Annotated in this window: 51 protein-coding genes and 11 tRNA genes (2 of these 62 running past the window's edge); 43 read left to right on the top strand and 19 right to left on the bottom strand. The window is 61.2% G+C overall.

The window, feature by feature from the left end:
* On the bottom strand, positions 1-418 hold the 5' portion of the coding sequence (locus tag LGQ10_RS08940; protein WP_226525330.1) for an ABC transporter permease. It extends 398 nt beyond the left edge of the window; the window shows 418 of its 816 coding nt (coding positions 1-418); its start codon is at positions 416-418; the stop codon falls past the left edge of the window.
* 520 nt (positions 419-938) lie between these two features.
* On the opposite strand from LGQ10_RS08940, the gene LGQ10_RS08935 reads away from it, so the two are divergent.
* Positions 939-2,495: a sensor domain-containing diguanylate cyclase gene (locus LGQ10_RS08935; protein WP_226525329.1), complete on the top strand. Its 1,557-nt coding sequence runs from the start codon at positions 939-941 to the stop codon at positions 2,493-2,495.
* Positions 2,496-2,498: 3 nt separating this feature from the next.
* Here LGQ10_RS08935 and LGQ10_RS08930 read toward each other — a convergent pair whose 3' ends face one another.
* Both LGQ10_RS08930 and LGQ10_RS08925 read right to left on the bottom strand, forming a co-directional pair.
* Positions 2,499-3,023, bottom strand: a complete 525-nt coding sequence (locus LGQ10_RS08930; protein ID WP_058436452.1) for a GNAT family N-acetyltransferase — start codon at positions 3,021-3,023, stop codon at positions 2,499-2,501.
* Between the two features lie 30 nt (positions 3,024-3,053).
* Entirely contained in the window at positions 3,054-3,638 is a 585-nt protein-coding gene (locus LGQ10_RS08925) for a GNAT family N-acetyltransferase (protein WP_058436451.1), read from the bottom strand.
* Positions 3,639-3,878: 240 nt separating this feature from the next.
* On the opposite strand from LGQ10_RS08925, the gene LGQ10_RS08920 reads away from it, so the two are divergent.
* Both LGQ10_RS08920 and LGQ10_RS08915 read left to right on the top strand, forming a co-directional pair.
* Positions 3,879-4,703, top strand: coding sequence for an arylamine N-acetyltransferase family protein (locus tag LGQ10_RS08920; RefSeq protein ID WP_226526119.1), 825 nt, complete (start codon positions 3,879-3,881; stop codon positions 4,701-4,703).
* Between the two features lie 377 nt (positions 4,704-5,080).
* Positions 5,081-6,616: a nucleobase:cation symporter-2 family protein gene (locus tag LGQ10_RS08915; protein ID WP_058436450.1), complete on the top strand. Its 1,536-nt coding sequence runs from the start codon at positions 5,081-5,083 to the stop codon at positions 6,614-6,616.
* 46 nt (positions 6,617-6,662) lie between these two features.
* On the opposite strand, the gene LGQ10_RS08910 is transcribed toward LGQ10_RS08915, so the two are convergent.
* The 5 genes from LGQ10_RS08910 to LGQ10_RS08890 form a co-directional block, all read right to left on the bottom strand.
* Positions 6,663-7,244, bottom strand: coding sequence for a hypothetical protein (locus LGQ10_RS08910; protein ID WP_058436449.1), 582 nt, complete (start codon positions 7,242-7,244; stop codon positions 6,663-6,665).
* A 95-nt stretch (positions 7,245-7,339) separates the two neighbouring features.
* Positions 7,340-8,494: an MFS transporter gene (locus LGQ10_RS08905; RefSeq protein ID WP_226525328.1), complete on the bottom strand. Its 1,155-nt coding sequence runs from the start codon at positions 8,492-8,494 to the stop codon at positions 7,340-7,342.
* A gap of 575 nt (positions 8,495-9,069) precedes the next feature.
* Positions 9,070-9,145 (bottom strand) — tRNA-Asn (locus tag LGQ10_RS08900).
* Between the two features lie 87 nt (positions 9,146-9,232).
* Positions 9,233-9,430, bottom strand: a complete 198-nt coding sequence (locus LGQ10_RS08895) for a hypothetical protein (protein ID WP_226525327.1) — start codon at positions 9,428-9,430, stop codon at positions 9,233-9,235.
* A gap of 127 nt (positions 9,431-9,557) precedes the next feature.
* Positions 9,558-10,754: an amino acid aminotransferase gene (locus LGQ10_RS08890; RefSeq protein ID WP_058436447.1), complete on the bottom strand. Its 1,197-nt coding sequence runs from the start codon at positions 10,752-10,754 to the stop codon at positions 9,558-9,560.
* Between the two features lie 336 nt (positions 10,755-11,090).
* Between LGQ10_RS08890 and uvrB the strand changes: the two genes are divergently transcribed.
* From uvrB to LGQ10_RS08830, 12 genes are all read left to right on the top strand, one after another.
* On the top strand, positions 11,091-13,106 hold the full coding sequence (gene uvrB, locus LGQ10_RS08885; protein WP_058436730.1) for an excinuclease ABC subunit UvrB: 2,016 nt from the start codon (positions 11,091-11,093) through the stop codon (positions 13,104-13,106).
* A gap of 183 nt (positions 13,107-13,289) precedes the next feature.
* Complete coding sequence (gene gltX, locus LGQ10_RS08880; protein ID WP_226525326.1) at positions 13,290-14,771, top strand: glutamate--tRNA ligase; 1,482 nt, start codon at positions 13,290-13,292, stop codon at positions 14,769-14,771.
* A 278-nt stretch (positions 14,772-15,049) separates the two neighbouring features.
* Positions 15,050-15,125, top strand: a tRNA-Ala gene (locus tag LGQ10_RS08875).
* 78 nt (positions 15,126-15,203) lie between these two features.
* Positions 15,204-15,279: transfer RNA gene (locus tag LGQ10_RS08870), tRNA-Glu, on the top strand.
* 53 nt (positions 15,280-15,332) lie between these two features.
* Positions 15,333-15,408 (top strand) — tRNA-Ala (locus tag LGQ10_RS08865).
* A gap of 79 nt (positions 15,409-15,487) precedes the next feature.
* A tRNA-Glu gene (locus LGQ10_RS08860) sits at positions 15,488-15,563 on the top strand.
* Positions 15,564-15,616: 53 nt separating this feature from the next.
* A tRNA-Ala gene (locus LGQ10_RS08855) sits at positions 15,617-15,692 on the top strand.
* A 78-nt stretch (positions 15,693-15,770) separates the two neighbouring features.
* Positions 15,771-15,846, top strand: a tRNA-Glu gene (locus tag LGQ10_RS08850).
* A gap of 184 nt (positions 15,847-16,030) precedes the next feature.
* On the top strand, positions 16,031-16,570 hold the full coding sequence (locus LGQ10_RS08845) for a TetR/AcrR family transcriptional regulator (RefSeq protein ID WP_058438403.1): 540 nt from the start codon (positions 16,031-16,033) through the stop codon (positions 16,568-16,570).
* A 211-nt stretch (positions 16,571-16,781) separates the two neighbouring features.
* On the top strand, positions 16,782-17,216 hold the full coding sequence (locus LGQ10_RS08840; protein ID WP_058438400.1) for an acyl-CoA thioesterase: 435 nt from the start codon (positions 16,782-16,784) through the stop codon (positions 17,214-17,216).
* Positions 17,217-17,344: 128 nt separating this feature from the next.
* Positions 17,345-18,304, top strand: a complete 960-nt coding sequence (locus tag LGQ10_RS08835) for a tRNA dihydrouridine synthase (protein WP_226525325.1) — start codon at positions 17,345-17,347, stop codon at positions 18,302-18,304.
* Positions 18,305-18,417: 113 nt separating this feature from the next.
* Positions 18,418-18,864, top strand: coding sequence for an Hsp20 family protein (locus LGQ10_RS08830; RefSeq protein ID WP_226525324.1), 447 nt, complete (start codon positions 18,418-18,420; stop codon positions 18,862-18,864).
* 48 nt (positions 18,865-18,912) lie between these two features.
* Here the strand turns inward: LGQ10_RS08830 and LGQ10_RS08825 are convergent, their stop codons facing one another.
* Positions 18,913-22,191 carry an EAL domain-containing protein gene (locus LGQ10_RS08825; protein ID WP_226525323.1) on the bottom strand — a complete coding sequence of 1,093 codons (3,279 nt, stop codon included), beginning with the start codon at positions 22,189-22,191 and terminating at the stop codon, positions 18,913-18,915.
* Positions 22,192-22,270: 79 nt separating this feature from the next.
* Positions 22,271-23,161 carry a LysR family transcriptional regulator gene (locus LGQ10_RS08820; protein WP_226525322.1) on the bottom strand — a complete coding sequence of 297 codons (891 nt, stop codon included), beginning with the start codon at positions 23,159-23,161 and terminating at the stop codon, positions 22,271-22,273.
* A 154-nt stretch (positions 23,162-23,315) separates the two neighbouring features.
* Here LGQ10_RS08820 and leuC point away from each other — a divergent pair, with 154 nt between their 5' ends.
* The 7 genes from leuC to LGQ10_RS08785 all read left to right on the top strand — a co-directional run bounded on the left by leuC (position 23,316) and on the right by LGQ10_RS08785 (position 32,479).
* Positions 23,316-24,743 carry a 3-isopropylmalate dehydratase large subunit gene (gene leuC, locus LGQ10_RS08815; protein WP_226525321.1) on the top strand — a complete coding sequence of 476 codons (1,428 nt, stop codon included), beginning with the start codon at positions 23,316-23,318 and terminating at the stop codon, positions 24,741-24,743.
* Positions 24,744-24,754: 11 nt separating this feature from the next.
* A complete protein-coding gene (gene leuD / locus LGQ10_RS08810; RefSeq protein WP_058433638.1) occupies positions 24,755-25,399 on the top strand; it encodes a 3-isopropylmalate dehydratase small subunit in 645 nt (214 codons plus the stop codon).
* Between the two features lie 71 nt (positions 25,400-25,470).
* Positions 25,471-26,235: a class I SAM-dependent methyltransferase gene (locus tag LGQ10_RS08805; RefSeq protein WP_226525320.1), complete on the top strand. Its 765-nt coding sequence runs from the start codon at positions 25,471-25,473 to the stop codon at positions 26,233-26,235.
* Positions 26,236-26,286: 51 nt separating this feature from the next.
* Positions 26,287-27,369, top strand: coding sequence for a 3-isopropylmalate dehydrogenase (gene leuB, locus LGQ10_RS08800; RefSeq protein WP_226525319.1), 1,083 nt, complete (start codon positions 26,287-26,289; stop codon positions 27,367-27,369).
* Between the two features lie 54 nt (positions 27,370-27,423).
* Complete coding sequence (gene asd / locus LGQ10_RS08795; protein ID WP_226525318.1) at positions 27,424-28,536, top strand: aspartate-semialdehyde dehydrogenase; 1,113 nt, start codon at positions 27,424-27,426, stop codon at positions 28,534-28,536.
* 145 nt (positions 28,537-28,681) lie between these two features.
* Complete coding sequence (locus tag LGQ10_RS08790; protein WP_058436128.1) at positions 28,682-29,692, top strand: aspartate-semialdehyde dehydrogenase; 1,011 nt, start codon at positions 28,682-28,684, stop codon at positions 29,690-29,692.
* 204 nt (positions 29,693-29,896) lie between these two features.
* Positions 29,897-32,479 (top strand): FimV/HubP family polar landmark protein, encoded by a 2,583-nt coding sequence (locus LGQ10_RS08785; protein WP_226525317.1) that lies wholly within the window; start codon positions 29,897-29,899, stop codon positions 32,477-32,479.
* Between the two features lie 67 nt (positions 32,480-32,546).
* Here the strand turns inward: LGQ10_RS08785 and LGQ10_RS08780 are convergent, their stop codons facing one another.
* Positions 32,547-33,206: a M24 family metallopeptidase gene (locus tag LGQ10_RS08780; RefSeq protein ID WP_226525316.1), complete on the bottom strand. Its 660-nt coding sequence runs from the start codon at positions 33,204-33,206 to the stop codon at positions 32,547-32,549.
* 195 nt (positions 33,207-33,401) lie between these two features.
* Between LGQ10_RS08780 and truA the strand changes: the two genes are divergently transcribed.
* From truA to LGQ10_RS08720, 12 genes are all read left to right on the top strand, one after another.
* On the top strand, positions 33,402-34,226 hold the full coding sequence (truA, locus tag LGQ10_RS08775; RefSeq protein ID WP_058435251.1) for a tRNA pseudouridine(38-40) synthase TruA: 825 nt from the start codon (positions 33,402-33,404) through the stop codon (positions 34,224-34,226).
* Between the two features lie 63 nt (positions 34,227-34,289).
* Positions 34,290-34,922, top strand: coding sequence for a phosphoribosylanthranilate isomerase (locus LGQ10_RS08770; protein WP_226525315.1), 633 nt, complete (start codon positions 34,290-34,292; stop codon positions 34,920-34,922).
* A 258-nt stretch (positions 34,923-35,180) separates the two neighbouring features.
* Entirely contained in the window at positions 35,181-36,101 is a 921-nt protein-coding gene (gene accD / locus LGQ10_RS08765; RefSeq protein ID WP_058435249.1) for an acetyl-CoA carboxylase, carboxyltransferase subunit beta, read from the top strand.
* Entirely contained in the window at positions 36,098-37,405 is a 1,308-nt protein-coding gene (gene folC, locus LGQ10_RS08760; RefSeq protein WP_226525314.1) for a bifunctional tetrahydrofolate synthase/dihydrofolate synthase, read from the top strand. Before accD ends, folC begins: the two co-directional genes overlap by 4 nt.
* Positions 37,389-38,024, top strand: a complete 636-nt coding sequence (locus LGQ10_RS08755; RefSeq protein WP_226525313.1) for an SPOR domain-containing protein — start codon at positions 37,389-37,391, stop codon at positions 38,022-38,024. The genes folC and LGQ10_RS08755 overlap by 17 nt, the downstream gene beginning before the upstream one ends.
* A gap of 98 nt (positions 38,025-38,122) precedes the next feature.
* On the top strand, positions 38,123-38,680 hold the full coding sequence (locus LGQ10_RS08750; protein ID WP_019094938.1) for a CvpA family protein: 558 nt from the start codon (positions 38,123-38,125) through the stop codon (positions 38,678-38,680).
* Between the two features lie 41 nt (positions 38,681-38,721).
* Positions 38,722-40,227: an amidophosphoribosyltransferase gene (purF, locus tag LGQ10_RS08745; protein WP_226525312.1), complete on the top strand. Its 1,506-nt coding sequence runs from the start codon at positions 38,722-38,724 to the stop codon at positions 40,225-40,227.
* 36 nt (positions 40,228-40,263) lie between these two features.
* Positions 40,264-41,475: an O-succinylhomoserine sulfhydrylase gene (locus LGQ10_RS08740; protein WP_058434898.1), complete on the top strand. Its 1,212-nt coding sequence runs from the start codon at positions 40,264-40,266 to the stop codon at positions 41,473-41,475.
* Between the two features lie 5 nt (positions 41,476-41,480).
* Entirely contained in the window at positions 41,481-42,248 is a 768-nt protein-coding gene (locus LGQ10_RS08735; protein ID WP_413247612.1) for an SDR family oxidoreductase, read from the top strand.
* Between the two features lie 171 nt (positions 42,249-42,419).
* Positions 42,420-42,495, top strand: a tRNA-Val gene (locus LGQ10_RS08730).
* Between the two features lie 59 nt (positions 42,496-42,554).
* Positions 42,555-42,631: transfer RNA gene (locus tag LGQ10_RS08725), tRNA-Asp, on the top strand.
* 100 nt (positions 42,632-42,731) lie between these two features.
* Positions 42,732-42,808: transfer RNA gene (locus tag LGQ10_RS08720), tRNA-Asp, on the top strand.
* A gap of 187 nt (positions 42,809-42,995) precedes the next feature.
* Here the strand turns inward: LGQ10_RS08720 and LGQ10_RS08715 are convergent.
* Positions 42,996-44,279, bottom strand: a complete 1,284-nt coding sequence (locus LGQ10_RS08715; RefSeq protein ID WP_226525311.1) for an NAD(P)/FAD-dependent oxidoreductase — start codon at positions 44,277-44,279, stop codon at positions 42,996-42,998.
* Positions 44,280-44,465: 186 nt separating this feature from the next.
* Here LGQ10_RS08715 and LGQ10_RS08710 point away from each other — a divergent pair.
* Positions 44,466-44,542: transfer RNA gene (locus LGQ10_RS08710), tRNA-Val, on the top strand.
* A 705-nt stretch (positions 44,543-45,247) separates the two neighbouring features.
* Positions 45,248-45,451, top strand: coding sequence for a hypothetical protein (locus tag LGQ10_RS08705; protein ID WP_226525310.1), 204 nt, complete (start codon positions 45,248-45,250; stop codon positions 45,449-45,451).
* 17 nt (positions 45,452-45,468) lie between these two features.
* Here the strand turns inward: LGQ10_RS08705 and pseH are convergent, their stop codons facing one another.
* The 3 genes from pseH to LGQ10_RS08690 all read right to left on the bottom strand — a co-directional run bounded on the left by pseH (position 45,469) and on the right by LGQ10_RS08690 (position 47,889).
* Positions 45,469-46,032 carry a UDP-4-amino-4,6-dideoxy-N-acetyl-beta-L-altrosamine N-acetyltransferase gene (pseH, locus tag LGQ10_RS08700; protein ID WP_226525309.1) on the bottom strand — a complete coding sequence of 188 codons (564 nt, stop codon included), beginning with the start codon at positions 46,030-46,032 and terminating at the stop codon, positions 45,469-45,471.
* A gap of 106 nt (positions 46,033-46,138) precedes the next feature.
* The gene (gene prfH / locus LGQ10_RS08695) at positions 46,139-46,756 is read right to left on the bottom strand and encodes a peptide chain release factor H (RefSeq protein ID WP_226525308.1); all 618 of its coding nucleotides are present in this window, start codon (positions 46,754-46,756) and stop codon (positions 46,139-46,141) included.
* A complete protein-coding gene (locus tag LGQ10_RS08690) occupies positions 46,756-47,889 on the bottom strand; it encodes an RNA ligase RtcB family protein (protein ID WP_226525307.1) in 1,134 nt (377 codons plus the stop codon). Before LGQ10_RS08690 ends, prfH begins: the two co-directional genes overlap by 1 nt.
* 275 nt (positions 47,890-48,164) lie before the next feature.
* On the opposite strand from LGQ10_RS08690, the gene LGQ10_RS08685 reads away from it, so the two are divergent.
* The 6 genes from LGQ10_RS08685 to LGQ10_RS08660 all read left to right on the top strand — a co-directional run bounded on the left by LGQ10_RS08685 (position 48,165) and on the right by LGQ10_RS08660 (position 52,564).
* Positions 48,165-48,485 carry a helix-turn-helix domain-containing protein gene (locus LGQ10_RS08685; protein WP_058435704.1) on the top strand — a complete coding sequence of 107 codons (321 nt, stop codon included), beginning with the start codon at positions 48,165-48,167 and terminating at the stop codon, positions 48,483-48,485.
* A 92-nt stretch (positions 48,486-48,577) separates the two neighbouring features.
* Complete coding sequence (locus LGQ10_RS08680) at positions 48,578-48,928, top strand: hypothetical protein (protein WP_226525306.1); 351 nt, start codon at positions 48,578-48,580, stop codon at positions 48,926-48,928.
* 332 nt (positions 48,929-49,260) lie between these two features.
* Positions 49,261-49,890 carry a lytic polysaccharide monooxygenase auxiliary activity family 9 protein gene (locus LGQ10_RS08675; protein WP_058435706.1) on the top strand — a complete coding sequence of 210 codons (630 nt, stop codon included), beginning with the start codon at positions 49,261-49,263 and terminating at the stop codon, positions 49,888-49,890.
* A 43-nt stretch (positions 49,891-49,933) separates the two neighbouring features.
* The gene (locus LGQ10_RS08670) at positions 49,934-51,400 is read left to right on the top strand and encodes a carbohydrate-binding protein (RefSeq protein ID WP_058435707.1); all 1,467 of its coding nucleotides are present in this window, start codon (positions 49,934-49,936) and stop codon (positions 51,398-51,400) included.
* A gap of 181 nt (positions 51,401-51,581) precedes the next feature.
* On the top strand, positions 51,582-52,043 hold the full coding sequence (locus tag LGQ10_RS08665; protein WP_226525305.1) for a DUF2214 family protein: 462 nt from the start codon (positions 51,582-51,584) through the stop codon (positions 52,041-52,043).
* A 92-nt stretch (positions 52,044-52,135) separates the two neighbouring features.
* Positions 52,136-52,564, top strand: a complete 429-nt coding sequence (locus LGQ10_RS08660; protein WP_226526117.1) for a bleomycin resistance protein — start codon at positions 52,136-52,138, stop codon at positions 52,562-52,564.
* A gap of 236 nt (positions 52,565-52,800) precedes the next feature.
* Here LGQ10_RS08660 and csrA read toward each other — a convergent pair whose 3' ends face one another.
* Positions 52,801-52,995 carry a carbon storage regulator CsrA gene (gene csrA / locus LGQ10_RS08655; RefSeq protein ID WP_058435709.1) on the bottom strand — a complete coding sequence of 65 codons (195 nt, stop codon included), beginning with the start codon at positions 52,993-52,995 and terminating at the stop codon, positions 52,801-52,803.
* A 276-nt stretch (positions 52,996-53,271) separates the two neighbouring features.
* Between csrA and LGQ10_RS08650 the strand changes: the two genes are divergently transcribed.
* A complete protein-coding gene (locus tag LGQ10_RS08650; RefSeq protein ID WP_058435710.1) occupies positions 53,272-53,625 on the top strand; it encodes a hypothetical protein in 354 nt (117 codons plus the stop codon).
* Between the two features lie 52 nt (positions 53,626-53,677).
* Here the strand turns inward: LGQ10_RS08650 and LGQ10_RS08645 are convergent, their stop codons facing one another.
* The 3 genes from LGQ10_RS08645 to LGQ10_RS08635 form a co-directional block, all read right to left on the bottom strand.
* Positions 53,678-54,367, bottom strand: coding sequence for an endonuclease (locus LGQ10_RS08645; RefSeq protein ID WP_226525304.1), 690 nt, complete (start codon positions 54,365-54,367; stop codon positions 53,678-53,680).
* 4 nt (positions 54,368-54,371) lie between these two features.
* The gene (locus tag LGQ10_RS08640) at positions 54,372-54,641 is read right to left on the bottom strand and encodes a DUF1654 domain-containing protein (protein WP_058437873.1); all 270 of its coding nucleotides are present in this window, start codon (positions 54,639-54,641) and stop codon (positions 54,372-54,374) included.
* Between the two features lie 201 nt (positions 54,642-54,842).
* On the bottom strand, positions 54,843-55,680 hold the 3' portion of the coding sequence (locus tag LGQ10_RS08635; RefSeq protein WP_058437875.1) for an asparaginase. 251 nt of this gene lie beyond the right edge of the window; only the last 838 of its 1,089 coding nucleotides appear in the window; the start codon falls outside the window, past its right edge; the stop codon is at positions 54,843-54,845.

Genomic DNA, 55,680 nt, shown 5'->3' with positions numbered 1-55,680 from the left:
AGACGAACCACACGATCAGACCCATCAGCATGTGGAACAATGCAGCGCCAAGTGTCACCCAGGGCAAAATATCGAGGGGGAACAGCAGTTTCTTCACATAGTTGCTGTGGTTGACCACCAATGTTGGTGCACGGCAGATGCATTCTGAAAACAGGTTGAAAACCAGCAGACCTGTGAAAACCAGCAGGGCGAATTGGCTGGTGGAGTCATTACCACCCCCCCAGCGGACCTTGAATATCATGCTGAACACTACGGTATATACCAGCAGCATGAGCAGGGGGTTGAAGACCGACCAGAGCAGTCCAGCGATCGAGCCGCGATAACGGCCCGCGACTTCACGAGTGACCAATACCAGTAGCAATTCGCGATGACGCCAAGGCCAAGCGCCAGCTAGCTTGAACGTGATGCCCCTAGTCAACTTCCACTCCTTGGCGGTCAACTTTTTCAGCGTCGCGATTTACCCGAGCAGATGGCTCGAAGAAATGGGCCGATGTGTTGAATTCGGTGTATTTGTTTTTGATGTTGTTTATAGACCAGAAATTCCCACATCGAGGGTGGGGAGATGATTCTTTCTGATGAAGGGATGACAGTAAAGAGCCATCATGAAAAATAGTTGGGGCACAGTGTTGTGGCTTGTCGATCAAGGCATGGTTGTCCGCTGCAGGCGGCCTGCACCGGGGCTCAGGGGCGCTGTGCGATACTGCACAGCCGCAACCCGCAGGGGAGGTTAATGTCGAAACTGTTGCAGATTGGCCATCTATGCTTCAGGCATCACTGGATGCGGCCGATAACCTTCCATGGACCAGTCTGCCTGTCCCGGGGTCCGTTGCGAGACGCCTGTTAGCGAGGCTGTGCAGGGTGCCGGCGACTGGGCCAGCCAAGCAAACAACAAAGGGATGTGCGTTGCAGATCACGCCTTTTCCCGTCAGGACGACCCATTGCCTGTCCCCATCTACGAAGTACATGCCCTCGATGGCACCTTGAAACGCCTGCCCTTGCTCAAGGCGGCGGTAGGCTTCATCGCCATGGTGTTCCTGTGCCTGTGTGGCTTGCTGTACCTGCAGTTGGAGCAGTCCTGGAGCCATGACCTGGCCCAGGCGGAGGTCAACTCGACCAACCTGACCCAGGCGATGGCCCAGCAGGCCGAAGACACTTTCATGGAGGCCGACCTGGTGTTGATGAGCCTCTCCGAGTGGATCGAGGCCCTGGGCGAGGGCCCCAGGCAGCAACAGCGGCTGCAGGAGATCTTCGCCCGGCGGGTGCTGGCCCTGAATCAGCTCAGCGGGGTGTTCCTCTACGACCGGCAGGGCCAGTGGGTGGTCAGCTCCTTCAACGCCTCGCCGCACGGCAAGGATGTGGCGGATCGGGACTACTTCAGGTTCCATCAGCAGAACGCCTCGTTGCAGGCACATATCAGCCCGGCGATCCTCAGCCGTGCCAATGGCGAGTGGATCATCCCCATCTCACGGCGAATCAATGATGAGAACGGGAGTTTCAAGGGCGTGCTGATGGCCGGCATCAAGCTTGCGTATTTCGATCAGTACTTCAAAAGCTTCAACATCGACGAGCAGGGGGCCATGTTCCTCGCGCTCTCCGATGGCACCCTGATTGCCCGGCGCCCGTTCGAGGCGCGCCAGGTCGGGGCTTCGCTGGCCCGTGGCGAGATCTTCGCCAAGTACCTGCCTGAGGCTACGGCGGGCAATGCCATGATCACGTCGATCGTCGACGGGGTCCCGCGCTTGTATGGTTATCGCCAGTTGCAGGCCTATCCGCTGGTGGTGGCGGCGGCCAACTCCAAGGACGCGATACTCAAGAGCTGGTACGCCTCGGCCTACCAGTCCACGGCCATCGTGGCCCTGGTGCTGTTGGGCGTGGGGTTGTTCGGCTGGGTATTCGTGCACCAGGTACGCAACAACGAACGGATCGAGGCCGACCTGCGTGAAGCGCAGGAGGCACTGGAAGTGATCGCCACCCATGACAGCTTGACCGGCCTGGCCAATCGAAGGTTGTTCGAGCGCGCCCTGGTGATCGAGTTCGGCCGGGGCGCCCGGCAGAGCAGCCCGTTGGCCTTGATCATGGTCGATATCGACTACTTCAAGCTCTACAACGACACCTATGGGCATGTGGCGGGCGACCATTGCCTGACACAAGTGGCCCAGGCGCTGCAGGGCTGTTGCCAGCGCCAGGCCGATCTGGCCGTGCGTTATGGTGGCGAGGAGTTCGCGGTGCTGCTGCCTGATACCGATATCCAGGGGGCCCTGGCCATGGCCGAGCAGATTCGCCAGAGCGTCATGGTCAGCCAGATTCCCCATTCCGGGTCTGCAGCGGGTTGTGTCACGGTCAGCCTGGGTTGCTATGCCTTCGTTCCCAGCGGGCGCGACAGCATCGAGGTGTTCATCGAGCGGGCGGATGCGGCGCTGTACCAGGCCAAGGCCACTGGCCGCAACCGGGTCTCGGCGTTGTCGGTGCAGCCATTGCAGCCTTCCGATCGCTGAGCGTTACCAGGCCTTGCAGAACACCTGGTTGCCGTAGCTGTTGCCGCCGAACTCGTAGCTTGTGCGGCCTACGGCGTCGTATCCCTGGGCCAGATAAAAGGCCAGGGCGGGCAGGTTGCCCTCCCAGGCGGTGAGCCACAGGCAACTGGCCTGGCGGCCTCGAGCGATGTCCTCGGCCTGGTCCAGCAGGGCCTGGCCGATGCCTTGCCGGTGGGCGTGGCGCTGTACATACAGGCGCACCAGTTCCATGCCATCGGCCAGTTGCGGCAACGGCGCATGGGAGTTGCCGGCAGCGAGTTCGGCGAATCCTTGCAGATGGCCGTCGCGCTCGGCCAGCAGGAGGATCCGCCGTGGATCGGCCAGGCGCTCACGGAACTGTTCCGGTGCGTAGACGCGCAAGGCTTCCTCGGCCAGGTCGGCGCGCATGCCGTCCATGGCGTAGGTGTCGAGGAACACCTGGGTGGCCAGGCCACTGATGCACAGGGCATCCTCGTGACGGCCATGACGAAAGGAAAGGGGGGTGGGCATGACTGCATCCTTGTAGTGGATTGCCGGTGCTCAGCGCGGGACGGATTGGCCGAGCAACTGCTCCAGATGCTGGCAAACTGCAGGCCATTCGTCGTCGATGATGCTGAAGCGTACGGAGTTGCGCTTGCGCCCGTCGGGCATGATGCGCTCATGGCGCACGATACCTTCTTGCTGCGCACCCAGGCGCAAAATGGCTGCCCGGGATGTGTGGTTGATCTCGTCGGTGGTGAATTGTACCCGTACGCAGGCCATTTCCTCGAAGGCATGACGCAGCATCAGGTACTTGGCCTCGGTATTGACGAAGCTGCGTTGCCAGCGACTGGCGATCCAGGTGCTGCCGATCTCCAACTTGCGATTGAGTGGGTCGATCTTCCAGAACCGTGTGCAGCCGATGACCTCGCCCGTGGCCCGCAACAGGGTGACGAAGGGCTGCACGCTGCCGGCGGCGCGGCCTTCCAGCGCAATGGCCAGGTATTGGCCGATGGTGCTGGGGGAGGGCACCACGGTAAAGGGCAGGTTCCACAGTTCGCCGTCCCGGGCCGCATCCACCAGGGCGTCGGCGTCGCTGGCTTGCAGGGGGCGCAGGATGATCCGTGGGCCTTCCAGTGGTTGCATGGCGCGCGCTCTCCAGATCGCATGATGGGGCTTGGCAAGCGGTTATTACAGAAGCTCGGGCAATGCCTGGCAAGAGCCAATCCGGGGCCAATGCAATAAAAAATATCAGCCGAAACGATTGTCGGCCAAAGCGCTTTCTGGCTTATACATAAGCCCGACATGCAGGGCCTGGCGTTGCTCGAACGGATCGGCGCGCGGATGGCTGCGGCCCTGCGCGACACTCATTTCAAGGACCCGTGCATGAGCCAGCCGCACCTGATGGACTTCGACCTTTACCTGCAGCGCCTCGGTTATGACCACACGCCAGCGCCGACCCTGGAAACCCTGGGGGAGCTGCAGTTGCGCCATGTCTGCCGGTTCACCTTCGAAAGCCTCTCGACCTTGCTGCGGCTCCCGGTGCCCATCGACCTGGCGTCGGTGGAACGCAAGATCCTTCGTGAGGGGCGTGGCGGTTACTGTTATGAACTGAACCAGACCTTCATGGTGTTGCTGCAGCACCTGGGGTACCAGGTCAGGGGGATCACCGGGCGAGTGGTGATGGGCGGGCCCGAGGATGCCTTCACGCCCCGCAGCCATCGGCTGACGCTGCTGCAGCTCGATGGTCGGCGCTATATCGTCGATGTCGGTTTCGGCGGCATGGTGCCTACCGCGCCCTTGCTGCTCGACACCGAGCAGGAGCAGGCCACGCCCCACGAGCCGTATCGCATCACCCGGCAGGAAGGCAGCTATACCCTGCGGGCCAAGGTCGCGGGCGAATGGCGGGCCATGTATGTGTTCGACCTGCAAATGCAGGGAGAGGTGGACTACGAAATGGGCAACTGGTACGTCTCGACCCATCCGGCTTCGCCCTTTTTCGGCCAGTTGATGGTGGCGCGCATCGGACCGGGCGTGCGCCATACCTTGCACAACGCCAGCTATGCCCTGCATCGCATGGACCAGCCCAGCGAGCGGCGGCAGATCACCGACGCCGGGGAGCTGATGCGCTTGCTGCAGGATGAATTCGCCTTGCGCCTACCCGATCACCGCGAGTTGCCACAGGTGCTGGAGCAATTGCTGCGAGCCTGAGCGCCCCCGGGGTAGCTGCCACGGCACGGCCGTTCTTGTGTACAGAATCCAGGTGTCGATTCACGTATTGACTGGCAGGTCGATCAACCAGGGCTGATTCGTTTGTCGAATCAGCCCTTTTTTCGTCGGGTTGCCCGCCGGGTTGAGGGCCCACGGTGCTATCACTCGTTGGCGGGCGTTGTCGGCGAGCCGAGGGCTCTGTACCGGGTTTTCCGATGCAAGCAGGTCACTGGACGGGGTGTCCAAGTCGTTTTTGCCAGTAGGCCTAAGGGGAAATGTGCCCAAGACTTGGCGGATAAACTGTATACAATTTAATGGACAGTTCTCTTTGATGTTGCATACAGTGTGCGCATAACAAAAACAGGGAACTCCAAACCATGACTACCCCTCAGGTTTCACAGCAGCGGCCCGAAGACGAGAACTTGGGTGTTGGCGCGAACATGGCCTACGGCCTGCAACACGTTCTGACCATGTATGGCGGCATCGTCGCGGTGCCGCTGATCATCGGCCAGGCAGCCGGCCTGTCGCCCGCGGAGATTGGCTTGCTGATCGCGGCCTCGCTGTTCGCCGGAGGCCTGGCCACCTTGCTGCAGACCCTTGGCGTGCCGTTCTTCGGTTGCCGGCTGCCGCTGGTGCAGGGGGTCTCCTTTGCTGGTGTGTCGACCATGGTGGCGATCGTCACCAGTGGCGGCGAGGGTGGTTTTCAGTCGGTGCTCGGGGCGGTCATCGCCGCCTCCTTGATCGGGCTTCTGATCACCCCCGTGTTTTCCCGCATCATCAAGTTCTTTCCACCCCTGGTCACCGGTATTGTCATCACCACCATCGGCTTGACGCTGATGCCCGTGGCAGCGCGCTGGGCCATGGGTGGCAATAGCCGTGCGCCAGATTTCGGCAGCATGTCCAACATCGGCCTGGCCGCCGTTACCCTGGTGCTGGTGCTGATGCTCAGCAAGATTGGCAGCGCGGCCATCTCCCGGCTATCGATTCTCCTGGCCATGATCATCGGCACAGTGATCGCGGTATTCTTGGGCATGGCGGACTTTTCGGGGGTCACCCAAGGGCCGATGTTCGGCTTGCCCACGCCGTTCCACTTCGGCATGCCGACTTTCCATGTCGCAGCGATCCTGTCGATGTGCATCGTGGTCATGGTGACGCTGGTGGAAACCTCGGCGGACATCCTGGCGGTGGGGGAGATCATCCACACCAAGGTCGATTCCAAGCGCCTGGGCAATGGCCTGCGGGCCGACATGCTGTCGAGCATGATCGCGCCGATCTTCGGCTCCTTCACCCAGAGCGCCTTTGCCCAGAACGTCGGGCTGGTGGCCGTCACCGGGATCAAGAGCCGCTTCGTGGTGGCCACCGGTGGCTTGTTCCTGGTGATCCTCGGCCTGTTGCCGTTCATGGGGCGGGTCATCGCCGCAGTTCCGACCTCGGTGCTCGGCGGCGCCGGCATCGTGCTGTTCGGCACCGTGGCTGCCAGCGGCATTCGCACCTTGTCCAAGGTCGACTACCGCAACAACATGAACCTGATCATCGTCGCCACCTCCATCGGCTTCGGCATGATCCCCATTGCTGCCCCCAGCTTCTACGATCACTTTCCCAGCTGGTTCGCGACGATTTTCCACTCGGGCATCAGTTCGTCGGCGATCATGGCGATCCTGCTGAACCTGGCGTTCAACCATTTCACTACCGGCAACTCCGATCAGCAGTCGGTGTTCGTCGCCGGTACCGAGCGCAGCCTGCGTTTCCAGGACATTGCCGTGCTGCGTGAGGGGGATCACTTCAGTGGCGGCAAGCTGCACGACGCCGATGGCAACGAAGTACCGCTGGTGGCCGATGGCTCTGATGCCGAACCTCGGGCTGAGGGCCCCGCGCCAAGCCCCGTTCGCAGTAGTGCCCAAGCCACTCACTGATCATCTGCGCAGCAGATCGATACCGGCGCCCAGGCGCCGGTTTTCGTTATTCCAGGTTTTCCAGGGGAGCCAGGGCCTGGAGAACATCGGGGTCGTCCTTGTACTGCTGACGCAACTTCGCAAGTTGACGATCCAGGCCGGTACAGGTGTCCTTCACCGCCTTCTCCAGCTCGGCCCGGCGCTCTGCATCGTAGGGCTCCTCACCGGCAAAGTGCTGGCATTCTTCGTAGCGCTGGAGGAGGGCGGTGGCATCCGCCGGCAACTGGGCACTGCCGTAGTGGCCACCCAGCTTCAGACGCTGCTCCTCGACCCAGCCGTTGTAATCTTCACCATCCTTGGCGATGTACATGACCTGGGCCCAGCCGTCATCGGTAGCGGCGTAAACCGTCAGGCCGTCGCCGGGAATCACGAAGAGTTTCTTGTCCATGCAGGCCGCATGCGGTGCGCTGTGAAAGTGCAGGCGTCCGTTGCCTACTACCTTGGCTTCCAGGGGCGGGCGATAGTCGCCGGCCTCCCGCGAGGCTTTTTCGCCCAGGACGGCGCAATCCACCGGGGTATCGGCCAGGGCTGGCAGGGGCAATAGCAACAGCAGGCCGCATAGCGGCAACAGACGCGGGCTTCGATCCATCGCAAGGGATTTCCATGAGCAGGTTGAATGGCGCGATGGTAATGACAAAGAAGCGGCCTGGGAATGACCACAGGCCATGCCAGGCAGCGCTGGCGTTATTGCGCGACCTTGAACTGACCCTGGCGCACCAGGGACCAGGCGAACACCACCACCACGGTGGCGGCTGCCGATAGAGTCAGGGGCAACCCATGGCTGCCAGCGCTCATGGCTGCGCCGCTGAGCAGCGGTCCGAGCAGGCTGCCAATGCCCCAGAGCAGGCCGGCGCTGGCGTTGGCGGTGACCAGGTCCGCGCCGCTGAAGGATTGCCCGATGAGTACGATGGCCAGGGTGTAGATTCCGCCGGCTGCCGCCCCGAGGATCACCAGGCTCGGCCATAGCAGGGCGGGGTTGTCCATCAGCAGGGGCAGGCCCAGGCCGATCACCAGTGCGACCATGCCGCACCCCAGGTAGATGCCGGGGCGCCCGACCTTGTCCGAGAGCCAGCCCAGGGGAAACTGGAACGCCGTATCGCCCAGGAGAATGATGGTCACCATCAATGCGGCGAGCTTGATGCTGTAGCCGTGGTTGGCGGCGTAGACCGGAAACAGCGACAGCACCATGCTGTCGAAGAAGGCGAAGAACAGGATGCCGGCGCACAGCGCCGGGGCAATGCGGATAAAACCCAGCACCGAGAAGGTCCGGCTTTCGGCATGGGGTGCTGGAGCATCTTCCTGTGGCAGGGTCAGCCAGACGACGGCGATGGCCACGGCGTAGCCGGCACTGACGATGGCCAGCACGATCGGCCCTTCGGTGCCCAGCAGCGAGACCAGGCCCGGCCCCAGTAGCTGGAAAAAAGTGAAACAGGTGGTGTAGACCGCCACCAGCCGTCCGCGGGTGGTGTCCTCGGCCATTTCATTGACCCAGGTTTCCCCGAGGATGATGATCAGCCCTGCGCCCAGGCCCATGGCGATACGCGCCATTCCCAGGCCGTGCAGACCGATGCCAGGCAACTCCAGTGCGGCCACGCTCACGGCGCACAAGCTGAAACACAACAGGTAGATCTGGCGCCGGGTCAGGCGCCGGCACATCCCGTTGACCAGGAAGGCCGAGAGCATCATGCCGGCGGCGGGCAGGGCCGACATGAGGCCGATCTGGTTGTTGGAGGCGCCGGCCTGGTACAGGCGCAGGGCCAGGATCGGCACGGTGGAACCGATGCTCAGGCCGACGATGGAGATGCCCAGGATCAGGGCGGCTAACAAGGCTTTGTTCATTGCTCGAGACCTGCGCCTGGTGATCCGGGCGCTGAAAAATACAGGGGTGCGCCTGCATCGCGACGCGGGCCGCTGGACAGGCGATGGCTGGACGAACCGAACCCGGCTGCAGGCGTCGACCTGGCGCTAATGGGGCGCGGGCAGCGGTCTGCTCGGTGGCGAGTTGCCAGGGTCAATCGCGATCAGCGACGGTTCCGGGGCGGGGAGAAGGTGAAGGCAAACAGCACGCTGCGGCGTCGGCGATTGATCGCGCAGTCATGCTGGACAACGGCCAGGCTGGCCGAAGGAGGTAGTGAGGAGAAATTGCACGGTGACTGTGCTGACACGGACATCATTGTCTGACTGGTTGGAAAAGGAAGCGCACAGCCTACGCCAGGCCTTTGCGGCAAAGCAACCAGGCATGCCCGGGGTTGGTCGGCGCCACCCCATGATCGACCCGAGCTTTATCCCAGGCTTTACCTTGAGAGAGTGGGTAAGTGGCGGAACTTGGCAGAATCGCGAAACGAAAAAACCCGCCATAAGGCGGGTTTTTTGGGTGGGCTGGAGATTCTTGAAGCTTTCTCCAGCACCTTGTCTGGCTCCACGACCTGGACTCGAACCAGGGACCCAGTGATTAACAGTCACTTGCTCTACCAACTGAGCTATCGCGGAATGCGCCGTATCTTACTGATTCAAAAAGGGAAGTCAAGCACCTGAAGGAGAAATCCGATTTTTTCTTCAGGCGCCGATCGGGCTTGCTCAGCCGCCAAGGGTCAGGGAGCCGAGCATCAGCTTGGCCAACAGCGAGGTGGCTGCCAGTTGCACCAGCCACAAGGCCAGGCCGCCCAGGAATACGCCAAGGGCGATTTGCAGCACCAGGTTCTTCCCACGCTTCTGCGAGTGGGGCAGATAGGGTTCGGGGTCGTCGCGTTCGGCCCGCAGGTCATCGTTTCTCATCGGTGGTCTCGGTCGGCAGGGGCAAGGCTTGAGTCTAGAGGGTGTGGGGCAGGGCAGGGGAAAAGTCTCAGGCGCCCATGAAAAAGGGGAAGCTCATGGCTTCCCCTTTTCTATTGCTGGCGGTGGATCAGATCACCTGGAGGATGGCGTTGGTCACCACACCGATGTTGCTCTGGTTCAATGCAGCGACGCAGATGCGACCAGTGTCCAGGGCGTAGATGCCGAATTCGTTGCGCAGGCGAGTGACTTGCTCAACGGTCAGGCCGGAGTAGGAGAACATGCCACGCTGGCGACCGACGAAGCTGAAGTCGCGCTGTGGTGCGCCTTTGGCCAGCAGGTCGACCATCTGGGTGCGCATGCCGCGGATCCGCAGGCGCATCTCTGCCAATTCCTGCTCCCACTGGGCACGCAGTTCCGGATTGTTCAGTACGGCGGCGACGATGGTGGCACCGTGAGTCGGCGGGTTGGAGTAGTTGGTGCGGATCACGCGCTTGACCTGGGACAGCACGCGAGCGCTTTCTTCCTTCGAGCTGCTGACGATGGACAGCGCGCCAACGCGCTCGCCGTACAGCGAGAACGACTTGGAGAACGAGCTGGAAACGAAGAAGGTCAGGCCCGACTCGGCAAACAGGCGCACGGCCGCGGCATCTTCGTCGATGCCGTCGCCAAAGCCCTGGTAGGCCATGTCGAGGAACGGCACGAGGTTTTTCGCCTTGATCACTTCCAGGACGTTTTTCCAGTCCTGTGGGCTCAGGTCGACGCCCGTCGGGTTGTGGCAGCAGGCATGCAGTACCACGATCGACTGGGCCGGCAGGGCGTTGAGGTCTTCCAGCAGGCCGGTGCGGTTCACGTCGTGGGTGGCGGCGTCATAGTAGCGGTAGTTCTGCACTGGGAAACCGGCAGTTTCAAACAGCGCGCGGTGGTTTTCCCAGCTCGGGTCGCTGATGGCGACCACGGCACCTGGCAGCAGCTGCTTGAGGAAATCGGCACCGATCTTCAGGGCGCCAGTGCCGCCGACGGCCTGGGTGGTGACCACACGGCCAGCGGCCAGCAGTGGCGAGTCGTTGCCGAAGAGCAGTTTCTGGACCGCCTGGTCGTAGGCGGCAATGCCATCGATCGGCAGGTAGCCACGGGAGGCGTGTTGAGCGGCGCGGATCGTCTCGGCTTCGACAACGGCGCGCAGCAGTGGAATGCGTCCCTCCTCGTTGCAGTACACGCCCACGCCAAGGTTGACCTTGTCGGTGCGGGTGTCGGCGTTGAATGCTTCGTTGAGGCCCAGGATTGGATCGCGTGGTGCCATTTCGACAGCGGAGAACAGGCTCATTTTTACGGCGGCTCTGAATGGAGTATGGAGGGACGTGTCACGCTCCAGCCGAATGCACTAGAGCGGAGCACAAACGGGGAGCTAGTATAGAGGCCATCATCGCGGCGGGCGACTGCCTAATGGTCTTTTGCGGCAAGTTTTTCGCGTTATTTTTTGACCGTTAGTCTTATTGCAACATTTGGTGTGGTGGCGGGTGTAAGACCTTTACCTTGAAAGCTGTGGTATTTGGCTCCACATTCTGAATATTCCTGCTCTTTTCCTCGGCGACCTGGGTCGTACGTGGTCTTTCCCATTCCTGTCCGGTCGCGCCGCGCACGATGACACCAGAGGTACTTTATGTCTGAATTCCAGCTCGTCACCCGCTTTCAGCCCGCCGGCGACCAGCCTGAGGCCATCCGCCTGATGGTCGAAGGCATCGAGGCCGGGCTGGCGCACCAGACCCTGCTCGGCGTGACGGGCTCGGGCAAGACCTTCAGCATCGCCAACGTCATCCAGCAGGTGCAGCGACCGACCCTGGTGCTGGCGCCAAACAAGACGCTGGCGGCGCAATTGTATGGAGAGTTCAAGGCGTTCTTTCCGAACAACGCGGTGGAGTACTTCGTTTCCTACTACGACTACTACCAGCCCGAAGCCTATGTGCCATCGTCCGACACCTTCATCGAGAAGGATGCCTCGATCAACGACCATATCGAACAGATGCGCCTGTCCGCGACCAAGGCGCTGCTGGAGCGCAAGGACGCAATCATCGTCACCACGGTCTCCTGCATCTACGGTCTGGGCAGTCCCGAGACCTACCTGAAAATGGTTCTGCACGTGGATCGCGGTGACAAGCTCGACCAGAGGGCCTTGCTGCGGCGCCTGGCGGACCTGCAATACACGCGCAATGACATGGATTTCGCCCGTGCCACCTTCCGCGTGCGCGGTGATGTGATTGATATCTACCCGGCGGAATCGGACCTGGAGGCGATCCGCATCGAGCTGTTCGACGACGAAGTGGAGAGCATCAGCGCCTTCGACCCCTTGACCGGTGAGGTGATCCGCAAGCTGCCGCGCTTCACCTTCTATCCCAAGAGCCACTACGTGACCCCGCGGGAAACCCTGCTGGATGCGATCGAAGGGATCAAGGTGGAGCTGCAGGAGCGCCTGGAATACCTGCGCTCCAACAACAAGCTGGTGGAAGCCCAGCGTCTGGAGCAGCGCACCCGTTTCGACCTGGAGATGATCCTCGAACTGGGCTACTGCAACGGCATCGAAAACTACTCGCGCTACCTCTCGGGGCGTCCCGCCGGCGCTGCACCGCCGACCCTCTATGACTACCTGCCGGCGGATGCCTTGCTGGTGATCGACGAATCCCACGTCAGCGTGCCCCAGGTCGGCGCCATGTATAAGGGCGACCGCTCGCGCAAGGAAACCCTGGTGGAGTACGGCTTCCGTTTGCCGTCGGCATTGGATAACCGGCCGATGCGTTTTGACGAGTGGGAGGGGGTGAGTCCGCAGACCATCTTCGTTTCCGCCACCCCGGGCAACTATGAGGCCGAACACGCCGGCCGCGTGGTGGAGCAGGTGGTGCGCCCCACCGGGCTGGTGGACCCGCAAGTGGAAGTGCGCCCGGCCCTGACCCAGGTGGACGACCTGCTGTCGGAAATTACCAAGCGCGTTGCGGTGGAAGAGCGGGTGCTGGTGACCACCCTGACCAAGCGCATGGCCGAAGACCTGACCGATTACCTGGCCGACCACGGTGTGCGCGTGCGCTACCTGCACTCGGACATCGACACCGTGGAGCGGGTGGAAATCATCCGCGACCTGCGCCTGGGTACCTTCGATGTGCTGGTGGGGATCAACCTGTTGCGTGAGGGCCTGGATATGCCGGAAGTGTCCCTGGTGGCGATTCTCGATGCCGACAAGGAGGGCTTCCTGCGCTCCGAACGCTCGCTGATCCAGACCATCGGCCGCGCCGCGCGCAACCTCAATGGCCGGGCGATTCTCTATGCTGACCGCATCACCGGCTCCATGGAGCGGGCGATTGGCGAGACCGAGCGCCGCCGCGACAAGCAGATCGCCTTCAACCTGGCCAATGGCATCACCCCCAAGGGTGTGGTCAAGGATGTCGCCGATATCATGGAAGGCGCCACCGTGCCCGGTTCGCGCAGCAAGAAGCGCAAGGGCATGGCCAAGGCGGCCGAGGAGAGCGCCCGCTACGAAAGCGAGCTGCGCTCGCCGAGCGAGATCACCAAGCGCATTCGCCAGCTGGAAGAGAAGATGTACCAGTTGGCCCGCGATCTGGAGTTCGAGGCGGCGGCCCAAATGCGGGACGAGATCAGCAAGCTGCGCGAGCGCCTGCTCAACGTCTGACTGTGCGGTGCAGCCCATCGAGCCGCAGGTCAATGCGGCGGTTCAGTGGGCTTCGCCGGCCCTGGCGCCTGACGCAGGCGCAACCTTGGCATAAATGCCCTCCTTACTGGAGCCTGGCCGGCATCGCCTGTTACCATTCGCCCCTTGTTTGTTCCTTGCTTTTCTATTCTTTCGAGACATGCCATGACCACCGTCCGTACGCGCATCGCGCCATCGCCTACCGGGGACCCCCACGTAGGTACTGCTTACATCGCTTTGTTCAACTACTGCTTTGCCAAGCAGCACGGCGGCGAGTTCATCCTGCGTATCGAGGACACCGACCAGTTGCGTTCGACTCGCGAGTCCGAGCAGCAGATCTTCGATGCCCTGCGCTGGCTGGGCATCAACTGGAGCGAAGGTCCGGATGTCGGCGGTCCCCATGGTCCGTATCGCCAGAGCGAACGTGGTGATATCTACCAGAAGTATGTCCAGCAGTTGGTCGACATGGGCCATGCCTTCCCGTGCTTCTGCACTGCCGAAGAGCTGGACCAGATGCGTGCCGAGCAGATGGCTCGCGGCGAAACCCCGCGTTACGACGGGCGTGCGTTGTTGCTCTCCAAGGAAGAAGTGGCCCAGCGCCTGGCTGCCGGTGAACCCCACGTGATCCGCATGAAGGTGCCTAGCGAGGGCGTCTGCGTGGTGCCGGACATGTTGCGTGGCGATGTCGAGATCCCATGGGATCGCATGGACATGCAGGTCTTGATGAAGACCGACGGCCTGCCGACCTACTTCCTGGCCAACGTGGTCGATGATCATCTGATGGGCATCACCCACGTGCTACGCGGTGAAGAGTGGCTGCCTTCGGCGCCAAAGCTGATCCTGCTCTACGAATACTTTGGCTGGGAGCAGCCGCAGCTGTGCTACATGCCGCTGCTGCGCAACCCGGACAAGAGCAAGCTGTCCAAGCGCAAGAACCCGACCTCGGTAACCTTCTACGAGCGTATGGGGTTCATGCCCGAGGCCATGCTCAATTACCTGGGGCGCATGGGCTGGTCGATGCCGGATGAGCGCGAGAAGTTCTCCCTGCAGGAAATGGTCGACAATTTCGACCTGTCGCGGGTTTCCCTCGGCGGACCGATCTTCGATGTCGAGAAGCTGTCGTGGCTCAACGGCCAGTGGCTGCGTGACTTGCCTGTCGACGAGTTCGCCAAGCGGGTGCAGACCTGGGCGCTGAACCCCGAATACCTAATGAAGATCGCTCCCCATGTCCAGGGCCGGGTGGAAACCTTCAGCCAGATCGCACCGTTGGCCGGCTTCTTCTTCGCCGGTGGTGTGAGCCCGGATGCCAAGTTGTTCGAGTCCAAGAAGCTGTCCGGTGATCAGGTGCGCCAGCTGATGCAGTTGATCCTGTGGAAGCTCGAAAGCCTGCGTCAGTGGGAAAAAGACAGCATCACCGCGACCATCCAGGCGGTGGTCGAGTCCCTGGAGTTGAAGCTGCGCGATGCCATGCCGCTGATGTTCGCCGCCATCACTGGCCAAGCCAGTTCGGTATCGGTGCTCGATGCCATGGAAATCCTTGGTCCGGACCTGACCCGCTTCCGCCTGCGCCAGGCCCTCGACTTGCTCGGTGGCGTGTCGAAGAAAGAGAACAAGGAATGGGAGAAGCTGCTGGGCACCATCGCCTGAGGTGGCCTGGCCAAGCGCCCATTGCCAGGGGCGGTGACCTTTTCAGCTACGCTTGAGCGTCGGGCAATAGGCGAATTGATCACTGCAACCTGGTTTTCTCCTGGCCTGCGCCGGCATTTTTGAGGGAGTCGGCGTAAGTCGGGGAGGGCGCAAACGCCCGGTTTTTCAGGGTGGGGTGGTAAGTGATTGTTATCCCGGCAAATTTTTTTTCAAAAAGCTGAAAAAAAATTGACAGCCTTGCGAACGCCCCTTAAGATTCGCCCCGTCCTCACCGACGAGGGGCTATAGCTCAGCTGGGAGAGCGCTTGCATGGCATGCAAGAGGTCGACGGTTCGATCCCGTCTAGCTCCACCAATTTACAGTTCAAGGCCTGGCCACACTGGCCTTGAATCGACCAGTTCTCAGTGCTGGTCAGTGGTATAGAAGGTTTGTGTCCCCTTCGTCTAGTGGCCTAGGACACCGCCCTTTCACGGCGGTAACAGGGGTTCGAGTCCCCTAGGGGACGCCAGTTTCACACAAGCGATGTTGCAAGATGTCGCTGCGCCGCGAGGCGAAAAATCCGGGGCTATAGCTCAGCTGGGAGAGCGCTTGCATGGCATGCAAGAGGTCGACGGTTCGATCCCGTCTAGCTCCACCAATTTACAGTTCAAGGCCTGGCCACACCGGCCTTGAATCGACCAGTTCTCAGCACTGGTCAGTGGTATAGAAGGGTTTGCGTCCCCTTCGTCTAGTGGCCTAGGACACCGCCCTTTCACGGCGGTAACAGGGGTTCGAGTCCCCTAGGGGACGCCAGTTTCACACAAGCGATGTTGCAAGATGTCGCTGCGCCGCGAGGCGAAAAATCCGGGGCTATAGCTCAGCTGGGAGAGCGCTTGCATGGCATGCAAGAGGTCGACGGTTCGATCCCGTCTAGCTCCACCAATTTACAGTTCAAGGCCTGGCCACACCGGCCTTGAATCGACCAGTTCTCAGCGCTGGTCAGTGGTATAGAAGGTTTGTGTCCCCTTCGTCTAGTGGCCTAGGACACCGCCCTTTCACGGCGGTAACAGGGGTTCGAGTCCCCTAGGGGACGCCAGGTTTGCCCGCTTTGCGGGATTTCAAGGGTCATTCGATTATTGAATGGCCCTTTTGTTTTTCTGGCGTTCAGCCCATTTCTCCTTTTCTTTTCCCTGCTTGTCCCTCTGACCGACGGTCACGCTAGCGACTTGCGGAAAATTATTATGTGGATAATATTTTTTTCGTAATATTCGGAGGCAACGATGAACGATAAAAAAGCTCAGACCCGGCAACGCATTCTCCAGGCCGCCAGTTCTGCGTTGATTCAACGCGGTCCGGCGGAGCCTAGCGTGGGTGAAGTGATGGGGGCTGCCGGGTTGACGGTCGGTGGTTTCTACGCACATTTCGAGAGCAAGGATGCGTTGATGCTGGAGGCCTTCACCCAGCTGCTCGGTCATCGACGCGATCTTCTTGATGAAATGGATAGCAACCTGAGTGGTGAGGAGCGTCGTGCGCTGACCGCCGCGTTCTACTTGTCGCGCAAACATCGTGACTCCACCGAGTCGGCGTGTCCGATCCCGGCGTCGGTAGGGGAGCTGGGGCGTCTGCCGGACAGCTTTCGCAAGGCTTTGAGCGAGCACATGGAACTGATGGTGGCGCAAATGGCCGAAACCCCCGAAGACACGGACAAGGCCCTGGCGGACATGGCCCTCATGGTCGGTGGCCTGTCCCTGGCTCGAGCCCTGGGGCCGGGAGAGCTGTCCGACCGCTTGCTGCGGGCCGCCAAGTCTGCTGTACGCTGAACTGGCCCTGGCGCGAGTGCCTGCCTCCTGCATATTCACCTCGCGAATGAGTGGCCAATCAAGGGGGTGAGTCGATTATCCAGGCCCGGTTTGGCCGGCCTGCGCGAGAGCCTTCCTGGTTCGAAGCGGCTCGGGCCAATGGATCTATGCGCCCATCGCGCCGAGCATCCGTTACACTGCCCCGGTCAAAAAATCTGACCGGGAGTCGAGCATGAGTTGGGATCTGGCAACGCCGTTCGTCATCGATCTGCAGGTGGCGGCCGAGGATATCGATGGCTTGGGGCACGCCAACAATGCAGTCTATGTGACCTGGTTGGAGCGCTGTGCTTGGCGCCATTCGCAGCGCTTGGGGCTGGATCTGACCGAGTATCGTCGCCTGGATCGGGCCATGGCCGTGGTGCGACACGAAATCGACTATCTGGCCGCAGCCTACGAGGGTGATGAACTGCAATTGGCCACCTGGATCGTCGATTGGGATCAGCGGCTGAAGATGACCCGGCGTTTTCAGCTGGTTCGCCCGAGTGACGGTGCTACGCTGCTGCGGGCTCAAACCACCTTTGTCTGCATCGAGCTGTCCACCGGCAAGCCCAAGCGAATGCCCGCCGAGTTTCTCGACGGCTACGGACCGGCCTTGCAGTCCTCCTGAATCCCACCATCGTCGCCGGTTCGTCCGGTTTCCGTTCGCCGGTTGCCGGTGCCTGCAAGGTATTGTTGGCAAGCGAAACCCAGTAGACTGACGCCCGTTTTTTTGCCCGTATTCGTCGAGTGTGTTTCATGCAAATTGCCCTGGCGCCCATGGAGGGTCTGGTCGACAACATCCTGCGCGATGTACTGACCCGTGTTGGCGGGATCGACTGGTGTGTCACCGAGTTCATCCGTGTCAACGACCGCCTGCTGACGCCTGCTTATTTCCACAAGCTTGCACCCGAGTTGCTGGAAGGGGCGCAGACTGCCGCTGGTGTGCCGCTGCGCGTGCAGTTGCTTGGCTCCGATCCGGTCTGCCTGGCGGAAAACGCTGCGCTGGCCTGTGAGCTGGGCAGTGAGGTCATCGACCTGAACTTCGGCTGCCCAGCCAAGACGGTCAACAAGTCCCGCGGGGGGGCCGTACTGCTCAAGGAGCCCGAATTGCTCAACCAGATCGTCGAGCATGTGCGTCGGGCAGTTCCAGCACATATCCCGGTCACGGCGAAGATGCGCCTGGGTTTCGACAGCCCGGATGGTTCCCTGGTGTGTGCTACAGCGCTGGCCGAGGGGGGGGCCGAGCACATCGTGGTGCACGCACGAACCAAGGTCGATGGCTACAAGCCGCCAGCCCACTGGGAGTGGATTCCCCGGGTTCAGGAAGTGGTCAGGGTGCCGGTGTTCGCCAATGGTGATATCTGGAGCGTCGAGGATTGGCGGCGCTGCCGGGAAATCAGTGGTGTCGAGGACATCATGCTGGGGCGCGGGCTGGTCTCGCGTCCGGACCTGGCACGGCAGATCGCTGCGGCCAGGGCTGGTGAAGAGGTGGTGGCGATGTCCTGGAATGAGTTGCTGCCATTGCTCCATGACTTCTGGGCACAGGTGGTGGTGCAGTTGACGCCTCGCTCGGCGCCGGGACGCTTGAAGCAATGGTTGGCGATGCTGACTCGCAATTACCCTGAAGCGGTCGAGCTGTTTACCGCGCTGCGCCGGGAAACCGAGCTGGACCAGGTCGGCAGGCTCCTGGGCATACCGTGTAGCGAAGCGGCCTGAAAAAATCCGCCGATGCCTCTTGAAATGCCGGGGGTGGTCCTTATCTCTTGGGTACGCGATGCCGAATTCGGGTCGCGTAGATAACCACTCGCTGAATATCAGGAGATTTACCCATGAGTACTGCATTTTCCCTGGCTCCGCTGTTCCGTTCCTCTGTCGGCTTCGACCGTTTCAACGACCTGTTCGAATCGGCACTGCGCAACGAACCCGGCAGCAGCTACCCACCCTACAACGTTGAAAAACACGCCGACGATCAATACCGTATCGTCGTCGCCGCTGCCGGCTTCCAGGAAGAAGACCTGGAGCTGCAAGTGGAGAAAGGCGTGTTGACCGTGAGCGGTGGCAAGCGCGATGCCAATGAAAGCGTCACCTACCTGCACCAGGGCATCGCCCAGCGTGCATTCAAGCTGTCCTTCCGCCTGGCCGACCATATCGAGGTCAAGGCCGCAGCCCTGAGCAATGGTCTGTTGAATATCGACCTGCTGCGGGTCGTGCCGGAAGAAGCCAAAGCCAAGCGCATCCCGATCAACGGTGTGCAGCAGCCGGCTCTGCAGCACTAAGACCGCTGCAAGAAAAGGGCGCCCCGGTGGCGCCCTTTTTTGTGCCTGTCATTCCAGCAGTTTCTTGAATTCGCCCAGGGGTAATGGCCGGCTGTGCAGATAGCCCTGGTACAGGTGGCACTCAAGGCCCCGCAGGAATTCCAGTTGCTGTGGGGTCTCGACGCCCTCGGCGATCACTTTCAGTTCCAGGCTGCGGGCCATGGCGACAATGGCCCGGATGATTTCCGCATCGTTGGGGTCATGGGTGGCATCGCGGACGAAGGACTGGTCGATCTTCAGCGTGTCCACCGGTAGCCGCTTGAGGTAGGTCAAGGATGAGTAGCCCGTGCCGAAATCGTCCATGGCGAAGCTGACCCCGAGTTTTTTCAGGCGGCGCATCTTGCTGATGGTGTCTTCCAGGTTCTGGATCACGATGCCCTCGGTAATCTCCAGTTTCAGCAGCGACGAGGGCAGGGCATAAGCCGACAGGCTGTGTTCGATCCTTTCGACAAAATCGTTCTGGCGGAACTGTCGGGGGCTGATGTTCACGCACAGGCTGAACTGGTGTGGATTCACCAGGCCTTCCTCGATCAGTCGGCTGAAGGCCAGGCAGGATTCGTCGAGGATCCAGGTGCCCACTTCGAGGATCAGCCCGCTGTCTTCGAGCACCTTGATGAACTCGGTCGGTGACTGTGCCCCGAGCTCCGGGTGCTGCCAGCGCACCAGCGCCTCGGCGCCGATGATGCGGTTGTCGCGGGCATCCACCTGGGGCTGGAAGTGCACGCTGAACTCGCCGCGGGACAGGGCCAGGCGCAGGTCGGTTTCCATGCGCAGGCGTTCGCTGGCGGCCTTCTGCATGGTGTTGTGGTACATCTGCGTGGTGTTGCGCCCGGAATCCTTGGCGCGATACAGGGCAATGTCGGCGCGCTTGAGCAGGTCGGTAGGGGTCGAGCCATGGTCGGGGATCAGCGCCACGCCGATGCTGGGCGTTACCTGCAGGCGCTGGCCGTCGAGAAACATCGGCTCCGACAGCAGTTCGCGCAGGGTGCCCGCCAGGTGCCGGACCTGTTCGCTGACCTCATTGCGTGTGCCCTCCAGGCCGCTGAGCAGGACCACGAACTCATCGCCCCCCAGGCGCGCCACCGTGTCCTCCATGCGCACGCTGGCTTCCAGTCGTGCAGTGATGATCTTCAGCACCGTATCGCCCACCGGATGCCCGAGGGAGTCGTTGATATGCTTGAAGTGGTCCAGGTCGAGGAACAGCAGGGCGCCGCGCAGGTTATGGCGCTTTAGCAGGGCGATCTGCTGGCTCAGGCGGTCCATCAGCAGTGCGCGGTTGGGCAGGTTGGTCAGCGGGTCGTGGTAGGCCAGGTGGCGAATCTGCGCCTGGGCGTTCTTGAGCAGGCTGACATCCCGTGCGGTGAGCAGCAGGCAAGGGGTTTCATTGAGGGTGATCGGCTCCACCGAAACCTCGAGCGTGAAGATTTCCCCGCGCTTGTTGCGTCCGAGCATTTCCAGGTGGTGCACCCGCCCCTTGAGCTTGAGCTCTGCCAGGAGCGTGGCCAACTGCGCCTCCTCGGCCCAGATGTCGATCTGGTACAGGGTATGGCCGATCACTTCGTCGGTGCGGTAGCCGGTCAGGCGACAGAATCCATCGTTGACTTCCAGGTAACGGCCGGTATCACGCTCGGTGATGATGATCGCGTCGGGGCTGGAGTGAAACGCCTTGGCGAATTTCTCCTCGCTGGCCTTGAGCGCCGCCTCCGAGCGTTGCTGCTGGGTGATGTCACGCAGGGTGGTGACGATGCATGGCTGTTTGTCCACGGTGATCTGGCGGCTGGAAATGATGCAGGTCAGCGGTTGACCGTCCTTGTGGTTGACCACCACCGCCACGTTGTTCAGGGCTTGCTCGCGGATCACCTGTTCGATCCGTCGCAGGCGTGGCGCAGGATCTTCCCAGAGGCCGATCTGTTCGGCGCTGTGATCGATCACTTCGTCCAGGGTCCAGCCGAAGGTCTGGGTGAAGCTGGAGTTGATCTCGATGAACTGGCCGGTTTCCAGCAGGGTCACGCAGATCGGGTCGGGGCTGACCTGGAACAGACTGGCGAATTTCTCTTCGGAGGTGATCAGGCGTTGCTCGCGTTCCACCTGCTCGGTGATGTCCAGCAGGGTCCCGGCCATGCGCAGCGGGTTGCCCTGCTCGTCGCGATACAGGCGGGCACGGCTTTCCAGGTAGCGCGAGCTGCCATCGGCCAGTTGCACTCGATAGGTCAGTTGGTAGTTGCCCGCCGGGCCTTCGCGCAAGCTGCGGTAGGCGTCGCGCATGGAGTTGCGTTCTTCGGTGGGGACGCCCTCGAAGAAGGCGTCGAAGGATTCGTGGAAGGGCGCAGGTTCCAGGCCGTGCAGTTGCGCGGCCCGGGCCGAGCCGTAGAGCATGCCGCTGGGGATATGCCAGTCCCAGGTGCCCAGTTGTGCCGAATCCAGGGCCAGGTCCAGGCGTTCCTGGCTGTCCTTGAGGGCCTGTTCGGCGTGCTTGCGTTCGCTGGTATCGAGAAAGGTGCTGAGCAGGAAGGCCTTGCCCTCCAGTTCGACTTTCTGGGCGCTGAGGATGCCGTCATGAATCTGCCCGTTACTGGCGCGCAACTGCACTTCGAGGCTGGCGGCCTGGCCTTTCTTCTGCACGGCCTTGATCAGTTGGGCGCGTTGCTCGGGGTTGACCCACAAGCCGATTTCCAGGGTGGTGCGGCCGATCACATGCTCGGCGGGCCAGCCGAACTGGCTTTCGAAGTACTGGTTGGCCTCGCTGATCAGGCCGTCTTCGAGGCGAGTCAGCAGCACCATGTTGGGGCACAGGTGGAACAGCGTGGCAAACCGCTTTTCCGAACTGCTGAGGGCCTCTTCGCGCTGGCGCTGGTGGGTGATTTCGCGGATCACTCCGATCATCCGTGGCTTGCCGTGCTTGTCCGGCAGCACGCTGCCGTTGATTTCCAGCCAGTGCAGGCTGCCGTCCGGCCAGCGGATGCGGTGGTGCATGGCGTGCTCCAGGGGGGCGCCGGCCAGCACCGAGTGGAAGGCGCGCACGGTCCTGGCCCGGTCCTCGATGGGCAACAGGTCGAGGTATTCGAGGTTTTCCGGCAAGGGGTGGCGCGGATCGAAGCCGAACAGCGCCTGGGTGCCTCGGGACCAGCTGATTTGCCCGCTCTCGATATCCCAATACCAGGCCCCCAGCCTTGCGCCATTGAGCGCGGCAAGCAGTTGTGGCGCACTTTCCCAGCTCTGTTCCGACTCCCTGGGGTCGACGGCATGGATGCGCGGCATGGGCGGAATGCGGTCAGCGGGTTTGGGCATGGCTATCAGGCCTTGTGCTGAGGAGTTCGTTTGGCGCGAGGGTTCATGGGGCGACAGGGCACGGGCAATACCCGAAATACTATGCCGGGTTCCCTGGCCAATCGACCTGTGCGTCCAATAAGGCCATGAAAGCCCGCGCAGCATTCGACAGCGTCCGTTCGGTGTGCAGGATATAGCCTAGCTGGCGGTGTAGCTGTATGCCCGGTAAAGGGATGCGCGCCACCTGTTCGTCGAGCATGGTGCGCGGTAGTACGCTCCAGGCCAGGCCGATGGAAACCATCATCTTTATAGTTTCCAGATAGTTAGTGCTCATGGCGATGTTCGGTGCCAGGCCCTGGGCCTCGAACAGGCGCTGGACGATATGGTGGGTGAAGGTGTTGCCGCCCGGGAAAACCGCCGGGTGCAGGGCGATATCCGCCAGACTGACCTGGCCATTGCTGACCAGCGGATGCTCCGGGGCGGCGACGAAGTCCAGCGGGTCATCCCATACGGCTGTGGCCTTGACCAGGCTGTGGGGCTCGGGAGCCAGGGTGATCACCGCCAATTCGGCGCGGCCATGGAGAATCTCTTCATAGGCCACCTCCGAGTCAAGGAACTGGATGTCCAGGGCCACTTGGGGATAACGCCGGGTGTAGGCCCGCAGCAGGGGCGGCAGGCGATGCAGGCCGATGTGATGGCTGGTGGCCAGCGTCAGGCGGCCGCTGACTTCGCCGGTGAGGTTGGTCAAGGCCCGGCGAGTATCGTCCAGCACATTGATGATCTGGTAGGCCCGGGGCAAAAGGGCCCTGCCGGCTTCGGTGAGACCGATTTCGCGACCCAGGCGATCGAACAGCCGCACGTTGAGTTGCTGTTCCAGCCCCGCGATGCGCTTGCTGATGGCCGGCTGGGTCAGGTGCAGGCGTTCGCCGGCACCGGAAAAGCTGCCGGTCTCGGCAATGGCGATGAAGGCATTGAGGTTGGCCAGGTCCATTTTTTGTATTCCAGTTGGTTATCCAAAGCATGAAAAATATGAATTTGAGTTATTTAATCTAACGCCATAGGATCAGCCTCACAAGCCAAGGGGTTATCGATCGGTTGCCGGTCAGGGCCCGGGGCATAGAAACAAGCTGATGAGGAAAGGTCCGATGGCTGGCAAGACGCTCTACGACAAGCTCTGGGAAATGCACGAGGTGAAGTGCCGGGACGATGGTTCGTCGCTCATCTACATCGATCGTCACATCCTCCACGAAGTGACCTCTCCGCAGGCCTTCGAAGGCTTGCGCCTGGCGGGTCGCCAGCCGTGGCGCATCGATGCGAACATCGCGACCCCGGACCACAACGTGCCGACCACCCAGGCCGAGCGCAAGGGTGGCCTCGATGCCATCGCCGACGAAGTGTCGCGTATCCAGGTCATGACCCTGGACGAGAACTGCGACGACTTCGGCATCCTTGAATTCAAGATGAATGATGTCCGCCAGGGCATCGTCCACGTGGTCGGTCCGGAACAGGGTGCGACCCTGCCGGGCATGACCGTGGTTTGTGGCGACTCACACACCTCGACCCACGGCGCCTTTGGCGCTCTGGCCCACGGGATCGGCACCTCCGAGGTGGAACATGTGCTCGCCACCCAGTGCCTGGTGGCCAAGAAGATGAAGAACATGCAGGTGCGCGTCGAGGGCCAGTTGCCCTTCGGCGTGACTGCCAAGGACATCGTCCTCGCGGTGATCGGCAGGATCGGCACCGCCGGTGGCAATGGTCATGCTCTGGAGTTCGCCGGCAGCGCCATCCGCGACCTGTCGATGGAAGGCCGCATGACCATCTGCAACATGTCCATCGAGGCGGGCGCCCGCGTCGGCATGGTGGCGTGCGATGAAAAGACCATCGAATACGTGAAGGGCCGTCCTTTCTCGCCGCAAGGGCGCGACTGGGACACGGCCGTGCGAGCCTGGGGCGACCTGGTGTCCGACGCCGATGCGCATTTCGACACCATCGTCGAACTGCGCGCCGAGGACATCAAGCCGCAAGTCAGCTGGGGTACCTCGCCTGAAATGGTCCTGGCGGTCGACCAGAATGTGCCGGATCCGGCCGCCGAGGCCGATGCGGTCAAGCGTGACTCCATCGTCCGAGCCCTCAAGTACATGGGCCTGAACGCCAACCAGGCGATCACCGACATCCACCTGGACCGCGTGTTCATCGGTTCCTGCACCAACTCGCGCATCGAAGACTTGCGCGCCGCCGCCGTCGTGGCCAAGGGTCGCAAGGTTGCATCCAGCGTGAAGCAGGCGCTGGTCGTGCCAGGCTCCGGTCTGGTCAAGGCCCAGGCCGAACAGGAAGGCCTGGACAAGATCTTCATCGAGGCCGGTTTCGAGTGGCGTGAGCCAGGTTGCTCCATGTGCCTGGCGATGAACCCGGATCGCCTGGAAAGTGGTGAGCATTGCGCCTCCACCTCCAACCGCAACTTCGAGGGGCGTCAAGGTGCCGGTGGTCGTACCCACCTGGTGAGTCCGGCGATGGCTGCCGCGGCGGCCGTGACCGGTCGTTTCATCGACGTACGTGAATTGATGCAGGCCTGAGGAGACCCGAGATGAAAGCATTTACCCAGCACACCGGTCTTGTCGTGCCGCTCGACCGCGCCAACGTCGACACCGATCAGATCATTCCCAAGCAGTTTCTCAAGTCGATCAAGCGCACCGGCTTCGGCCCGAACCTGTTCGACGAATGGCGCTACCTCGATGTGGGCCAGCCCAACCAGGACTGCTCCACGCGTCCGGTGAACCGGGACTTCATCCTCAACCATGCGCGCTACCAGGGCGCCAGCGTGTTGCTGGCCCGGGAAAACTTCGGTTGTGGTTCCTCCCGCGAGCATGCGCCGTGGGCACTGGACGAATACGGCTTTCGTACCGTGATCGCGCCCAGTTTCGCCGATATCTTTTTCAACAACAGCTTCAAGAACGGCTTGCTGCCAATCATCTTGGCGGCCGAGGAAGTCGACGAGCTGTTCCAGCAGTGCGAAGCCACCGAGGGTTACCAACTGACGGTCGACTTGGCTGCGCAGACCGTGACCCGCCCGGATGGCAAGCAGTACCGCTTCGAAGTGGATGCGTTTCGCAAGCACTGCCTGCTCCACGGCCTGGACGATATCGGCCTGACCCTGCAGGACGCCGATGCCATTCGGCATTTCGAAGGCGGCTACAAGCAGCGCCAGCCCTGGTTGTTCCGCGACGCCTGAACGTCGACCGGCCGGCCCCTGCGGGGGTTGGCCAAGGACCACTGCTCCCTCTCGATCACAAGGACCGAACCATGACCAGCAACGCCCATAGCCAGGTGGTACAGAAGCAATTCGGTGATCAGGCCGCGGCCTACCTGAGCAGTGCGGTGCACGCCCAGGGCGCCGAGTTCGCGCTGCTGCAGGCCGAGGTCGCGAACAGTGGGGCAGCCCGGGTGCTGGACCTGGGCTGTGGTGCCGGGCATGTCAGTTTTCATGTCGCACCGCTGGTCAGGGAGGTGGTGGCCTACGACCTCTCCCAGCAAATGCTGGACGTGGTGGCGGCGGCGGCCCTGGAGCGTAATCTGGACAATGTCCGTACGGTGGTGGGCGCCGCCGAGCGCCTGCCGTTCGCCGATGGCGAGTTCGACTTCGTCTTCAGTCGTTACTCGGCCCATCACTGGAGCGACCTGGGCCTGGCCTTGCGTGAGGTGCGCCGGGTGCTCAAGCCTGGCGGTGTGGCGGCGTTCATCGATGTCTTGTCGCCAGGCAGTCCTCTGCTGGACACTTACCTGCAGAGCGTCGAGGTGCTGCGCGATACCAGCCACGTCCGCGATTATTCGGCCGGGGAGTGGTTGCGCCAGGTCAGCGAGGCCGGACTGCATACTCGCAGTACCGCCCGGCAGCGCCTGCGCCTGGAATACAGTTCGTGGGTCGAGCGCATGCGCACTCCCGAGCCGCTCAGGGTGGCGATTCGCCAGTTGCAGCAGGCGATGGGCAATGAAGTGCACGAATATTTTCAGATTGAGGCCGATGGTTCGTTCAGTACAGATGTACTGGTGCTGTGGGCCGAGCGGTAGAACTTTTCCGGGTGCGCCTGCGGGCGTGCCGACAGCGCAAATGAGGAACGCATGAGCAAGCAGATTCTGATTCTCCCAGGTGACGGTATTGGCCCGGAAATCATGGCCGAGGCGGTCAAGGTCCTCGAGCTGGCCAATGAAAAGTACGGCCTGGGTTTCGAACTGAGCCACGACGTGATCGGTGGCGCGGCCATCGACAAGCATGGCGTGCCCCTGGCTGACGAGACCCTGGACCGTGCCCGTGCCGCCGATGCAGTGCTGCTGGGGGCGGTAGGCGGCCCGAAGTGGGACAAGATCGAGCGTGACATCCGCCCGGAGCGCGGGCTGTTGAAGATTCGTGCGCAACTGGAACTGTTCGGCAACCTGCGCCCGGCGATCCTCTACCCGCAGCTGGCCGATGCTTCCAGCCTGAAGCCGGAAATCGTCTCCGGCCTGGACATCCTCATCGTTCGTGAGCTGACCGGCGGTATCTATTTCGGTGCCCCCCGTGGTACTCGCGAACTGGAAAACGGCGAGCGCCAGTCCTACGACACCCTGCCGTACAGCGAGAGCGAGATTCGCCGTATCGCCCGGGTCGGCTTCGACATGGCGCGGGTGCGAGGCAAGAAGCTCTGCTCCGTGGACAAGGCCAACGTCCTGGCCTCCAGCCAGTTGTGGCGCGAGGTGGTCGAGCAGGTGGCCAAGGATTATCCGGATGTCGAGCTCAGCCACATGTACGTCGACAACGCGGCCATGCAGCTGGTGCGCGCGCCCAAGCAGTTCGATGTGATCGTCACCGACAACCTGTTCGGCGATATTCTCTCCGACGAAGCCTCGATGCTTACCGGCTCCATCGGCATGCTGCCCTCGGCATCGCTGGATGCCAACAACAAGGGCATGTACGAGCCTTGCCACGGTTCGGCGCCGGACATCGCCGGCCAGGGCATCGCCAACCCGCTGGCGACCATCCTCTCGGTATCGATGATGCTGCGCTACAGCTTCAGTCTCGCCGAGGCGGCGGATGCCATCGAGCAGGCCGTCAGCCGGGTGCTGGACCAGGGCTTGCGTACCGGGGACATCTGGTCGACGGGTTGCACCCGGGTGGGTACGCAGGAAATGGGCGATGCAGTAGTCGCGGCGCTGCGGAATCTGTAATCTTTCGGGCCCACTGCACAGACAGTGGCCCACTTTTGTATAGGTGTAGTTGCGATGAAACGTGTAGGTCTGATCGGTTGGCGCGGTATGGTCGGTTCCGTGCTCATGCAGCGGATGCTTGAAGAGCAGGACTTCGATCTTATTGAACCGGTGTTTTTCACCACTTCCAATGTCGGTGGCCAGGGTCCGTCGGTAGGCAAGGATATTGCCCCGCTCAAGGACGCCTACAGCATTGAAGAGCTGAAAACCCTCGACGTGATCCTGACCTGCCAGGGTGGCGACTACACCAGTGAAGTGTTCCCCAAGCTGCGCGAAGCCGGCTGGCAGGGTTACTGGATCGATGCTGCTTCCAGCCTGCGCATGGAGGATGATGCGGTGATCATCCTCGACCCGGTGAACCGCAGGGTCATCGACCAGCAGCTGGATGCCGGCACCAAGAACTACGTCGGCGGCAACTGCACCGTCAGCCTGATGCTGATGGGCCTGGGCGGCCTGTTCGAAGCCGGCCTGGTGGAATGGATGAGTGCCATGACCTACCAGGCAGCCTCTGGCGCCGGCGCGCAGAACATGCGCGAGCTGATCAAGCAGATGGGCGCTACCCATGCCGCGGTCGCCGATGATCTGGCCAACCCGGCCAGCGCCATTCTCGATATCGACCGCAAGGTGGCCGAGGCCATGCGCAGCGATGCCTATCCAACCGAGAACTTCGGCGTGCCGCTGGCCGGCAGCCTGATCCCGTGGATCGACAAGGAGCTGCCCAACGGCCAGAGCCGCGAAGAGTGGAAGGCCCAGGCCGAGACCAACAAGATCCTCGGTCGTTTCAAGAACCCGATTCCGGTGGACGGTATCTGCGTACGTATCGGCGCCATGCGTTGCCACAGCCAGGCTCTGACCATCAAGCTCAACAAGGACGTGCCGATCGCCGATATCGAAGGGCTGATCAGCCAGCACAACCCCTGGGTCAAACTGGTACCCAACCAGCGTGAGATCAGCATGCAGGAGCTGAGCCCGACCCGGGTCACCGGCACCTTGAACATTCCGGTGGGCCGCCTGCGCAAGCTGAACATGGGCTCGCAGTTCCTGGGCGCGTTCACTGTGGGTGACCAGCTGCTGTGGGGAGCGGCCGAGCCGCTGCGCCGCATGCTGCGGATCCTGCTGGAACGCTGATGCCTCGTGTTGTGCCGAGAAACCCGCGCCCCTTCCAGGGCGCGGGTTTTTTCATGGGGTCGCTGGTTCGACTCTGCCCGCGAATTGCCTCGTCCCCGCGTGCCGGGTAAAGTGCCGCTCCCCCCGTTTTGCCTGAGGTAGCACCATGACTCCGTCCTTTGATATTGCCGTGATCGGTGCCACCGGTACCGTTGGCGAAACCCTGGTGCAGATTCTCGAAGAGCGTGATTTTCCCGTCGCCAACCTGCACCTGCTGGCCAGCAGTGAGTCGGCAGGGCATTCCGTGCCGTTTCGTGGCAAGAATGTCCGTGTGCGCGAGGTCGATGAGTTCGATTTCGGCAAAGTCCAACTGGCGTTCTTCGCCGCGGGCCCGGCCGTGACCTTGAGCTTTGCACCCCGCGCGACGGCGGCCAACTGTGCGCTGATCGATCTCTCGGGGGCCTTGCCTTCGGCCCAGGCCCCCAGCGTGGTGCCCGAAGTCAATGCCAAGGTGTTGGCGGGTCTGCAAAAGCCCGTGCAACTGAGCAGCCCAAGTGCCTCGGCCACAGCGCTGGCAGTGGCCTTGGCGCCATTGCAGGGCATGCTGGACATCCAGCGGGTATGCCTGACTGCTAACCTGGCTATTTCCAGCCAGGGCCGTGAGGCCGTCAGTGAACTGGCCCGCCAGACTGCCGAACTGTTGAACGTGCGGCCCCTGGAGCCGCGCTTCTTTGATCGGCAGGTGGCTTTCAACCTGCTGGCCCAGGTGGGTTCGGCGGACGCCCAGGGACATACCTTGCTGGAAAAGCGCCTGGTCAGGGAACTGCGAGAGGTATTGGGGCTACCTTTGTTGAAGATTTCCGCCACATGTATTCAAGCACCGGTGTTTTTTGGCGATAGCTATAGCGTGACTCTGCAGTCGGCCGCCGATGTCGACCTGCCTGCAGTGAACGCTGCGCTGGAGGCTGCCGCCGGCCTGGAACTCGTGGATGCAGGTGATTATCCAACCGCCGTGGGTGACGCTGTGGGCCAGGATGTAGTCTATGTGGGTCGGGTTCGTGGCGGGGTCGATGATCCGGCGGAGCTCAACCTGTGGCTGACTTCGGACAACGTCCGCAAAGGCGCGGCGCTGAATGCGGTGCAGCTGGCTGAATTGTTGATAAAAGACCTGCTGTAAAAGATACTTGGCAACAATTTGCAGAATGAATCTAGCTGGGCGCTATGCTTGGCAAGTTGCTGGAGGTGAGTGGCCGTCAGGTGCTCCCGGGGCATGCAAGAATTAATCGCGCGTCGTGGTCATCCTGACCCCGCGCAATGCCTTTTGGCAGCCGCTACAAAACCTTCTCGCTAGCCGAGGAAAGTTCAAACAAAGGATGAGGCTATGGTTCAAGTTCGCAAACTGGTGTTAGCAATAGCGGCCGCCTCGGCGCTGTCCTCCGGTATGGCGCAGGCGCTTGGGCTTGGGGAGCTGACCCTGAAGTCGAGTCTGAACCAGCCTCTGGTAGCAGAAATTGAATTGCTTGATGTGAAGGACCTCACCGCTGCCGAGGTGGTGCCAAGCCTGGCCCCGGCAGAAGAGTTCGCCAAGGCCGGTGTCGATCGCCAGGCCTTCCTCAATGACCTGAGGTTCACTCCCGTTCTCAATCCCAGCGGCAAGAGTGTGTTGCGGGTGACCTCGAGCCAGCCATTGTCCGAGCCCATGGTCAAGTTCCTGGTGCAGGTGATGTGGCCCAATGGTCGCCTGCTGCGTGACTACAGTGTCTTGCTGGATCCTTCCAAGTTTTCTCCCCAGGCTGCGCAAGCGGCCCAGTCCGCACCCGTTGCCGGTCAGTCGGTGAACGCCCCGGTCACCGCTGCCAGCAAGGCCGGCAAGCCGGAGCAGTACACCACCTCGGCCCGTGACACCCTCTGGGAGATCGCGGCCAGGAATCGCAACGGCGCCTCGATCCAGCAGACCATGCTGGCGATCCAGGCACTGAACCCGGATGCGTTCATCGACGGCAACATCAACCGGCTGAAAACCGGCAAGGTGCTGCGCCTGCCGGATGTGGTCCAGAGCACGGCACTGCCACAGCCCAAGGCGATTGCCGAAGTGGCCGCGCAGAATGCCGCCTGGCGCCAGGGACGGCGTGCCGGAACCCGTGGCCAGCAACAGGTGGACGCGACCCGTCGTGCAGGTGCCGACAAGGCGCCCAAGCAAGTCAATGCCAAGGACAGCCTGAGCCTGGTTTCCGCCGAGAGCGGCAAAACCCGTGGCAAGGGCGCCGCCGGCGACAGCAAGGCGCTGAACAACCAGTTGGCGGTGACCCAGGAAAGCCTTGATGCGACTCGTCGCGACAATGCCGAGTTGAAGGAGCGCATGACGGACCTGCAGAGCCAACTGGACAAGCTGCAGCGTCTGATCGACCTGAAAAACAGCCAGTTGGCCAAATTGCAGGCCGAGGGTGCAGCTCCGGCGGCACCTGCAGCCCAGCCAGCGCCGGCCATGCCGGCAGAGCTGGTGGCCAAGCCCGAGGTCCAGGTGGTGCCCGTGGCTCCGGTTAGCGAACCGGCGGCCCCTGCGGCGCCCGAGGCTGAGGCAGCCAAGGCTGATGAAGGCAAGTACGGCGACCTGTTGACCAATCCGCTTCTGTTGATCCTGGCCGGCGGTAGCATCGTCGTGGCCCTGTTGCTGGTGTTGCTGTTGCTGGCCCGTCGTCGCAAGGCCCAGCAGGAAGCGGAAAAACACCTGCGGATGGCCCGGGCATTATCCGAGGAGAACAACTTCTCCGAGGACATGGATTTGCCGGAAAGCAGCTTCGAGGGGCTTGAGGTTCCTCCGCCAAGCGTCAAGCTGGCTCCAGCTCCAGCTCCAGCTCCAGCTCCAGCTCCAGCCCCGGTAGCCGCGCCGGTGGAACCGCCGCCGGCTCCGGTTGAGCGGGCGAGTGATGTGCTGGGGCAGGCACAGAACCATATCGATGGCGGTCGCCTGAACCAGGCTGCGGCGATTCTTGAAGAGGCAGTCAAGATGGAGCCCCAGCGCAGCGAGCTGCGCCTGAAGCTGATGGAGGTCTATGCGCGCCAGGGGGATCGCAGTGCCTTCGTTGCCGAGGAGCGGCAACTGGTGGCCAATGGTGATAACCATGCCCAGGTTGAGCAGCTCAAGAGCCAGTATCCGGCCATGGTTGCAGTGGCAGCGACGGCCGGCCTGGCTGCAGCGGCAGCAACCGCTGAATTGGACGCCGAGTACGTCAAGGAGTTGCTGCAGGACGAGCCGGTGGCGCCTGAGCCAGCGGCACCGCTAGAGGGGCTGGATGAGGACTTCGACTTGAGCCTCGACGACCTGGAGGCAGCCTCGCCTGCCGTGGTGGCCTCCGAACCCGAAGTCGAGTTGGACGAGTTCCCGCTGGATGATGACCTGAGCTTCGGTTCGGTACTTGAACAGCAGATTGCGCCTCAGGAAAGCCTTGATGATCTGGGGGATTTCGATCTTGACCTGGGTGCCGACTTGCCGGCTGCGACCCAGAGCGATGACGATTTCCTGATGAGCCTGGAAGACGATCTCAAGGATCTTCCGGCCGGCGATGTGCCGACGGTGACCGAGTCGGCTCTGGATGACCTCGACCTGTCGGCGGATTTCGACCTGTCCCTGGGCGATGACGTGGCGGCTGACGAACCCAAGGATGCTTTCGCTTCCGAATTGGACGATGTCAATGCCGAGCTGGAGCGGCTCGCCCAGAGTCTCGACCAGCCGGAGCCGGGGGCGCCGAGCTTCACGGCCGAGGATGCCGCAGCGGGGCCCGAGGACACGGAGTTCGACTTCCTGGCCGGTAGCGATGAAGTGGCGACCAAGCTCGACCTGGCGCAGGCCTACATTGACATGGGTGACAATGACGGGGCTCGGGATATCCTCTCGGAAGTGTTGAGCGAAGGTAACGACGGACAGAAGAACGAAGCGCAGGAAATGCTGGCGCGGCTGGCCTGAAGTACCCTGAAGCTTGAACGCAACGGCAGCCCCTGAGGCTGCCGTTTTTTTTGGTGCTGCCTGGGTGTCAGGCCAGCAGGTCTTCGTAGAAGGCGCCAAAGGGGCGGGTAGGGTGGGCGATCTGGATTTCCAGGATCCATAGGCCAACTTGTGGGCAGGCGGCAAAATCGCCCAGGTCGCCGGCACGATAGATCGCGTGGGGGAAGTCGCTGACCCGATGGCCCTTGATGTCCAGGTTCAGTACCCAGCCCTGGGTGCGGGCTTGTTCTTCGGCATAGCGATACAGCTCGGGGCCGGCCACCTGATGGTTTTTCCAGTGATCGTGGACCTGGTCGAAGAGGTTCTTGGCGGCCGCGGCGCAGGCGTGCATGTCGGCGTCGTCGCCCACGACGAAGGTGGCCCCGCAATCGCCTTCATGACGGTCCCAGACCACTCCCAGGTCAATGAAAAACAGATCGTGTTCCCCAAGTTGGGGGTCGCCTTCGGAGCATTGCTTGAAGGTCTTGACGGTGTTGACGCCAAAGCGGATCAGCAAGGGGTGCCAGATCCGCTCCATGCCCAGCTCCCGAAGCACCTCGAGGCCCATGTCCCTGGCGACGGACTCGCGCATGCCTGGCTTTATCCGCCGGGCGATCTGGGCTACGGCTTCCCAGGTCATGCGTTTGGCATGGAGCATGCCTTCCAGGCTGTAGGCCAGGCCAACGGCTTCCTTGTTGATTGCATTCATTCATCAGTTCTCGATCGGTTTTTGTTGTCAGGCGCTGTATTGATTCATATATAGCGCTTGCTCGATGGCCATCGCAATCTGCAACTAAACCCCCGTGGTGCATGGCGTCTGTTTTCCTTGGCCCTATAATGGGCGCCTTTGCGCATATCAGCAGGCTTTAAGTTCTTGGCAAACATAGATAACGCAGCCGCCGAGATGGCGGCCGCAGGCTTTTCCCGGATCGCTCTGGGGGTTGAATACAAGGGTTCGCGCTATCACGGCTGGCAGCGCCAGTCCTCCGGCGTGCCCAGTGTCCAGGACACCCTGGAGAAGGCCTTGTCCAGGGTTGCGGATTCCCCGATAACCCTGACCTGTGCGGGGCGTACCGATGCCGGCGTGCATGCCTGTGGGCAAGTCGTGCATTTCGACACCCAGGCTGTACGGCCGATGAAGGCCTGGGTGATGGGGGCCAATATCAACCTGCCCCGCGACATCAGCGTCTCCTGGGCCCAGGAGATGCCGGCGCATTTTCACGCGCGTTTCAAGGCGATCGCCCGGCGTTACCGTTACGTGATCTACAACGATCAGATCCGGCCGGCGCACCTCAACGAAGAGATCACCTGGAATCATCGGCCACTGGACATCGAACGCATGGCCGAGGCTGCTGCATACCTGGTGGGTACCCATGATTTCAGTGCGTTCAGGGCCGGTCAGTGTCAGGCGAAGTCACCGATCAAGGAAATCCACCATCTGCGGGTCATCCGCTGCGGCAAGATGATCGTCCTGGATATTCGCGCCAGCGCGTTTCTCCATCACATGGTGCGCAATATCGCCGGGGTCCTGATGACCATCGGTGCTGGCGAGCGGCCGGTGGAGTGGGCCCAGGAGGTCCTTGAAAGCCGCACCCGCCGGTCTGGTGGCGTCACTGCCCATCCTTTCGGGCTGTATCTGGTGCAGGTTGAATACCGGGATGAGTTCCAGTTGCCCGAGAGATACATCGGGCCACATTTCCTCAGCGGATTCCCGGAACTTGGCGGCTGACGCCCGGAAAAGCATTTGCTACCATCCGGGACTTTCCGGATTTACCCCAGGGGTTCACACGATATGTCAGCCGTTCGCAGCAAGATTTGTGGGATTACCCGCATAGAAGATGCGCTGGCAGCGGTGGAGGCAGGGGCCGACGCCATAGGCCTGGTGTTCTACGCCAGGAGCCCGCGGGCCGTGAACGTGCAGCAGGCGCGGGCGATCATCGCCGCCTTGCCGCCGTTCGTGACCACCGTCGGGTTGTTCGTCAATGCCAGTCGCTGCGAACTGGGGGAGATCCTCGATGCCGTGCCGCTGGACCTCCTGCAGTTCCATGGAGATGAGCCGGCGGCTGCTTGCGAGGGATTCCACCGCCCCTATATCAAGGCGCTGCGGGTCAAGGCTGGTGACGACATCGCCGCTGCCTGCCTGGCTTATCCGCAGGCCAGCGGCATCCTTCTGGATACCTATGTTGAAGGCGTGCCCGGTGGGACCGGGGAGGCCTTCGATTGGTCGCTGGTTCCTCGGGGGCTGAGCAAGCCGATCATCCTCGCCGGAGGGCTGTCGGCCCAGAACGTTGCGCAGGCTATCGCCCAGGTGCGTCCTTATGCGGTGGATGTCAGTGGCGGGGTGGAGCAGAGCAAGGGCATCAAGGATCCGGCAAAGATTCAGGCCTTCATTCAGGCCGTGCGTCACAGCAGTGAGTCGATGTGACGGCTGGCAGTCTGCCGCCGTCCATAACACCACTGTACAAAACAGGCAGGCGCCGTCGTCAGGCGGAGCCGTATCGAGTGGCAGCCGCTCTATCGCGGGTTGCCGGGATGGCTGAGGAAAGGGGCGTTACGAGCAGGTCGAGCCGGGTGCTGACCGCGGTAGCGAGCCGATCATCGGCGCATACATGAATTTAGCTCAAGGGCATGCGCGGGGTTGCGAACCACAGTGTTCGGGCCGCCGCTACTGGAGAAAGAAAGCATGAGCAACTGGTTAGTAGACAAACTGATCCCTTCGATCATGCGTTCCGAGGTGAAGAAAAGCTCGGTGCCCGAAGGTCTTTGGCACAAATGCCCATCCTGCGAGGCTGTGCTCTATCGTCCGGAGCTGGAAAAGACTCTGGATGTTTGCCCCAAGTGCAATCACCACATGCGGATCGGTGCCCGCGCCCGTATCGATATTTTCCTTGACGTCGAAGGTCGTGCCGAGCTGGGTGCCGACCTGGAGCCGGTGGACCGCCTGAAGTTCCGCGACGGCAAGAAGTACAAGGACCGCCTGAGCGCGGCGCAGAAGCAGACCGGCGAGAAAGACGCGCTGGTCTCCATGAGCGGCACCCTGCTGGGCATGCCGGTGGTGGTGTCGGCATTCGAGTTTTCCTTCATGGGCGGGTCCATGGGGTCCATCGTTGGCGAGCGCTTTGTGCGTGCGGCCAACTATGCCCTGGAAAATCGTTGCCCGATGATCTGCTTCTCGGCTTCCGGCGGTGCCCGGATGCAGGAGGCGCTGATTTCCCTGATGCAGATGGCCAAGACCTCTGCAGTACTGGCGCGCTTGCGTGAGGAAGGCCTTCCATTCATTTCCGTGCTGACCGACCCGGTCTACGGTGGTGTATCGGCCAGTTTGGCCATGCTGGGCGATGTGATCGTCGGTGAACCCAAGGCGCTGGTGGGTTTCGCAGGTCCTCGAGTGATCGAGCAGACCGTACGGGAGAAACTGCCTGAGGGCTTCCAGCGCAGCGAGTTCCTGCTGGAGCACGGTGCGATCGACATGATCATTTCCCGCCAGGAACTGCGTCCGCGCCTGGGCAACCTGCTGGCCCAGCTGATGGGCTTGCCGACGCCGGAATTCGTGGCTGCGCCCGTCGAGGCGATCGTGGTTCCACCGGCCCCTGCAAACCTATGACCCAGCGCACCCTGGGCGACTGGCTCGCCTACCTCGAGCAACTGCATCCTTCGGCCATCGACATGGGGTTGGAGCGCTCGCAAAAGGTAGTGTCCCGGATGGGGCTGGGCAAGCCGGCACCCCGGGTGATCACGGTCACCGGCACCAATGGCAAGGGCTCCACCTGTGCCCTTATCGCTTCCCTGTTGCGGTCCCAGGGCTTGCAGGTCGGCGTCTACAGTTCGCCGCACCTGCTGCGCTACAACGAGCGGGTGCAGATCAATGGCGTCGAGGCTACGGATCAGCAGCTGTGCGATGCCTTTGCCGCAGTGGAAGCGGGGCGTGGCGATGTTTCCCTGACCTATTTCGAGATGGGTACCCTGGCAGCGTTCTGGTTGTTCCAGCGGGCGGCCCTGGATGCCGTGGTGCTGGAGGTCGGCCTGGGTGGTCGCCTGGATGCGGTCAACCTGGTGGACGCGGATATCGCCCTGGTGACCAGCATCGGTGTCGATCATGTGGAATACCTCGGGGACTCGCGTGAGTCGGTGGCCTTCGAAAAGGCCGGGATCTTCCGTCGTGGTGCGCCGGCCTTGTGTGGCGACTTGAATCCGCCGCAGCCGTTGCTGGAGAAGGCACGAGAGCTGGGCTGCCCGTTTTTTCTCCGCGGGCGGGACTTCGACCTGGGGATCACTGATACCCATTGGCAGTGGCGTGGCCTGGATATCCAGGGCAATCCGGTCGAATTGCAGGGGCTGCCGCTGCTGGATCTGCCGATGGAGAACGCGGCTTTGGCCGTGCAGGCCTACCTGCTGAGCGGGCTGCCCTGGCAGCCCGAGCGGATTGCCAGTGCCTTGCAGCAAACCCGGGTGACCGGTCGCCTGGATCGACGCCGGATCGACTGGCAGGGTAAGACTCTCAATCTGTTGCTCGATGTCGGACACAACCCCCATGCAGCACAGTATCTGGCCGAACGCCTGGCGCGCCGGCCGGTTGCTGGACGACGCCTGGCGGTCTTCGGCTTGCTGGCCGACAAGGATCTGTCGGGAGTGGTGGCCTGCCTGCATTCGTCGATCCAGCATTGGGCCGTGGCTCCCCTGGATTCGCCTCGGGCGCGTCCGGTCGAGCAATTGCATGCAGCGCTGGAGAACCTTGGTGCTTCTGTAGCGTCCTATGCCAGTGTCGCGGCGGCGCTGGAGGCGCAATGCGCGCAAGCTACCGCCGATGACGAAATACTGCTGTTCGGGTCTTTTTATTGTGTTGCCGAGGCGCTTGAATGGCTCGCCCGGCGTCCCTCGGAGGAAGCTGCACATGGCTATGCTGGATAACGTCTACAAGCAGCGGATGGTCGGGGCACTGGTATTGGTGGCGCTGGCAGTGATCTTTCTGCCCATGCTGTTCTCGCGCGAGGACGAACAGCGCCACGTAGTGGTCGAGGCGCCAGCAGCGCCGCAACCGTCGGCCTTGCCCCAGGTTCAGGTCGAGCCCGTGGTGGTACCGGAGCCACAGCCATTGCCTCAGGGGTCCGTGCCGGCCGACGAGCCCGTGGTGCAGCAGGCGCCTTCCGCGCCGATTGCGCCCAGCGCACCGGTGGCTCCCGCTCCGGTGGCGGTGAGCAAGCCGGCTCCCGCACCCAAGCCTGCGCCTGCCCAGCCGATAGCCAGTGCCAGGCCTGATACCAGTCAGAGCCGCGTTGATGCCAACGGTCTCTCCGTCAGCTGGTCGGTGCAACTGGCCAGCCTGTCGAGTCGTGAAAGCGCGGAAAACCTGCAGAAGACCCTGCGCAGCCAGGGCTATAACGCTTATATCCGTTCGGCTGAAGGCAAGAACCGGGTGTTCGTCGGCCCCCTGATCGAGCGTGCGGAGGCGGACCGCCTGCGTGACCTGTTGGGGCGTCAGCAGAACCTCAAGGGCTTCGTGGTGCGCTTCCAGCCAGAGCGCGGCTGAGGCTATCCGTCTGATTTCAAAAGCACTGTGAAACGCAGCTTACCGACAGCCAAGCGCTCTGTTAAAATGCGCCGCCTTATCCGTCTGTAGGCTGCACTGTGCCATTTACCTGGGTTGACTGGGCGATCGTTGCAATAATCGCCATCTCCGCTTTGATCAGCTTGAGCCGCGGTTTCGTCAAAGAAGCCTTGTCATTGCTTACCTGGATCATTGCAGGAGTTGTCGCCTGGATGTTTGGTGGTTCACTGTCAGAGTACCTCGGCGGTTATATCGAAACTCCCTCGGCTCGCGTGATCGCGGGCTGCGCAATCATGTTTGTCGCCACCTTGCTGGTGGGTGCAATGGTCAACTATCTCATCGGCGAATTGATTCGTGTCACCGGCCTGTCCGGCACCGATCGATTTCTCGGCATGGCCTTCGGCGCGGCGCGTGGCGCGTTGCTGGTGGTCGTGGCGATCGGGCTTTTGAGCCTGGGGCCGGTACAGCAGGATTCCTGGTGGCAGCAGTCGAGACTGGTGCCACAATTTCTATTGGTTGCAGACTGGTCCAAGAACCTCATATTGGGGTGGAGCAGTCAGTGGCTGGCCAGCGGTATCAGCGTACCCGCTGAAATACCGTTCAAGGAGCACCTCTTACCGGCCAAAACGCCTCAGTAAGACGGGTTCAGTTCAGTTTCATTAAGTAGGGGTTGCGTCGCATGTGTGGCATCGTCGGTATCGTCGGTAAGTCGAACGTTAATCAGGCGCTGTATGACGCGCTAACCGTCCTCCAACATCGCGGCCAGGACGCGGCCGGTATCGTGACCAGTCATGATGGCCGGTTGTTCCTGCGCAAGGACAATGGCCTGGTCCGCGACGTGTTCCAGCAGCGGCACATGCAGCGCCTGGTTGGTCACATGGGTATCGGCCATGTGCGCTACCCGACCGCTGGCAGCTCGACCTCGGCCGAAGCCCAGCCGTTCTACGTCAACTCGCCTTATGGCATCACCCTGGCACATAACGGCAACTTGACCAATGTCGAGCAGTTGGCCAAGGAAATCTACGAATCCGACCTGCGCCACGTCAACACCAGCTCCGACTCCGAGGTGTTGCTTAACGTGTTCGCCCACGAGCTGGCCCAGCGCGGCAAGCTGCAGCCTACCGAGGAAGACGTGTTCGCCGCCGTGACCGACGTGCACAACCGTTGCGTGGGTGGTTATGCGGTCGTCGCCATGATCACCGGCTACGGCATTGTCGGCTTCCGTGACCCCCATGGCATCCGCCCGATCGTGTTTGGCCAGCGCCATACCGACGAAGGCGTCGAGTACATGATCGCCTCCGAAAGCGTTTCCCTGGATGTGCTGGGCTTCACCCTGATTCGCGACCTGGCTCCGGGCGAAGCGGTCTACATCACCGAGGAAGGCAAGCTCTACACCCGTCAGTGCGCGACCCATCCACAGCTCACCCCGTGCATCTTCGAGCATGTCTACCTGGCTCGCCCTGACTCGATCATCGACGGCGTCTCGGTCTACAAGGCGCGTTTGCGCATGGGCGAGAAGCTGGCGGAGAAGATCCTGCGCGAGCGCCCTGAGCACGATATCGACGTGGTCATCCCGATTCCCGATACCAGCCGTACCGCGGCGCTGGAGCTGGCCAACCACCTGGGAGTCAAGTTCCGCGAAGGTTTCGTGAAGAACCGCTACATCGGTCGTACCTTCATCATGCCCGGCCAGGCGGCCCGCAAGAAGTCCGTACGCCAGAAGCTCAACGCCATCGAACTGGAGTTCCGCGGCAAGAACGTGATGCTGGTGGACGACTCGATCGTACGCGGTACCACGTGCAAGCAGATCATCCAGATGGCTCGCGAAGCTGGCGCGAAGAACGTCTACTTCTGTTCGGCGGCCCCGGCCGTGCGTTATCCGAACGTGTATGGCATCGACATGCCGAGCGCCCATGAGCTGATCGCCCACAATCGCTCTACCCAGGACGTAGCCGACCTGATCGGCGCCGACTGGTTGATCTATCAGGATCTGCCGGATCTGATCGAGGCGGTTGGCGGTGGCAAGATCAAGATCGAGAGCTTCGACTGTGCGGTGTTTGACGGCAAGTACGTCACTGGCGACGTCGACGAGGCCTATCTGAACAAGATCGAAAATGCCCGCAACGATGCCTCCAAGGTCAAGACCCAGGCGGTCAGTGCGATCATCGATCTGTACAACAACTGATCCAGAGCATTCACGAAGAGATTAGGAGTAGGCGGCATGAGTCAGGATTGGGATGCCGGTCGGCTGGACAGCGACCTTGAAGGCGTAGCGTTCGATACCCTGGCGGTGCGCGCTGGTCAGCACCGCTCGCCTGAGGGCGAGCATGGTGATCCGATGTTTTTCACTTCGAGCTACGTGTTTCGCACAGCCGCCGATGCCGCTGCGCGTTTTGCCGGCGAGGTGCCGGGCAACGTCTATTCGCGCTACACCAACCCCACAGTGCGTTCTTTCGAGGAGCGCATTGCCGCGCTTGAGGGAGCGGAGCAGGCAGTGGCTACCGCCACGGGGATGGCGGCGATCCTGTCCGTGGTCATGAGCCTGTGCAGTGCGGGTGATCATGTGCTGGTATCGCGTAGCGTGTTCGGCTCGACCATCAGCCTGTTCGAAAAGTACTTCAAGCGTTTCGGCGTGGAAGTCGACTACGTGCCCCTGGCGGACCTGTCCGGTTGGGAAGCGGCGATCAAGGGCAATACGCGGTTGCTGTTCGTCGAGTCGCCCTCCAATCCGCTGGCCGAGTTGGTGGATATCGCCGCATTGGCCGAGGTGGCCCATGCCAAGGGTGCGATGCTGGTGGTGGACAACTGTTTCTGTACTCCGGCGCTGCAACAGCCGCTGAAGCTGGGGGCGGACGTGGTGGTGCATTCGGCCACCAAGTTCATCGACGGTCAGGGGCGCTGCATGGGGGGCGTGGTCGCCGGGCGCAGCGAGCAAATGAAAGAAGTGGTGGGTTTCCTGCGTACCGCAGGGCCGACCCTGAGCCCGTTCAATGCCTGGATCTTCCTCAAGGGGCTGGAGACGCTCAGTTTGCGCATGCGTGCCCATTGCGCCAACGCCCAGGTCCTGGCCGAGTGGCTGGAGCAGCAGGAAGGTGTCGAGAAGGTCCACTACGCAGGTCTTGCCAGTCACCCGCAGCACGAGTTGGCCAGGCGCCAGCAGCGTGGTTTCGGCGCGGTGTTGAGTTTCGAAGTCAAGGGGGGCAAGGAGGGCGCTTGGCGCTTCATCGATGCGACTCGCCTGGTCTCCATTACCGCTAACCTGGGAGACAGCAAGACCACCATCACTCATCCAAGCACCACTTCCCATGGGCGCTTGGCGCCACAGGAGCGTGAGGCAGCGGGTATTCGCGACAGCCTGATCCGCATTGCGGTCGGCCTGGAAGATGTTGCCGACCTGCAAGCCGACCTGGCTCGCGGCCTGGCAGCCTTGTGATCGAGTTGTCCGCGCCCCCTGGGGCTGGCAATGGTCGTGTCGCGCTGGTGACCGGCGCGGCGCGGGGCATCGGTCTAGGCATCGCCGCCTGGCTGATCAGCGAGGGCTGGCAGGTGGTTCTCACTGACCTGGATCGTGAGCGTGGTTCCAGGGTGGCGAAGGTGCTGGGCGACAATGCCTGGTTCATCGCGATGGATGTCGCCGACGAGGAGCAGGTCGCCGATGGGGTTGCCGAGGTGCTGGGGCGGTTCGGCCGTCTCGATGCCCTGGTTTGCAATGCTGCCGTGGCTGATCCGCACAACATGACTCTGGAGAGCCTGGACCTGGGGCACTGGAATCGGGTGCTGGCGGTTAATCTCGGTGGGCCGATGCTGCTGGCCAAGCATTGCGCGCCTTACCTGCGGGCCCATGGCGGTGCGATCGTCAACCTTGCCTCCACCCGCGCCCGCCAATCCGAGCCGGACAGCGAGGCCTATGCCGCGAGCAAGGGTGGTTTGTTGGCCTTGACCCATGCCCTGGCGATCAGCCTGGGGCCAGAAATCCGGGTCAATGCCGTAAGCCCGGGTTGGATCGATGCCCGTGATCCAGCGTTGCGGCGTGCCGAGCCGTTGTCCGATGCCGATCATGCCCAGCATCCGACAGGGCGGGTTGGGACAGTGGAAGATGTGGCAGCGATGGTGGCCTGGCTGCTGTCGCGCAGCTCCGGATTCGTGACCGGCCAGGAGTTCGTGGTGGACGGGGGCATGTCCAAGAAGATGATTTACCAGGACTGAAGTGTTGTTGCGCGGATGAAGAGGTCGGGCGGGTAGCAGTGTCTTGCCAATCTTCGCGGTTTTTCCTGGGGTCTGAAGTTGTCCGCTTCGAGCTGTTATTAAAAAAACTTCAATCCTGCTATTGACTTAGCTTCGATACGTGCGTAAATTTCGCGGCCTCAGCGAAGCAAAGGGTGATTAGCTCAGCCGGGAGAGCATCTGCCTTACAAGCAGAGGGTCGGCGGTTCGATCCCGTCATCACCCACCACTTCCTGAGTGCCTTTCGAAAGAAAGGCGGAAGCTTCCAAGGAAGCCTCCAACCGACGCGCAGCGGTAGTTCAGTCGGTTAGAATACCGGCCTGTCACGCCGGGGGTCGCGGGTTCGAGTCCCGTCCGCTGCGCCATATTTTCCAGATCGGGTTCGCCTGATTTGAGATTGATAGAGCACAAGCTAGTCAGTCAGACGATTTAAACGATTCAAATGGACGCAAGTCCAAGCGATACGCAGCGGTAGTTCAGTCGGTTAGAATACCGGCCTGTCACGCCGGGGGTCGCGGGTTCGAGTCCCGTCCGCTGCGCCATATCTGCCTCAAGGATCACTGAACGCCTTGAAGCAACGAAACAGGAGAGATCCTGATTCGCCTCGATAGCAAAGACCCTGGTCGAAAGACCGGGGTTTTTTGTTTTCTGCCTGTGCACTTTTCGTCGTCATAAGTCATCTGCAAAAAAACCGCCTGGCTGGCGGTTTTTTGTGGGCGTGCAATTTTTTCAGAAACCCAGCTTGTCTCGCAGGCTGTAGTACCAGGCTCCCAGGGCAGTGAAGGGAGTGCGCAGCAACTGCCCGCCAGGGAAGGGGTAGTGCGGGAGGTTGGCGAAGGCGTCGAAGCGCTCTGCCTGGCCTTTCAGGGCCTCTGCCAGAACCTTGCCAGCCAGGTGGGTGTAGGTCACACCGTGGCCGCTGCAGCCCTGGGAGTAGTAGATGTTGTCTCCCAGGCGGCCAACTTGTGGCAGGCGCGACAAGGTCAGCAGAAAGTTGCCCGTCCAGGCGTAGTCGATCTTCACCTCTTTGAGCTGCGGGAACGCCTTGAGCATCTTCGGGCGGATGATCGCCTCGATGTTCGCCGGGTCCCGGGCGCCATACACTACGCCACCGCCGAAGATCAGGCGCTTGTCGCCGCTGAGGCGGTAGTAGTCCAGTAGGTAGTTGCAGTCCTCGACGCAGTAGTCCTGGGGCAGGAGGCTGGCTGCCAGCTCGTCGCCCAGGGGTTCGGTGGTGATCACCTGGGTTCCGCAGGGCATGGACTTGGCTGCCAGTTCGGGGATCAGGTTGCCCAGGTAGGCGTTGCCGGCAACGATGATGAACTTGGCGCGGACCTTGCTTTGGGGGGTATGCACCACGGGGTTGGCGCCGCGCTCTATGCGCACTGCGGGGCACTGTTCGTGGATGATGCCGCCCAGGGACTCTACGGCTGCCGCTTCACCCAATGCCAGGTTCAGCGGGTGGACATGGCCGCCGCTCATGTCGAGCATACCGCCCTTGTACTGGTCGCAGGCCACGACCTCGCGAATCCGGCGTTGGTCCAGCAATTCCAGTTGAGTGTGGCCGTAGCGCTCCCACAGACGCTTCTGGGACTCCAGGTGAGCCATCTGCTTGTCGGTCAGGGCGGCGAACACGCCACCGTCCTTCAGGTCGCACTGAATCTGGTACTTGGCGATACGTTCACGAATGATCTTGCCGCCCTCGAACGCCATCTGCCCCAGCAATTGCGCCTGCTTGGGGCCGACGCTGCGCTCGATCACATCGATGTCGCGGCTGTAGCTGTTGACGATCTGTCCGCCGTTGCGCCCGGACGCCCCGAAGCCGACCCTGGCCGCTTCCAGCACCGTGACGCGAAAGCCGTTCTCCAGAAGAAACAAGGCACTGGACAGTCCGGTGTAGCCCGCACCAATCACGCAGACATCGGTTTCAACTTCGCCTTGCAGTTGTGGGCGTTCCGGGGTGGTATTGGCGGAGGCAGCGTAATAGGACTGTGGGTATGGGATGTGCGACATCCTGTGACCTCTTGTGTTTAATATATTTTACGAGTGCGCCGATGCTACCTGAGTTGCAAATGGGCTGCCAGATCAGAAGAAAAACTTCTCCATCGCCATGAAATTAAAAAATTCGCATATTCATAGGCTTAGCTGAAAAAAGGTGTTGACACCCCTCCGGAATTCCGTAGAATGCCGCCTCACAGCAGGCACGTAGCTCAGTTGGTTAGAGCACCACCTTGACATGGTGGGGGTCGTTGGTTCGAGTCCAATCGCGCCTACCAAACAAAATCCGCTCTGCTGGGCGGTCTAGAAGGGGTTCACCGAAAGGTGAGCCCCTTTTTTGTTGTCTGCGATTTCAAGACCTCTTCTATATCCCTCCAGGTACCTCATCCGCCTCGTGCTCATGTCATGGGCCTGGTTGTGCGTGCTGCATTTTTTGGTGCATGCCCGGCCATTCCTGTCCGAGTGCTTCAGGTGGCTTGGGCGGGGTGCTAGTGCTGCTTGCAGCAATGCTGGCCGGCGGCTGGAATATCGCTTTTGACCCGAATACCTGCTGACGTCACAGCTGGGAGCTGATCCTTCTATGCCATTGAGTGCAATGTGGGTCCGGTCAATCCGCACTGCGCCCACAATAATTTCATAGCGCTTTGTTTTTTCTGAAGAAACTGGATTAGTGCTGCGCTCAGTTCCGGTAGAAAACTGCGCTCGAGGGGGTGGCTCCGATACTTGGCGCCGGTGGGGTGAGCCTGGCATGCCTGGCGCCTGGACGCCTGCCGGATGGCCGAGGACGTTAATTATCATCATCACGTGTCCCAGGCGTTCGGCTGTGGGGCTTGTCCCGGGCGTGCTGTCGAACCTGGGGCGGCCGTCGACAGCAATCACCAGCTACGCAACTGTCCTGAGATCGCTGGTCAGCACCCTGCTGCACCCATCCGGCCTGTGTCCAGTGCTCGCAGCAAGAGCGCTCGGCATGGGCTGGTTTTGCATTGATTCTGGGCGACTATGGCAAAAGGCTGGACTTCAATGCGGGCGTTGCTGTTACGACAGGGCAGCTTGCGGTTTTGCGCTGCGCCGCGATCTTGATCGGAGAGCAGGCATTGCGCAGGTGTTTTCTTCAGGTTTTGGAGTGTGGCGGGAGGTTGCTCGTCGGTACGACGGGGCTGGAGCGGATGGTGGTGCTCTATCCGTGACTCGCCCCCGGAGCGGGTCAGTGGCCTGGTCCCAGCCTGCTCAGGCGCTGGATCAACGGGGCGAGCGCGGGGCGCCTGCTTGCCCATTCTTGCTTGGTGATGCCAAGCAGGGCGACGTCAATGCGCACGCCGTCCTTGAGGACGTTCTTGCGCCTTACCCCTTCAAGAGTGAAGCCAAACTTCTGGTGCATGCTGATTACCGCCGCGTTGGTTTCCAGGACTTCGCAATTGAGTTTCTCCAGGCCTGCTTCATTGAACGCATGGTCGAGCATCCAGAACTCCACGATGCTCCCCAGGCCTTTTCCCTGCTGTCGTTCGTCCAGGTAAAGCGCCCAGTCCGCAGTTCGGTGCAGGGCATTGATGGCGTTCAAGGAGACAACGCCGACAGCCTGTCCATCCTTGATGGCGACATAGACCCTTTGGCGCTCGTTGTCCTTGAGGGAGGCCAGCCACTGTTGGTGTTCGCCCTCGGTGATTTCATGAGCGGTGTACATGTGCTTTCGCACCGGTTCCTGGTTGCGCAGGCTGCGCACCAGGGCTTGAACTTCTGGGCTCGTCTCGAGCAAGGGCAGGAACTGCATTCAAATATCCTTATATGAACCGAAGAAATGGAGGGAATATTGCCACGCTTGGAGTGGGCAAGGAGCAGGGAGTCGTGCCAACGGCCCGCTCCCTGCAAGGTCGGGTTCAGTTTCCCGGAGTGAAGGCGCTGCCGTTGAAGGTGCGTACCGGATTGCCGCGTTCCACCTGGTGGTGGGCATGACGACGGTCCTGGCGCAGCTGCTCCTGGTCCTGTTGTTGCAGGGCCTCCAGGCGCTGCTGGATCAACAAGCGTGCCAGGCGCTTGTTGTCATGCTGGCTGCGCTCGGACTGCACCTTCACGCTGATGCCTGTAGCCAGGTGCGTGGCGCGTACGGCGGAGTCCGTGGTGTTCACATGCTGGCCGCCAGGGCCTGATGCGCGCATCGCTTCAAAACGGATTTCGCCATCCAGCGTGCCTTGGGGTGGGCTGAACAACTGGCCGGCGAAATACCAGTTCTTGCGCTTGTGCCCGGGACGACAAGGGCTCTTGCAGCTCCAGAGCAGGGTGCCTGTCCAGCGCCGGGCAAGCTCTGCGGCCTGTTCGCCGTCGAGACTGGCCAGCAGCGATTTGCAATGGTTGCCAGCATGACCGGCAAGCTGTTCCACGATACTGATGCGCACGCCCAGGGCCTGGGCTTCGCGGTGCAACTGGGGCAGGGCCTTGCTCACCGCGATTTCGCATTCGACCGGTCCCTGGGCGGAAGAGAGTTGCAGCAATAGCATCAGCAGCACCCCCGACGCTTGTAGGTCAGTACCGGCTTGAGCCGGGCGATGATCTTCACCAGTCCGGCGTCGCGCAGGCTTCCCACCACGCTATCGATGCTCTTGTAGGCCTCGGGGGCCTCCTCGTACATCAATCCACGATCCTCGCAGATCACTCGGCTGCCCAGTTGGGTGCGCTTGAGTTGATCGAAGCTGAAGCGTGTCGCCAGGCGACCCTTGCAGTCGCTGCGCAGCCACTTGCGGCCGGCACCATGCGCCAGCGAGTACAGGCTGACCGACGCAGGGATGGGCTGCACCAGGTAGCTGTAGTCGCCCCGGGAGCCGGGAATGACCACCGGCCCAAGGTCCGAAGGCGTGGCCCCCTTGCGATGCAGCCAGCCATGGACGCCGTCCACGTTAGCCGGAGAGACCAGGTTGTGGTTGATATCCAGCACGGCATGTCCCTTGGCCCGCAGGTTGTACAGCAGCCGTTCGGCGATCAGTCGGCGATTGGCCTCGGCGAAGCGCAGGGCTTCGTTATGCTGCTTCAGGTACTGGGAGCCGGCGACGCTATCGATCTCCAGTGGATGATGTCCATGCTGGTCCACATGGCTGCGCAGGATGGCTTCACCCAAGCCGCGGGAGCCGCTGTGCACCAGCAGCAACAGGGCCTTGGGGTCCAGGTTCAGGGCCTCCAGGGCCTGGGTATCGTGCACCTGGTCGAGTTGTTGCACTTCGGCAAAGTGGTTGCCACCGCCAATGGTGCCCAGGGAGTGTTCGTGACCGGTGACTGGCAGGCCCAGTTGCTCGCGCTCTTCATCCCACTGTTCGTCCAGCGGAAGATCGATGTTGCCGATTTTCTTTTCCAGCTTGTCGAGGTTCAGGCGAGCGCTGGGAAGGTCGGTTTGCCACAGCGCCATGCCGCAGCCGATGTCGTTGCCCACCAGGGCCGGATAGATCACCTCGGTGGAGAAAAATGCTGCACCTACCGGGTAGCCGCGACCGGGATGCAGATCCGGCATGCCGACGACCTGGCGCATGCCGGGCAGTTGAGCGGTGGTGTGCAGTTGCTGGAGCGCTTTGTCTTCGATCCAGGTGGTGTCGGAGGCGATCAGAGAGACGCCGTTCGACAAATGACGGATGCAATTGTCCATGTCCAATTCCTGATTGGAAAAAATATTCAGGCAATGGCAGGACGAGGCAGGATTAAGCGAAGGCGCTAATGGATAGCGGATGCAGCGTTTAAACCAGGCACGTCCTGCAAGGGGTGATCAGCTGTTGCATGGTGGATCTCCTTGTCAAAAGTGTGGGAAGGGGCGCGAAGATTAATCTTTTGACCATGGGCTGGCAATGGGCCATTTAACAAAAAGTGCACCTTCGCCATGCTTCATGGTCGTAACAACCATCACCTTGTCGAATGAGGATGGTTATGCAGACCTTCGGTGAGCGCTTGAAAGAGCAGCGCAAGGCACTGGGGCTTTCCCAGCAGGAATTCGGCGCCATCGGTGGCGTCGAGGCCAATGCCCAGGGCCGCTACGAGAGCGGCGAACGAGTCCCTAAATCGGATTACCTGATGGCGATCGGCCGTCATGGGGTGGACCTGACCTATCTATTGACCGGCGAGCGTTCACGTTTGCCCGAGGGCAGCCTGAGCCCCGATGAAAGCAGCATCATCCAGAACTATCGCCATCTGGGTGACGACGATCAGGAGGCCATTGCGCAATTGGCGTCATCCCTGGCCGAGTGCTGATCTGAGGTGCGGGAGGGTTTTTTCTTGCGCCTGGACGGCTTTTTTCCAGCGCCTGAGCGATACTCTCGCGTTTTAACGGACCAGGAGGCAGCATGCGGGTTTTGATGGCGGTAATGGTTGCGGCGCTGTTGGCCGGCTGTGCAAGTTCCACCATGGACGATGCCCGGGCAAGGGCTCCAAGCAAGATCCTGAGTTCAGCCAAGGCCGATCAATTGGTGGCGCAATGCGTGCAGTTCGCTTGGCAGGATGAGGCGGTGTTTGGCGTTGATGCAGCTGCTTATCTGGAGCCTGGCAAGAACGGCGGCTATACCGTGTATGCCCGTTCGGCCGAGTCCTTCGTGGATATCAAGGCCGAGGCGGCGGGGACCTCCGCCCTTTTCTATGCTGTCGAGGACAATTTCGTCTCCAAGCGCCGCCTCGCGGCATTGGCCACCTGCCTGTAGTTCTCTAAACACCACTTCAATCATTTTCCTGCAAACCCGGCCTTGGCCGGGTTTTGTTGTTTCTGGTGCATGGCACCAAGGCGTTAGTTTCAAGTTTTTATCTTGATAAATCCCTGGGAAAGCCATTTCTGCTCCAGAAAAGCGTGTAATACATTGACTCTTCAAATTGTCAGTGTGAATAACGAAGTCCAGCATTTAATGGGGTTTACGCTATTTTTCGCAAATTTATCCGGATGGTTAATTATTGGGGGCGTGAAAAAATTCGCTAAAAGTGCGCTAAGTTAAAGGTGCTCGCCAAGAGCAAGACTTAATTAATCAATGGAGTGAAAGAAATGAATAAGCCACAAACTCAACTTAAACATGGTCGTGTTGTTTCTCCATCCAGCCGCGGTTCGGTTGCCGTGGATCTGGGGCTGCTGGGCACCTGGCAGGTGAACGAAATGGAAGGAGGGAAGAACTTGCCAGCCTTGGGCGCCGGCCCGTTCCCAGCCCCCTACGGCAGTGACGAGCCGAGTGTCGCGCCACCTGCGGACGGTTATATCCTCAGCGGTGGCAAGACCGATGCGCGTGATTGCGTCAACTTCACCGACGAGGAAATGTCGAAGAAGCTCAATCGCCCATTCAGCTGGCCGCTGGTGAACGTGGAGCCTGGGCAAGTATTCCGGGTGCAGTGGGTATACAGCGCACCGCATGTCACTCGTGGTTATAGCTGGTTCATCACCAAAGATGGCTGGGACCCGAAACAGCGGATCAGTCGTGCGCAACTTGAGCCACAGGCTTTTTACCAGGATTTCTATACTCAAGTTCCATATCACGCACATGGTCAAGTATTGAAAGCCAAGACCGAACATGAAGTCGTGCTGCCCAAGAACAAGAAGGGGCGTCATGTTGTCGTGCTGGCCTGGATTGTTGCCAATACCGGTAACGCCTTTTATCAGGCCTTCGATCTGGACTTCAAGTAAGTTTCAGTGGGAAGTTTGTTTAATAGTTCTGAAGGATTAGAACATGGATAAAATCGATTTTTCGTCAATCAAGAGCCAAGCCGCCGATGCTGCATCCCTGATGCCCAGCATTGCCGGCAAGAAGATCCTCATGGGCTTCTGGCACAACTGGGCCGCCGGCGCTGCCGACGGTTACCAGCGCGGCCAGTTTGCCAACTTGAGCCTGCTGGATGTACCCAAGGAGTACAACGTGGTGGCGGTCGCCTTCATGAAGGGCAACGGCATTCCCACGTTCAAGCCCCATAACCTTACCGATGCCGAATTCCGGCGTCAGGTGGGCGTGCTCAACAGCCAGGGAAGGGCAGTACTGATCTCCCTGGGCGGTGCCGATGCACATATCGAGTTGCACAAGGGCAACGAACAGCCCTTGGCCAACGAGATCATTCGCTTGGTTGAAACTTACGGCTTCGATGGCCTGGACATCGACCTGGAGCAGAGCGCCATTGATTTCGCCGATAACAAGAGCGTGCTACCTGCAGCTTTGAAGCTGGTGAAGGACCATTACGCGGGCCAGGGCAAGCACTTCATCATCAGCATGGCGCCGGAGTTCCCGTACCTGACCAGCAATGGCAAGTATGTGGGCTACCTGCAGGCGCTGGAGGGCTACTACGACTTCGTCGCACCGCAGTACTACAACCAGGGTGGCGACGGGCTCTGGGTTTCGGAGGCCAATGGTGGTCAGGGGGCCTGGATCGCCCAGAACAACGACCAGATGAAGGAGGACTTCCTGTTCTACCTCACCGACAGCCTGGCTTCGGGAACCCGTGGCTTCACTCGAATCCCCGCAGACAAGCTGGCGATTGGCTTGCCGAGCAACGTCGACGCCGCGGCTACCGGTTATGTCATCGATCCAGCGGCGATGGCCAACGCCTTCAGGCGGTTGCAGAAGGCTGGCCACGCCATCAAGGGACTGATGACCTGGTCGGTGAACTGGGATGCCGGTATCAATCGGCAGGGGACGCACTACAACTGGGAGTTCTGCAACCGTTACGCGCCGCTGATCCATGGCGACGGTGGCGAGCCGGAGCGTCCGGGGGCCCCTGGCAACCTGGCAGTGGTGGGCAATGGTCGCAACAGTGTCAGCCTGAGCTGGAGCATCGCCAGCGGCGTGCGCCCGGTGGAGTTCTACACCTTGTATCGCGATGGTCGCGCAGTCGCCAAGACACCTGTTCCAGGCGTCGAGGACCAGGACCTGCAACCGGATACCCAGTACAGCTACTTCGTCACCGCTACTGATGCCCAGGGGCAGGAATCGCTGCCCAGTCGCAGCGTGACCACCAGGACCACCGGGGGCGCAGTGGACCCGGGGTTTCCGCAATGGCGCGTCGGCCAGCACTATCGCAAGGGCGACGGGGTGAGTTATGAGGGCAATCGCTACCTGTGCCTTCAGGAGCACACCTCCAACCCGGCGTGGACGCCTACGGCTGCGTTCACCCTGTGGAGCAAGGTACTGCTGGAACGCCATGCTTGAGCAGGGCAGGTCATTGCTGGACTGAATGGCCGCGCGACCCAGGTACGGATCTTCCGATCCGTGCCTGGGTCGTTTTTTTCGTTCAGGCCTGGAGCACCTCCTGGCCGCAGCAAATGCAGCCGTCATGAGCTATTAATTGAGTTGCCCGGACAGGTCGATCAATCAAGCGGAGGCGAGCGCGATGTTGATGCATTGGATGCTGGCGGCTGTACACCTGCTGGCTTTTGCCGGCGCTGTTGCGGCGGTGCTGGCGCGCGGTTCGGCCCTGGGGCGAATGGCTCGTGCCGAGGGCACCTGCCGGCTGGTGTTGCTGGCCGACACTGCCTGGGGGGTGGCGGCGTTGGTACTGCTGGTGACCGGCTTGATGCGGGCCTTTGGTGGCTACGGGAAAGGGACGGACTACTATCTGCAGCAGCCATTGTTCCATCTGAAAATGGCCTTGTTCATTGGCATTCTGCTGCTTGAACTGTTGCCCATGCTGAGCTTGATCCGCTGGCGTATCGCCCTGGGACGAGGGGCATTGCCCGACACTGGCCGGGCCCTGTTGTTCGCCCGCATCAGCCATGTTCAGGCCCTGTTGCTAGTGCTGTTGGTGGTGGCGGCCAGCGGCATGGCACGAGGAGTGTCGTTGGCGCACTTGTAGCCGGATCTTTGTAATCATTGGTAAGCGCAGCTGCATCTGCTTCGATGTGGGAGTAGTCTCGCGGCTCGATCAATGAGCAATGGATGCCCTCGATGTTTCAGATGAACACTCTGGTTCCGGAACTGCTGGTCACGAACCTGGAGCGCAGCCTGGCGTTCTATCGCGACACCCTGGGCTTCAAGTTGGAGTATCAGCGGCCGGAGGCCTACTTTGCCTTTCTGTCCTTCTACGGCAGCCAGCTGATGCTGGAGCAGGATGACCAGCAAGCGTCGGAGTGGCGTGTCGGGCCTCTGGAGGCGCCTTTCGGTCGGGGGATGAACCTGTCGATCGAGTGCCCGGACATCCACGGCCTGGCCGCGGCCCTGGTGGAGGCTGGCGTTCCCCTGCGCCGGGAGATCCAGGAGTGCTGGTACCGTCAGGATGAGCGGCTGTGTGGCCAGTTGAACCTGCTGGTGCTCGATCCGGACGGCTATCTGCTGCGCTTCAATCAGGCGCTGGGATTCAAGCCGGTCGATAGCTGAGTGGACCTCCAGAGGCGACGCCTGCAAAGCGGGGCGTCGCGTATCGAAAGTCGGTAGTGGAGTCGGTGGCCTGGGAGATAAGGGTCAATGGCGGGAGATAGTCTGGCGCCTGGGAGAGTGTTGTGCCTGCTGCCCGATCCGGGCATGCAGAGAGGTTGCGGGGGAAAGCTCAAGGCAAACAAGATGCATGCCGCGCCAGCCGTGGGGCGCAGGCAGAGGGCTGGTGCTCATGTGGCTCAAGGGGTTTCGTTTTTATCCGGTGCGGTGAGGCCTGCCTGGATGCGTTGATAGATTTCTTCACGGTGTACCGCAACGTCTTTTGGCGCGTTGATACCGATGCGGACCTGTTGGCCGCTGACGCCGAGGATGGTGATCGTAATGTCGTCACCGATGTTTATGCTTTCACCGACTTTGCGGGTGAGTATCAGCATGATCTTCTCCTTGATAGCTTGGTAGGGCACCAGATTGAAACAGTGCAGAGGTCGGTCTTAGGTATAGATTAGTGCGAAGTTCCACTCAGTGGGTGCCTCTTTCTGACGCGCAGAAGATCTATAAATTCCCAAGGCGCAACTATACAGAGGCAATAAAATTCATTCTTCCTGTTTCGGTTCGATTTTGTGACGAGGTCTCTCTTGCCTTGAGTGCTAAAATCGCCGCGTCAGATCTTCTAGGGGTAGGTTGTGCGCACAGTAGCGATGATAGTGACCATGTTGGCGGCCGTGGGATTGAGCGGTTGCGGCGAAGGCAAGCGGGTCGAGGTGGACAAGAAAGCTGCGGCGGCAGTGCAGGCCCAATTGGTGTCGGCACCCACTGCACCGCAATGGGATGTGCTGGTGGGCAGTGAATTGCCCCAGGCGGTAAGCGACCTCACCGGCTGGTTGATCGAGCACGGGATCATGTCCAGTGTGGCAATGATCGAAGGCAAGCAGCAGGTGCTGGTCGGGCCCTTCGCTACCCAGGCCGAGGCCGAGGCGAAGAAGTCCGAAGTGGTCGAGAAGCTGGTCAAGGCGAAAAAGCGCAATATCGATGTCACTGTGATCGAGCACCCGAACGCGCAGTAGTCCGGGTTTCATTTCCGGCAGATATCGCCCGCGTCCTGCGGGCGATCACAGGTCAGCCGCAAGCCTTGAGGTTGACCGTGCCGACGAATTCGTTACCACGCCCCATCACGCACGCTACGCTCTGATTGCGCTGGCGTTCCCAGCCTTGCACCGGGTAGGTCTTGTTCCAGGCCTCGAAGAGCTGTCGGTCCTGCTTGGACAGGCGTAGGCCGTACTGTTTGCTCATGTAGAAATAGGTGCGGGCGATCATGCCGCGAATCGATGGCCTGGGCATGACCTTCTTGGACTTGAAGTCCACCTGGGTCAGGCAGGAGCCATACTGTCCCGGCTGTTCCGGCAGCCAGCCGAAGCTGAAGTTGCTGCGGTCGCCATTCACTTCTCCGATGCTGGGTACCAGGTTGTGCAGGTCGGCCTCGGCCCGCTGGTAGGTCGTATCGTTGCGCGAGCAGTTCTTGCGCCCTCCCTGTTGCCAGCACTGGCGCTGATGACCGATCTGCCAGGCCGGCACGATATGTTCCCATTCGATGCGCTCGGCCCGCTTGGCGTTCTTGCGGGGTACGTAGCCGCAGGCAGCCAGGTTCACCCGATTGCCGTTGTACTTGCAGCCACAATAGAACTCGGTGGACTGGGGGGCATAGAGTTTCCAGGCGACCTTCTTGGCTTCGCTGAAGGTGCGAGGAGCGTCGGCCTGGGCGGTAAAGGAAAGGAGCAACAGCAGTACAGCGAAACAACGGACGCTCATCAGCTCAATCTTCCTTTGGCACAACCCAGAAAATCTGCACGCCACCGTCGTCGCGATAGGCGAGGGTGACGTTGTCGTTTTCGGCGATCTCCTCCAGCAGGCGCTCCCATTCGTCCTGGGGCTCATCGGCCAGGCGGAAGATCAAGGCGGCCTTGGCTTTCTGTGCGGTAGGGGAGTTGATGATTTTCTGGATGCGCACACCCAGGCGTTCGTAGGAGCTGAGGGGTGTTGGGGTTGAGGCCACGGAACAATCCTTATTAAGCTGTACGCACATACAGTATTTAACTGTAGGAGATTTCGCAACTGCTTAAAATTCAAGAAATTCCTCTGACAACGCATTGCGCGTTTGTCTCATTGCCATCGAAAATTTTTTAAGGCGAGGGATTCAGCGGAGTGGTGCAGGGGGAGAGAACCACTCGCCCGGTCGGGCGAGTGGTCGCAAGCGTGCTCGACCGGGGTGGTCGAGCAGCGGGAATCAGTATTCCCAGAACATGCGTTGCAGTTCCTTGCTGTCCTGGGTCTTGGTCAGGGCGACCATGGCCAGGATGCGGGCTTTTTGTGGGTTCAGGTCATGAGCCACGACCCAGTCGTTCTTGTCGTCAGGCTGCTCGGCGTTACGCAGTACGAAACCGCCGGCATTGACGTGGGAAGAGCGAATGATCTGCACGCCGTTCTTGCGCAGTTCCTGCAGGGCCGGTACCACGCGGGAAGATACCGAACCGTTGCCAGTGCCAGCGTGGATGATGGCTTTGGCGCCACTTTGAGCCAGGGCCTTGTAGGCGGTGTCGCTGACGTTGCCGTAACCGTAGGCGATTTCTACGTCAGGCAGGCTCTTGATGTTCTTGATATCGAATTCCGAATCCATGGTGTGGCGCTTGGCTGGCAGGCGGAACCAGTAGGATTTGCCTTCCACCACCATGCCCAGGGGACCCCATGGGCTCTTGAAGGCTTCGGTCTTGATGTTGATCATCTTGCTGACGTCGCGACCGGACTGGATCTCGTCGTTCATGGTCACCAGGACGCCTTTGCCCCGGGCGCTCTTGTTGCCTGCCACGGATACAGCGTTGTACAGGTTGAGCATGCCATCAGCCGACATGGCGGTGCCTGGGCGCATGGAGCCCACGACAACGATCGGCTTGTCGGTTTTTTCCACCAGGTTGAGGAAGTAGGCAGTCTCTTCCAGGGTGTCGGTACCGTGGGTGATGACGATGCCATCCACGTCCTTGCTGTCGGCCAGTTCGGCTACGCGGCGACCCAGTTGCAGCAGGTTTTCGTTGGTGATGCTTTCCGAGGCGATCTGCATGACCTGCTCG

It is taken from the genome of Pseudomonas sp. L5B5 (assembly GCF_020520285.1).
Classification (GTDB): Bacteria; Pseudomonadota; Gammaproteobacteria; order Pseudomonadales; family Pseudomonadaceae; genus Aquipseudomonas.
The sequence above is the reverse complement of the archived record's forward strand: the minus strand, read 5'-3'. Positions and strand labels throughout refer to the sequence as shown.

What these genes read in the sequence shown, in the direction of transcription:
- LGQ10_RS08740 (WP_058434898.1), top strand. Translation starts at nt 40,264, where the DNA reads ATGAGTCAGGATTGGGATGCCGGTCGGCTGGACAGCGACCTTGAAGGC.
- LGQ10_RS08845 (WP_058438403.1), top strand. Translation starts at nt 16,031, where the DNA reads ATGAACGATAAAAAAGCTCAGACCCGGCAACGCATTCTCCAGGCCGCC.
- LGQ10_RS08770 (WP_226525315.1), top strand. Translation starts at nt 34,290, where the DNA reads ATGTCAGCCGTTCGCAGCAAGATTTGTGGGATTACCCGCATAGAAGAT.
- LGQ10_RS08910 (WP_058436449.1), bottom strand. Translation starts at nt 7,244, where the DNA reads ATGGATCGAAGCCCGCGTCTGTTGCCGCTATGCGGCCTGCTGTTGCTA.
- LGQ10_RS08895 (WP_226525327.1), bottom strand. Translation starts at nt 9,430, where the DNA reads ATGAGAAACGATGACCTGCGGGCCGAACGCGACGACCCCGAACCCTAT.
- LGQ10_RS08930 (WP_058436452.1), bottom strand. Translation starts at nt 3,023, where the DNA reads ATGCCCACCCCCCTTTCCTTTCGTCATGGCCGTCACGAGGATGCCCTG.
- asd (WP_226525318.1), top strand. Translation starts at nt 27,424, where the DNA reads ATGAAACGTGTAGGTCTGATCGGTTGGCGCGGTATGGTCGGTTCCGTG.
- LGQ10_RS08665 (WP_226525305.1), top strand. Translation starts at nt 51,582, where the DNA reads ATGTTGATGCATTGGATGCTGGCGGCTGTACACCTGCTGGCTTTTGCC.
- pseH (WP_226525309.1), bottom strand. Translation starts at nt 46,032, where the DNA reads ATGCAGTTCCTGCCCTTGCTCGAGACGAGCCCAGAAGTTCAAGCCCTG.
- LGQ10_RS08825 (WP_226525323.1), bottom strand. Translation starts at nt 22,191, where the DNA reads ATGCCCAAACCCGCTGACCGCATTCCGCCCATGCCGCGCATCCATGCC.
- LGQ10_RS08835 (WP_226525325.1), top strand. Translation starts at nt 17,345, where the DNA reads ATGCAAATTGCCCTGGCGCCCATGGAGGGTCTGGTCGACAACATCCTG.
- prfH (WP_226525308.1), bottom strand. Translation starts at nt 46,756, where the DNA reads ATGCTATTGCTGCAACTCTCTTCCGCCCAGGGACCGGTCGAATGCGAA.
- LGQ10_RS08675 (WP_058435706.1), top strand. Translation starts at nt 49,261, where the DNA reads ATGAATAAGCCACAAACTCAACTTAAACATGGTCGTGTTGTTTCTCCA.
- LGQ10_RS08820 (WP_226525322.1), bottom strand. Translation starts at nt 23,161, where the DNA reads ATGGACCTGGCCAACCTCAATGCCTTCATCGCCATTGCCGAGACCGGC.
- LGQ10_RS08925 (WP_058436451.1), bottom strand. Translation starts at nt 3,638, where the DNA reads ATGCAACCACTGGAAGGCCCACGGATCATCCTGCGCCCCCTGCAAGCC.
- LGQ10_RS08920 (WP_226526119.1), top strand. Translation starts at nt 3,879, where the DNA reads ATGAGCCAGCCGCACCTGATGGACTTCGACCTTTACCTGCAGCGCCTC.
- LGQ10_RS08830 (WP_226525324.1), top strand. Translation starts at nt 18,418, where the DNA reads ATGAGTACTGCATTTTCCCTGGCTCCGCTGTTCCGTTCCTCTGTCGGC.
- LGQ10_RS08780 (WP_226525316.1), bottom strand. Translation starts at nt 33,206, where the DNA reads ATGAATGCAATCAACAAGGAAGCCGTTGGCCTGGCCTACAGCCTGGAA.
- LGQ10_RS08660 (WP_226526117.1), top strand. Translation starts at nt 52,136, where the DNA reads ATGTTTCAGATGAACACTCTGGTTCCGGAACTGCTGGTCACGAACCTG.
- LGQ10_RS08790 (WP_058436128.1), top strand. Translation starts at nt 28,682, where the DNA reads ATGACTCCGTCCTTTGATATTGCCGTGATCGGTGCCACCGGTACCGTT.
- LGQ10_RS08715 (WP_226525311.1), bottom strand. Translation starts at nt 44,279, where the DNA reads ATGTCGCACATCCCATACCCACAGTCCTATTACGCTGCCTCCGCCAAT.
- leuB (WP_226525319.1), top strand. Translation starts at nt 26,287, where the DNA reads ATGAGCAAGCAGATTCTGATTCTCCCAGGTGACGGTATTGGCCCGGAA.
- LGQ10_RS08805 (WP_226525320.1), top strand. Translation starts at nt 25,471, where the DNA reads ATGACCAGCAACGCCCATAGCCAGGTGGTACAGAAGCAATTCGGTGAT.
- LGQ10_RS08650 (WP_058435710.1), top strand. Translation starts at nt 53,272, where the DNA reads ATGTTGGCGGCCGTGGGATTGAGCGGTTGCGGCGAAGGCAAGCGGGTC.
- LGQ10_RS08905 (WP_226525328.1), bottom strand. Translation starts at nt 8,494, where the DNA reads ATGAACAAAGCCTTGTTAGCCGCCCTGATCCTGGGCATCTCCATCGTC.
- LGQ10_RS08690 (WP_226525307.1), bottom strand. Translation starts at nt 47,889, where the DNA reads ATGGACAATTGCATCCGTCATTTGTCGAACGGCGTCTCTCTGATCGCC.
- LGQ10_RS08840 (WP_058438400.1), top strand. Translation starts at nt 16,782, where the DNA reads ATGAGTTGGGATCTGGCAACGCCGTTCGTCATCGATCTGCAGGTGGCG.
- LGQ10_RS08670 (WP_058435707.1), top strand. Translation starts at nt 49,934, where the DNA reads ATGGATAAAATCGATTTTTCGTCAATCAAGAGCCAAGCCGCCGATGCT.
- accD (WP_058435249.1), top strand. Translation starts at nt 35,181, where the DNA reads ATGAGCAACTGGTTAGTAGACAAACTGATCCCTTCGATCATGCGTTCC.
- LGQ10_RS08755 (WP_226525313.1), top strand. Translation starts at nt 37,389, where the DNA reads ATGGCTATGCTGGATAACGTCTACAAGCAGCGGATGGTCGGGGCACTG.
- uvrB (WP_058436730.1), top strand. Translation starts at nt 11,091, where the DNA reads ATGTCTGAATTCCAGCTCGTCACCCGCTTTCAGCCCGCCGGCGACCAG.
- leuD (WP_058433638.1), top strand. Translation starts at nt 24,755, where the DNA reads ATGAAAGCATTTACCCAGCACACCGGTCTTGTCGTGCCGCTCGACCGC.
- leuC (WP_226525321.1), top strand. Translation starts at nt 23,316, where the DNA reads ATGGCTGGCAAGACGCTCTACGACAAGCTCTGGGAAATGCACGAGGTG.
- LGQ10_RS08640 (WP_058437873.1), bottom strand. Translation starts at nt 54,641, where the DNA reads ATGTGCGTACAGCTTAATAAGGATTGTTCCGTGGCCTCAACCCCAACA.
- LGQ10_RS08915 (WP_058436450.1), top strand. Translation starts at nt 5,081, where the DNA reads ATGACTACCCCTCAGGTTTCACAGCAGCGGCCCGAAGACGAGAACTTG.
- csrA (WP_058435709.1), bottom strand. Translation starts at nt 52,995, where the DNA reads ATGCTGATACTCACCCGCAAAGTCGGTGAAAGCATAAACATCGGTGAC.
- truA (WP_058435251.1), top strand. Translation starts at nt 33,402, where the DNA reads ATGGCGGCCGCAGGCTTTTCCCGGATCGCTCTGGGGGTTGAATACAAG.
- LGQ10_RS08645 (WP_226525304.1), bottom strand. Translation starts at nt 54,367, where the DNA reads ATGAGCGTCCGTTGTTTCGCTGTACTGCTGTTGCTCCTTTCCTTTACC.
- LGQ10_RS08680 (WP_226525306.1), top strand. Translation starts at nt 48,578, where the DNA reads ATGCGGGTTTTGATGGCGGTAATGGTTGCGGCGCTGTTGGCCGGCTGT.
- LGQ10_RS08785 (WP_226525317.1), top strand. Translation starts at nt 29,897, where the DNA reads ATGGTTCAAGTTCGCAAACTGGTGTTAGCAATAGCGGCCGCCTCGGCG.
- purF (WP_226525312.1), top strand. Translation starts at nt 38,722, where the DNA reads ATGTGTGGCATCGTCGGTATCGTCGGTAAGTCGAACGTTAATCAGGCG.
- LGQ10_RS08890 (WP_058436447.1), bottom strand. Translation starts at nt 10,754, where the DNA reads ATGAGCCTGTTCTCCGCTGTCGAAATGGCACCACGCGATCCAATCCTG.
- folC (WP_226525314.1), top strand. Translation starts at nt 36,098, where the DNA reads ATGACCCAGCGCACCCTGGGCGACTGGCTCGCCTACCTCGAGCAACTG.
- gltX (WP_226525326.1), top strand. Translation starts at nt 13,290, where the DNA reads ATGACCACCGTCCGTACGCGCATCGCGCCATCGCCTACCGGGGACCCC.
- LGQ10_RS08685 (WP_058435704.1), top strand. Translation starts at nt 48,165, where the DNA reads ATGCAGACCTTCGGTGAGCGCTTGAAAGAGCAGCGCAAGGCACTGGGG.